Origin of the sequence: Bradyrhizobium sp. CCBAU 53415, assembly GCF_028128735.1 — a bacterium.
Classification (GTDB): Bacteria; Pseudomonadota; Alphaproteobacteria; order Rhizobiales; family Xanthobacteraceae; genus Bradyrhizobium.
In genome coordinates this window covers 457,656-514,801 of the sequence record NZ_LBJF01000027.1, presented here as the reverse complement: position 1 = coordinate 514,801, position 57,146 = coordinate 457,656, and the positions used below count along the sequence as shown (strand labels likewise).

The 57,146-nt window shown below is 64.9% G+C and carries 50 protein-coding genes (2 of these 50 cut by a window edge); 27 read left to right on the top strand and 23 right to left on the bottom strand.

Annotated elements, in window-relative coordinates; genetic code table 11:
- On the top strand, positions 1 to 456 hold the 3' portion of the coding sequence (locus XH87_RS30585; RefSeq protein WP_271590098.1) for an SDR family oxidoreductase. Its footprint begins 417 nt before the window's first position; only the last 456 of its 873 coding nucleotides appear in the window; the start codon falls outside the window, past its left edge; it ends in the stop codon at positions 454 to 456.
- A gap of 253 nt (positions 457 to 709) precedes the next feature.
- Positions 710 to 2,287 (top strand): fatty acid--CoA ligase, encoded by a 1,578-nt coding sequence (locus XH87_RS30580; protein WP_271590097.1) that lies wholly within the window; start codon positions 710 to 712, stop codon positions 2,285 to 2,287.
- 175 nt (positions 2,288 to 2,462) lie between these two features.
- Here XH87_RS30580 and XH87_RS30575 read toward each other — a convergent pair whose 3' ends face one another.
- Positions 2,463 to 3,737, bottom strand: coding sequence for an acyl-CoA dehydrogenase family protein (locus XH87_RS30575; protein WP_271590096.1), 1,275 nt, complete (start codon positions 3,735 to 3,737; stop codon positions 2,463 to 2,465).
- Between the two features lie 213 nt (positions 3,738 to 3,950).
- On the opposite strand from XH87_RS30575, the gene XH87_RS30570 reads away from it, so the two are divergent.
- The gene (locus XH87_RS30570) at positions 3,951 to 4,730 is read left to right on the top strand and encodes an enoyl-CoA hydratase-related protein (protein WP_271590095.1); all 780 of its coding nucleotides are present in this window, start codon (positions 3,951 to 3,953) and stop codon (positions 4,728 to 4,730) included.
- A 39-nt stretch (positions 4,731 to 4,769) separates the two neighbouring features.
- Here the strand turns inward: XH87_RS30570 and XH87_RS30565 are convergent, their stop codons facing one another.
- The 3 genes from XH87_RS30565 to XH87_RS30555 are packed head-to-tail and all read right to left on the bottom strand — an operon-like array spanning position 4,770 to position 6,922.
- A complete protein-coding gene (locus XH87_RS30565; RefSeq protein ID WP_035709203.1) occupies positions 4,770 to 5,147 on the bottom strand; it encodes a DUF6285 domain-containing protein in 378 nt (125 codons plus the stop codon).
- A gap of 3 nt (positions 5,148 to 5,150) precedes the next feature.
- Entirely contained in the window at positions 5,151 to 6,137 is a 987-nt protein-coding gene (locus XH87_RS30560) for a phosphotransferase family protein (RefSeq protein WP_035709201.1), read from the bottom strand.
- Positions 6,134 to 6,922 (bottom strand): enoyl-CoA hydratase/isomerase, encoded by a 789-nt coding sequence (locus XH87_RS30555; RefSeq protein WP_271590094.1) that lies wholly within the window; start codon positions 6,920 to 6,922, stop codon positions 6,134 to 6,136. The genes XH87_RS30560 and XH87_RS30555 overlap by 4 nt, the downstream gene beginning before the upstream one ends.
- 190 nt (positions 6,923 to 7,112) lie before the next feature.
- Here XH87_RS30555 and XH87_RS30550 point away from each other — a divergent pair, with 190 nt between their 5' ends.
- From XH87_RS30550 to XH87_RS30535, 4 genes are all read left to right on the top strand, one after another.
- Complete coding sequence (locus XH87_RS30550) at positions 7,113 to 7,892, top strand: SDR family NAD(P)-dependent oxidoreductase (RefSeq protein ID WP_271590093.1); 780 nt, start codon at positions 7,113 to 7,115, stop codon at positions 7,890 to 7,892.
- Between the two features lie 114 nt (positions 7,893 to 8,006).
- Positions 8,007 to 8,387, top strand: coding sequence for a VOC family protein (locus XH87_RS30545; protein WP_271590092.1), 381 nt, complete (start codon positions 8,007 to 8,009; stop codon positions 8,385 to 8,387).
- Between the two features lie 292 nt (positions 8,388 to 8,679).
- Positions 8,680 to 9,957, top strand: coding sequence for an acyl-CoA dehydrogenase family protein (locus tag XH87_RS30540; RefSeq protein ID WP_035709193.1), 1,278 nt, complete (start codon positions 8,680 to 8,682; stop codon positions 9,955 to 9,957).
- A gap of 158 nt (positions 9,958 to 10,115) precedes the next feature.
- On the top strand, positions 10,116 to 10,733 hold the full coding sequence (locus XH87_RS30535; RefSeq protein WP_271590091.1) for a flavin reductase family protein: 618 nt from the start codon (positions 10,116 to 10,118) through the stop codon (positions 10,731 to 10,733).
- A 204-nt stretch (positions 10,734 to 10,937) separates the two neighbouring features.
- Here XH87_RS30535 and yghU read toward each other — a convergent pair whose 3' ends face one another.
- Complete coding sequence (yghU, locus tag XH87_RS30530; protein ID WP_271590090.1) at positions 10,938 to 11,813, bottom strand: glutathione-dependent disulfide-bond oxidoreductase; 876 nt, start codon at positions 11,811 to 11,813, stop codon at positions 10,938 to 10,940.
- 233 nt (positions 11,814 to 12,046) lie between these two features.
- Positions 12,047 to 13,702 (bottom strand): flavin-containing monooxygenase, encoded by a 1,656-nt coding sequence (locus XH87_RS30525; RefSeq protein WP_271590089.1) that lies wholly within the window; start codon positions 13,700 to 13,702, stop codon positions 12,047 to 12,049.
- 254 nt (positions 13,703 to 13,956) lie between these two features.
- Here XH87_RS30525 and XH87_RS30520 point away from each other — a divergent pair, with 254 nt between their 5' ends.
- Positions 13,957 to 15,090 (top strand): nitronate monooxygenase, encoded by a 1,134-nt coding sequence (locus tag XH87_RS30520; RefSeq protein ID WP_271590088.1) that lies wholly within the window; start codon positions 13,957 to 13,959, stop codon positions 15,088 to 15,090.
- A 137-nt stretch (positions 15,091 to 15,227) separates the two neighbouring features.
- Positions 15,228 to 16,736 (top strand): acetyl-CoA acetyltransferase, encoded by a 1,509-nt coding sequence (locus tag XH87_RS30515; RefSeq protein ID WP_271590087.1) that lies wholly within the window; start codon positions 15,228 to 15,230, stop codon positions 16,734 to 16,736.
- A gap of 145 nt (positions 16,737 to 16,881) precedes the next feature.
- Here the strand turns inward: XH87_RS30515 and XH87_RS30510 are convergent, their stop codons facing one another.
- From XH87_RS30510 to ltnD, 7 genes are all read right to left on the bottom strand, one after another.
- Complete coding sequence (locus XH87_RS30510; protein ID WP_271590086.1) at positions 16,882 to 18,078, bottom strand: efflux RND transporter periplasmic adaptor subunit; 1,197 nt, start codon at positions 18,076 to 18,078, stop codon at positions 16,882 to 16,884.
- Positions 18,065 to 21,244 carry an efflux RND transporter permease subunit gene (locus tag XH87_RS30505; protein ID WP_271590085.1) on the bottom strand — a complete coding sequence of 1,060 codons (3,180 nt, stop codon included), beginning with the start codon at positions 21,242 to 21,244 and terminating at the stop codon, positions 18,065 to 18,067. The genes XH87_RS30510 and XH87_RS30505 overlap by 14 nt, the downstream gene beginning before the upstream one ends.
- A 169-nt stretch (positions 21,245 to 21,413) precedes the next feature.
- Positions 21,414 to 23,108, bottom strand: a complete 1,695-nt coding sequence (locus XH87_RS30500) for a methyl-accepting chemotaxis protein (RefSeq protein ID WP_271590084.1) — start codon at positions 23,106 to 23,108, stop codon at positions 21,414 to 21,416.
- Between the two features lie 215 nt (positions 23,109 to 23,323).
- On the bottom strand, positions 23,324 to 25,015 hold the full coding sequence (locus XH87_RS30495; protein ID WP_271524517.1) for a methyl-accepting chemotaxis protein: 1,692 nt from the start codon (positions 25,013 to 25,015) through the stop codon (positions 23,324 to 23,326).
- 169 nt (positions 25,016 to 25,184) lie between these two features.
- Positions 25,185 to 26,459, bottom strand: a complete 1,275-nt coding sequence (gene otnK, locus XH87_RS30490) for a 3-oxo-tetronate kinase (protein WP_271590083.1) — start codon at positions 26,457 to 26,459, stop codon at positions 25,185 to 25,187.
- The gene (gene otnI, locus XH87_RS30485) at positions 26,456 to 27,238 is read right to left on the bottom strand and encodes a 2-oxo-tetronate isomerase (RefSeq protein ID WP_271590082.1); all 783 of its coding nucleotides are present in this window, start codon (positions 27,236 to 27,238) and stop codon (positions 26,456 to 26,458) included. The genes otnK and otnI overlap by 4 nt, the downstream gene beginning before the upstream one ends.
- A gap of 15 nt (positions 27,239 to 27,253) precedes the next feature.
- On the bottom strand, positions 27,254 to 28,171 hold the full coding sequence (ltnD, locus tag XH87_RS30480; protein WP_271590081.1) for an L-threonate dehydrogenase: 918 nt from the start codon (positions 28,169 to 28,171) through the stop codon (positions 27,254 to 27,256).
- A gap of 105 nt (positions 28,172 to 28,276) precedes the next feature.
- On the opposite strand from ltnD, the gene otnC reads away from it, so the two are divergent.
- Positions 28,277 to 28,963 (top strand): 3-oxo-tetronate 4-phosphate decarboxylase, encoded by a 687-nt coding sequence (gene otnC, locus XH87_RS30475; protein WP_271590080.1) that lies wholly within the window; start codon positions 28,277 to 28,279, stop codon positions 28,961 to 28,963.
- 144 nt (positions 28,964 to 29,107) lie between these two features.
- On the opposite strand, the gene XH87_RS30470 is transcribed toward otnC, so the two are convergent.
- From XH87_RS30470 to XH87_RS30445, 6 genes are all read right to left on the bottom strand, one after another.
- Complete coding sequence (locus tag XH87_RS30470) at positions 29,108 to 29,812, bottom strand: ABC transporter ATP-binding protein (protein ID WP_271590079.1); 705 nt, start codon at positions 29,810 to 29,812, stop codon at positions 29,108 to 29,110.
- The gene (locus XH87_RS30465; protein WP_271590078.1) at positions 29,796 to 30,527 is read right to left on the bottom strand and encodes an ABC transporter ATP-binding protein; all 732 of its coding nucleotides are present in this window, start codon (positions 30,525 to 30,527) and stop codon (positions 29,796 to 29,798) included. The genes XH87_RS30470 and XH87_RS30465 overlap by 17 nt, the downstream gene beginning before the upstream one ends.
- Positions 30,524 to 31,507: a branched-chain amino acid ABC transporter permease gene (locus XH87_RS30460; RefSeq protein ID WP_271590077.1), complete on the bottom strand. Its 984-nt coding sequence runs from the start codon at positions 31,505 to 31,507 to the stop codon at positions 30,524 to 30,526. The genes XH87_RS30465 and XH87_RS30460 overlap by 4 nt, the downstream gene beginning before the upstream one ends.
- Positions 31,507 to 32,340 (bottom strand): branched-chain amino acid ABC transporter permease, encoded by an 834-nt coding sequence (locus tag XH87_RS30455; protein WP_245471086.1) that lies wholly within the window; start codon positions 32,338 to 32,340, stop codon positions 31,507 to 31,509. The genes XH87_RS30460 and XH87_RS30455 overlap by 1 nt, the downstream gene beginning before the upstream one ends.
- A 197-nt stretch (positions 32,341 to 32,537) precedes the next feature.
- On the bottom strand, positions 32,538 to 33,782 hold the full coding sequence (locus XH87_RS30450; protein ID WP_035710815.1) for an ABC transporter substrate-binding protein: 1,245 nt from the start codon (positions 33,780 to 33,782) through the stop codon (positions 32,538 to 32,540).
- 89 nt (positions 33,783 to 33,871) lie between these two features.
- Entirely contained in the window at positions 33,872 to 34,687 is an 816-nt protein-coding gene (locus tag XH87_RS30445) for a putative hydro-lyase (protein WP_271590076.1), read from the bottom strand.
- Between the two features lie 120 nt (positions 34,688 to 34,807).
- Between XH87_RS30445 and XH87_RS30440 the strand changes: the two genes are divergently transcribed.
- The 4 genes from XH87_RS30440 (at position 34,808) to XH87_RS30425 (ending at position 39,110) form a co-directional block, all read left to right on the top strand.
- Positions 34,808 to 35,725: a LysR family transcriptional regulator gene (locus tag XH87_RS30440; protein ID WP_158668167.1), complete on the top strand. Its 918-nt coding sequence runs from the start codon at positions 34,808 to 34,810 to the stop codon at positions 35,723 to 35,725.
- Positions 35,726 to 35,850: 125 nt separating this feature from the next.
- On the top strand, positions 35,851 to 37,101 hold the full coding sequence (locus tag XH87_RS30435; RefSeq protein WP_271590075.1) for a Zn-dependent hydrolase: 1,251 nt from the start codon (positions 35,851 to 35,853) through the stop codon (positions 37,099 to 37,101).
- A 12-nt stretch (positions 37,102 to 37,113) separates the two neighbouring features.
- Positions 37,114 to 38,025: an NAD(P)-dependent oxidoreductase gene (locus tag XH87_RS30430; RefSeq protein WP_271590074.1), complete on the top strand. Its 912-nt coding sequence runs from the start codon at positions 37,114 to 37,116 to the stop codon at positions 38,023 to 38,025.
- 11 nt (positions 38,026 to 38,036) lie between these two features.
- Positions 38,037 to 39,110: a malate/lactate/ureidoglycolate dehydrogenase gene (locus tag XH87_RS30425; RefSeq protein WP_271590073.1), complete on the top strand. Its 1,074-nt coding sequence runs from the start codon at positions 38,037 to 38,039 to the stop codon at positions 39,108 to 39,110.
- Positions 39,111 to 39,293: 183 nt separating this feature from the next.
- On the opposite strand, the gene XH87_RS30420 is transcribed toward XH87_RS30425, so the two are convergent.
- Positions 39,294 to 40,367, bottom strand: coding sequence for a tartrate dehydrogenase (locus tag XH87_RS30420; RefSeq protein WP_035710801.1), 1,074 nt, complete (start codon positions 40,365 to 40,367; stop codon positions 39,294 to 39,296).
- A 154-nt stretch (positions 40,368 to 40,521) separates the two neighbouring features.
- Here XH87_RS30420 and XH87_RS30415 point away from each other — a divergent pair, with 154 nt between their 5' ends.
- Both XH87_RS30415 and XH87_RS30410 read left to right on the top strand, forming a co-directional pair.
- Positions 40,522 to 41,298: an SDR family oxidoreductase gene (locus tag XH87_RS30415; protein WP_271590072.1), complete on the top strand. Its 777-nt coding sequence runs from the start codon at positions 40,522 to 40,524 to the stop codon at positions 41,296 to 41,298.
- Positions 41,299 to 41,424: 126 nt separating this feature from the next.
- Positions 41,425 to 42,843, top strand: coding sequence for an amidase (locus XH87_RS30410; protein WP_271590071.1), 1,419 nt, complete (start codon positions 41,425 to 41,427; stop codon positions 42,841 to 42,843).
- Between the two features lie 149 nt (positions 42,844 to 42,992).
- Here XH87_RS30410 and XH87_RS30405 read toward each other — a convergent pair whose 3' ends face one another.
- Together XH87_RS30405 and XH87_RS30400 are read right to left on the bottom strand one after the other, a co-directional pair.
- On the bottom strand, positions 42,993 to 44,096 hold the full coding sequence (locus XH87_RS30405) for an amino acid ABC transporter permease (protein WP_271590070.1): 1,104 nt from the start codon (positions 44,094 to 44,096) through the stop codon (positions 42,993 to 42,995).
- A 2-nt stretch (positions 44,097 to 44,098) separates the two neighbouring features.
- Positions 44,099 to 45,286, bottom strand: coding sequence for an amino acid ABC transporter permease (locus XH87_RS30400; RefSeq protein WP_035710797.1), 1,188 nt, complete (start codon positions 45,284 to 45,286; stop codon positions 44,099 to 44,101).
- Between the two features lie 87 nt (positions 45,287 to 45,373).
- Here XH87_RS30400 and XH87_RS30395 point away from each other — a divergent pair, with 87 nt between their 5' ends.
- The 4 genes from XH87_RS30395 (at position 45,374) to XH87_RS30380 (ending at position 49,381) form a co-directional block, all read left to right on the top strand.
- Positions 45,374 to 46,246, top strand: coding sequence for a MurR/RpiR family transcriptional regulator (locus XH87_RS30395; RefSeq protein ID WP_271590069.1), 873 nt, complete (start codon positions 45,374 to 45,376; stop codon positions 46,244 to 46,246).
- A 3-nt stretch (positions 46,247 to 46,249) separates the two neighbouring features.
- Positions 46,250 to 47,599, top strand: a complete 1,350-nt coding sequence (locus XH87_RS30390; protein WP_271590068.1) for an aspartate aminotransferase family protein — start codon at positions 46,250 to 46,252, stop codon at positions 47,597 to 47,599.
- Between the two features lie 12 nt (positions 47,600 to 47,611).
- Positions 47,612 to 48,625: an amino acid ABC transporter substrate-binding protein gene (locus XH87_RS30385; protein ID WP_271590067.1), complete on the top strand. Its 1,014-nt coding sequence runs from the start codon at positions 47,612 to 47,614 to the stop codon at positions 48,623 to 48,625.
- 87 nt (positions 48,626 to 48,712) lie between these two features.
- Positions 48,713 to 49,381: an aspartate/glutamate racemase family protein gene (locus XH87_RS30380; RefSeq protein WP_271590066.1), complete on the top strand. Its 669-nt coding sequence runs from the start codon at positions 48,713 to 48,715 to the stop codon at positions 49,379 to 49,381.
- On the opposite strand, the gene XH87_RS30375 is transcribed toward XH87_RS30380, so the two are convergent.
- The gene (locus XH87_RS30375; protein WP_271590065.1) at positions 49,360 to 50,007 is read right to left on the bottom strand and encodes a TetR/AcrR family transcriptional regulator; all 648 of its coding nucleotides are present in this window, start codon (positions 50,005 to 50,007) and stop codon (positions 49,360 to 49,362) included. The genes XH87_RS30380 and XH87_RS30375 overlap by 22 nt on opposite strands.
- Positions 50,008 to 50,469: 462 nt before the next feature.
- Here XH87_RS30375 and XH87_RS30370 point away from each other — a divergent pair, with 462 nt between their 5' ends.
- From XH87_RS30370 to XH87_RS30340, 7 genes are all read left to right on the top strand, one after another.
- Positions 50,470 to 50,631: a hypothetical protein gene (locus XH87_RS30370; protein ID WP_157461049.1), complete on the top strand. Its 162-nt coding sequence runs from the start codon at positions 50,470 to 50,472 to the stop codon at positions 50,629 to 50,631.
- A 329-nt stretch (positions 50,632 to 50,960) separates the two neighbouring features.
- Entirely contained in the window at positions 50,961 to 52,163 is a 1,203-nt protein-coding gene (locus XH87_RS30365) for a calcium-binding protein (protein ID WP_271590064.1), read from the top strand.
- A 255-nt stretch (positions 52,164 to 52,418) separates the two neighbouring features.
- The gene (locus tag XH87_RS30360) at positions 52,419 to 53,624 is read left to right on the top strand and encodes a calcium-binding protein (RefSeq protein ID WP_271590063.1); all 1,206 of its coding nucleotides are present in this window, start codon (positions 52,419 to 52,421) and stop codon (positions 53,622 to 53,624) included.
- A gap of 324 nt (positions 53,625 to 53,948) precedes the next feature.
- Entirely contained in the window at positions 53,949 to 54,158 is a 210-nt protein-coding gene (locus XH87_RS30355; RefSeq protein WP_271590062.1) for a ferredoxin, read from the top strand.
- A 53-nt stretch (positions 54,159 to 54,211) separates the two neighbouring features.
- Complete coding sequence (locus XH87_RS30350) at positions 54,212 to 55,435, top strand: cytochrome P450 (protein ID WP_035710741.1); 1,224 nt, start codon at positions 54,212 to 54,214, stop codon at positions 55,433 to 55,435.
- Between the two features lie 32 nt (positions 55,436 to 55,467).
- Positions 55,468 to 56,790, top strand: a complete 1,323-nt coding sequence (locus XH87_RS30345; RefSeq protein ID WP_271590061.1) for an MFS transporter — start codon at positions 55,468 to 55,470, stop codon at positions 56,788 to 56,790.
- 3 nt (positions 56,791 to 56,793) lie between these two features.
- Positions 56,794 to 57,146 carry the 5' portion of a sulfite oxidase-like oxidoreductase gene (locus tag XH87_RS30340; protein WP_271590060.1) on the top strand. 307 nt of this gene lie beyond the right edge of the window, so 353 of the gene's 660 nt are visible here — the first part of the coding sequence; the start codon lies at positions 56,794 to 56,796; the stop codon falls past the right edge of the window.

Genomic DNA, 57,146 nt, shown 5'->3' with positions numbered 1-57,146 from the left:
AACGTCGTCTCGATCACGGTGACGTGGGTGCGCAACGGCTCGCCCTATGTGGTGCCGTCGGCAATGAGCAAGTCGGCGATCCACGCCATGACGATGTCGCTCGCCACCGAATGGGGCCGCTACGGCATCCGCCTCAACACCATTGCGCCGGGCGAGATCCCGACCGAGGGCATGAGCAAGCGCATCAAGCCCGGCGACGAGGCCGGCGCGCGCACCAGGGCGATGAACCCGATGGGCCGCGTCGGCACCATGGAGGAGCTGCAGAACCTCGCGGTATTCCTGATCTCCGGCGGCTGCGACTGGATCAACGGCGAGACCATCGCCATGGACGGCGCCCAGGCGCTCGCGATGGGCGGCAATTTCTACCAGCTGCGCGACTGGAGCGACGACGACTGGAAGACCGCGCGCGAGAGCATCGTGGCGCAGAACGAGAAGGACCGGGCGAAGCGGGGGTGATGCTCTCTCGTGCCCCGGACGCAGTGCAGCGCGCCCCCGGCGATGCGAAGCATCGTCCGGAGCGGCGTGGTGCACTGCTGAGCCGGGGCCTAGATTTCTTGCACGTGGATAGAATGGGTCCCGGCTCTGCGCAGCAGCGCAAGCGCTGCAGCGCGTCCGGGACACAAAATCATCGATTATCTCTCCCATCTTGTCTTCACCCGCGGATGACTCCACACTCCCAGGCATAAAAACAAGACGCTACGGGAGAAACATGTCCACACAGCCATTGGCGAATCTCGCCGACATGGTGCGCGAGCGCGCGAAGAGCCGCGGCAACGCCATTGCCTACGAGTTCGAGGGCCGCACCACCAGCTTTGCCGAGTTCGACATCAAGACGAACAAGGTCGCGAACGCCCTGATCGCGATGGGCGTGAGATCCGGCGACCGCATCGCCTATCTCGGCAAGAACAGCGACCTCTATTTCGAGCTCTTGATGGGCGCGATGAAAGCCGGCGTCGTCATGGCGCCGGTGAACTGGCGGCTCGCGGGACCCGAGGTCGCCTTCATCGTTTCGGATTGCAAGGCGCCCGTGCTGTTCGTCGGGCCGGAATTCATCGCGCAGGTGCGTCAGATCAGGGACCAGATAGCGGGCGTGCGCACTATCATCACCACCGAAGGCGGCGCGCCGGAATGGCAGGATTTTACGGCCTGGCGGGATGCGCAGAGCGGTGAGGACCCGAGGGTGCCGATCGACACCAGGGACATCGCGATCCAGCTCTACACCTCGGGCACGACAGGCAAGCCGAAGGGCGCGATGCTGAGCCACGCGAACTTCCTCAACCTGGTGCAGACAGGCAATGCCGAGGACAAGCCCGAGTGGAACCGGTGGTCGACCGACGACGTGTCGCTGGTCGCGATGCCGGTCTTCCACATCGGCGGCTCCGGATGGGGCGTGATGGGGCTCTATCACGGTGCCCGCGGCGTGATCGCGCGCGAATTCGATCCGAGCAAGGTGCTGGATTTCTTCGAGCAGTCGGGCATCACGAAACTATTCATGGTGCCGGCGGCGATGCAGTTCGTGGTGCGGCAGCCGCGCGCCAGGACGGTGGATTTCTCGCGGCTGAAATACATGCTCTACGGCGCTTCCCCGATTCCGGCGGCGCTGCTGAAGGAGTGTATCGACGTCTTCAGATGCGGCTTCGTGCAGCTCTACGGCATGACCGAGACCACCGGCACCATCGTGGCGCTGCCGCCGGAAGATCACGTCGAAGGGCTCGAGCGGATGCGCTCGGCCGGCAAGGCGCTGCCCGGCGTCGAGATCGCAATCCTGGACGTGGACGGCAAGCCGCTGCCGCCGCGCCAGGTCGGCGAGATCGCGACGCGTTCGGGCTCGAATATGGCCGGCTACTGGAATTTGCCTGAAGCCACCGCTGCGACGCTGCGAAGTGACGGCTGGCTGCGCACGGGCGATGCCGGCTACATGGACGAGGACGGCTACCTCTACATCCACGACCGCATCAAGGACATGATCATCTCCGGCGGCGAGAACATCTATCCGGCCGAGGTCGAGAGCGCGCTGTGCGACCATCCCGACGTCGCCGAGGCCGCCGTAATCGGCGTGCCCGACGACAAATGGGGCGAGGCGGTGAAGGCGGTCGTGGTGATGAAACCGGGCAAGCAGGCGACCGCCACCGACATCATCAACTTCACCCGGACGCGTATCGCCGGCTACAAGACCCCGAAGAGCGTAGAATTCCTGCCGGCACTGCCGCGCAATCCGAGCGGCAAGATTTTGCGGCGGCAATTGCGGGAGCCGCATTGGGCGGGAAAGGATCGGCGGGTCAACTAGCCTCGAGGTGCAGCCATCGAGACTACCGTCTTTGAGAGGTGCTGGATTGCTTCGCTACGCTCGCAATGACGGAGGAGAGAGAGCCGCTCTCTCCGCCTCATTGCGAGGAGCGCTTGCGACGAACCAATCCAGACTGCCTCCATACGAAGATTTGGATTGTTACCTTTGCCAACAGTCAATGCTTCCCCGGCCCCATATACCCGAACAGGAACCCCGCCACTTTTCGCATCTGGATCTCCTCGCTGCCTTCGGTGATGCGATATCTCCGGTGGTGGCGATAGATGTGCTCGAACGGCTTGTGGCGTGAATAGCCCATGCCGCCGTGGACCTGCATGGCGCGGTCGGCGGATTCGCAGCAGAGGCGGTTTGCCCAGTAGTTGCACATCGAGACGCGGTCGGACAGCGTGCGCTCGATCTGCTCCTCGGTGAGCTGGTCCATCTCCCAGGCGGTCTTGCGGATCAAGAGGCGCAGCATCTCGGCCTGCGTGGCGAGCTCGACCAGCGGAAACTGAATCGCCTGGTTCTCGGCGAGCGCCCTGCCGAACGGCTTTCGTTCGCGCGCATATTTCACACTTTCGTTGATGCAGTACACCGCAGCGCCCAGCGAGCTCGCCGCCTGCCGGATGCGATTCTGGTGCACGAAGCACTGTGCCAGCGACAGGCCGCGGCCGACTTCGCCGAAAAGCGCATCCTCCGGCACGAAGACGTCGGTGAAGCTGACGCGGGGGTGATCGGTCGGCATGTTGAAGGTCCACATGTACTCCTCGACCTTGACGCCGTGGCTCTTCGCGGGCACCAGGAAGCAGGTGATGCCGCGGGCATCGCCATCGTTGCCGCTCGTGCGCGCGAACAGCGCGCAGTGCGTGGCGACGTGCATCCCGGTGGTCCACATCTTCTCGCCGTTGATGATCCAGCCCTTGACGTTGTCGCGCGTCGCCGGCACCGCGCGCGTCTCCATGTGGGTCGCATCCGAACCGTGATGCGGCTCGGTGAGGCCAAAGGTGATGCGGTACTTGCCCCTGATCGAGCCGTCGATCATCGCCTTCTGGTCGTCGCGCCCATAGCGGTCGAGCATGGTGACGACCGGGAAATTGCCGACGATGGAGTGCTCGTTCTGGAGATCGTTGTGAAGGCCGAGACCTTTCGCGGCGAAATGCTCGCGGATCACGGCCATCCAGAGGTTGGAGCCGTCCTTGCCGCCATATTGCTTCGGCACAGGAAAGCGCAGGTGACCGGCGGCGTCGGCGAGATCCTTGGCCCTGCGCAGCAGCGCTTCCCATTCGTGGCGCGGCAGGCCGCCATTCTCGAAATCGGTGCGCGCCCATTCGCGGCGGTGATCGAAGAAGCGGATGTTGTCGTCGGCCTCTTCCAGCGGCTTTATCTCGCGTTCGATGAAACGGTCGAGCTCTCCGAGATAGGCGACGAGATCGGCAGGCAATGAGAAATCCAAAGGTTCTCTCCCGGATTGATTTTGTCGTTTTGCGTTGAGGCGCTAGGCGCACTCCTGCTTCGCGCGATTAAGCGGAGAAGAGCGCGTGCAAGTCAAGCAAGGCGAGACGTGACGGCTACGCAAAGCGCACCAGCGCAATTCGATGGTGCTCTGCGGCCAGCGCGCGGTAGTATGACGGCAATATTCCTTGACGAGAAAATGCGGGAGCGCGCAATGGAGCTGAAATTTTCCAAGCTGGAACACAAGGGGCCGATCACGATCGTCACGCTGTCGCGGCCCGAGGTCTACAACGCGCTGCACACCGATGCGCATTTCGAACTTCAGAAGGTGTTTGACGATTTCTCCGCGGACCCCGAGCAGTGGATCGCGATCGTCACGGGCAGCGGCGACAAGGCGTTCTGCGCCGGCAATGACCTGAAGTGGCAGGCGGCCGGCGGCAAGCGTGGCTGGGACAAGGGCGGCTTTGCCGGCCTCACCTCGCGGTTCGACTGCGACAAGCCGATCATCGCCGCGGTGAATGGTGTGGCGATGGGCGGCGGCTTCGAGATCGCGCTGGCGTGCGACCTGATCATTGCGTCGGAGAACGCGACATTCGCGCTGCCCGAGCCGCGCGTCGGCCTCGCCGCCCTCGCCGGCGGCCTGCACCGGCTGCCGCGGCAGATCGGGCTGAAGCGCGCCATGGGCATGATCCTCACCGCGCGCCATGTCAGCGCCAAGGAGGGGCTCGAGCTCGGATTCGTCAACGAGGTGGTGCCGCAGGGCGAGGCCCTCACGGCCGCGCTGCGCTGGGCGGAGATGATCTGCAAGAACTCGCCGATGTCGATCCGGGCCTCGAAGCAGGCGATCCAGAAGGGGCTTGGCGTGTCGCTGGAGCAGGCGATCGCCGAGCAGCGCGAATACCCCGCGGTGGAGGCGATGGTCGCCTCGCAGGATTACATCGAGGGCCCGAAGGCGTTCTCGGAGAAGCGGCCGCCGAAATGGGTGGGGAAGTGACGCGGTCCTTCCGTCGTCATTGCGAGCGCAGCGAAGCAATTACCCGCCTCGTCCCAGTTCGCGCTTGTACGAGGCGTAGCTCGGCTGATCGACGGCGAGCTTGTCCATCGTGGTCGCCCACAGATGCTCGGCGAGGCCCGGCGTTGCGAGGTCGATCTCGCCCTTGGCGATGCGATCCGCCAGAGCCCGGTTGAGATCCGTCACCGATCCGTCAATGCCGAGCAGCGCGCGCAGGCGCTCCACTTCCGCAGCATCGCTCCCCTCCTCCCGCGTCAGCTGCCGCGTCACGAGGTCGAGGATGTTGATGGCAACGCGCAGCTTGAAGGCCTGGTGGCCGGAGATCAGCGGCGTGATGTCGTTGCGGAGGAAATCGGCGACCGCTTTCGTCAGCTCGATGGGTGTCGGTTCGTCCTGCATGCGTCAGCTCCCGCGCGGCGCGAGCAGCCGCAACAGATCGATCTCGGTCTCGGAGGCACGGCGGCCGATCATGGCGCGCTCCATGGAATGGTCGGGGCTCTCGCGGAAGCGTTGCATCATGCCGCCGCACATGATGCCCCAGCGCAGCGTGCCCATCACCTCCCAGAACTTGACTCGCTCGGGATCGACCTTGCGGCCCGCCGCCTCGTAGCCGGCGAACAGCTCCTCGCGCGTGCCGAAACCGCCGACCGGCTTGTCGATCTCCCCGAAGCGCCAGGAATTGACGCAGACCCAGCCGAGGTCCTCCATGGGATCGCCGAGATGGGCGAGCTCCCAGTCGAGCACGGCACGGACGCCGTCAACGCCGATGATGAGATTGCCGTTGCGGAAATCGCCATGCACCAGCGTCGTCTCGGCCGCGGGACCGGGATCGTGGTCGCGCAACCAGCGCAGCGCCAGCTCGAACACGGGCTTGGGCCAATTCAGACTGCGATAGTCGCGCTCGAATTCGCCGATCTCCTTCGCCGCCGTCATGTACCGCAGCTCCGGCAGCCTGTTCTGCGGCAGCTTGTGCAGCCCGGCGAGAATGCCGCCGATCTGCCGCGCGAGAAGCGGCCGCGCCGTGGCGAACTCATCGTCCCGCAGGATCTTGCGCGCAATGGTCTCGCCCTCGATCCGCTGCATGATGAAGCCGGTACCGAGATCGTCTTCCGGCACCAGCACATGCAGCACGCGCGGCGACGGCACGCCGGCCTCGAAAGCGAGCTGCATCAGCTTTGCTTCCGCGGCAAGGCCTGCCGCGCGCGTTGGCGCTGCGCCATAACCTTTGGGCGAACGGCGCAGGATCGCGCCGATCGGTCCATCGGGATGCACGATGTCGAAGCGCCAGGTTTCCTGGCTGGCGCCGCCGGACAGCTTGGCCGCCCCGGTGACGCCGGTGGCCCCGCGGCACCAGCGCACGACGCTGCGGGAGAGTTCGGCCTCGATCATTTGCCCTTGAACTGCGCGGGACGCTTCTCGAGAAACGCGCCGACGCCTTCGCGAAAATCCTGGGTGTCGCCGGCGCGGAGCTGGCACTGGAATTCGAGGTTGAGCTGGTCCTCGAAGGAATTTTCGGGGCTGTCCCAATAGAGCTTGCGGATCAGCGCCAGCGCCACCGTCGGGCCGCTGGCGAGCTCGCGCGCCAGCTTCATCGCCTCTTCCATCAGCGCGCCGTCATCGTAGACGCGATTGACGAGGCCCCATTCCAGCGCCTTCTCGGCCGGCAACCGCTCGCCCATCAGCGACAATTCGATCGAGCGCGCCCGGCCGACGAGGCGCGGCAGGAGCCAGGTCGAGCCACAGTCCGGCACGAGGCCGATGCGGCGGAAGGCCTGCAGGAAATAGGACGAGCGCGCGCACAGGATCATGTCGCCGAGCAGCGCGAAGCTCATGCCGGCGCCGGCGGCGGGACCGTTGACCGCGGTGACGATCGGGCAGTGCAGATTGCGGATGCGGCGCAGGAAGGGGTGGAAGCCGGTCTCCAGCGTCAGGCCGGCCTTGGTCTTCTTCGACTGGTTGTTGCGGCCCTGCAGATTCGCACCGGTGCAGAAGGCGCGGCCCGCGCCGGTCAGCACCACGCAGCGCACCTCGTCCCTCTTCTCCTCGATCGCATCGAGCGCCTCGGCGAGACCGCCCAGCATGTCCACGGAGACCGCGTTCATCACCTCCTGATGGTCGAGCTTGAGGATCGCGACCGAGCCATCGAAATCGAGCGTGACGTGCTTGAGCTGCATGGTTTCCTCGTCAGTTGCGGCCGCGATTTTCGCAGACCGGAATTTGCCTGTTCCGGGGCGCATATTTGATTTTTGTCGCGACCTTGTCCATGGTGATCGCAGCATAGCAAGCAATCTTGTGCGCAGCGGCTGATGCGCCTCACGCCACGAAGTCTTGCCAGAGAAGTCTTGCCAGAAACGGGAAACGCGCATGGACCTTTTCGACCTCTCCGGCCGCGTGGCCGTGATCACCGGCGGCAATGGCGGCATCGGGCTCGGCATCGCGCAGGCGCTCGCGGCCCAGGGCTGCAACGTCTCGATCTGGGGCCGCAATCCCGACAAGAACAAGAGCGCTGCCGCGAGCCTGGCCGGCCTTCCCGGCAAGACCGACACCCGCGTCTGCGACGTCACCGACCGGGCCTCGGTCGATGCCGCGATGAAGGCGACGCTCGACACCTTCGGCCGGGTCGACGGCTGCTTCGCCAATGCCGGGATCGGCGGTGGCGGCCGACGCTCCTTCATCGAGCGCACCGAGGAGGAATGGCGCACGATGTTTGCGACCAATCTCGACGGCGTGTTCCACGCGTTCCAGGCCGCGGCAAAGCACATGACGGATCGCGCCAATGCCGGCGATCCGTTCGGCCGCCTCGTCGCGACCTCGAGCCTCGCCTCGATCTTCGGCACCGCACGCAACGAACATTATGCCGCGACCAAGGCCGCCATCAACGCGCTGGTGCGCGCGCTCGGCGTCGAGCTGGCGCGCTACGGCGTCACCGCGAACGCAATCCTGCCCGGCTGGATCAAGAGCGACATGACATCAGGCCTCATGGCCAACGACAAGTTCCTCGCCAACGTGATGCCGCGCATTCCGATGCGGCGCTTCGGCGAGGCATCCGATTTCGGCGGCATCGCGGTGTATCTGATGAGCAAGGCATCGTCGTATCACACCGCTGATACCTTCGTGATCGACGGCGGCTATACGGCCTTCTAGTTCAGCAGTTCGTAGCCCGGATGGAGCGAAGCGCAATCCGGGACTGCCACAAGCAAGCAAGACCCGGATTTCGCTTCGCTCCATCCGGGCTACAAGCACTGAGGGAATGGGCAAATGTTCTCGCACGTCATGATCGGCACCAACGACCTGGACAAGGCAAAAGCGTTCTACGACAATCTGCTGAGCACGCTCGAGGTTCGGCCGGCCAGGGTCGACGGCCATCGCATCTTCTACATCACCAAGACCGGCGTGTTCTCTGTGTCGAAGCCGATCAACGGCGAACCGGCGACCTGCGCGAACGGCGGCACCATCGGTTTCGCCTGCAGTTCCCCCGAGCAGGTCGACGCGTGGCACGCGGCTGGTGTCGCGGCCGGCGCGAAATCCATCGAGGATCCGCCCGGCGTACGTCAGGGCCCCGGCGGCAAGCTCTATCTGGCCTACCTGCGCGATCTCGACGGCAACAAGATCTGCGCGATGCATCGGATGGCGAACTGATCGCTCAGGATGCCGTCATTCCCCGCGAAGGCGGGGAATCCAGTACGCCGCAGCTTCTCGATTCAATCACTGCCGTCTCGGAGTACTGGATGGCCCGCCTGCGCGGGCGATGACGGCGGAGAGTGTGGCGCGGGCGTGCGAAGCATACCTCCCCCCATTCAAACAACATTTCAAACGCCTTCGCCAAATTCCATCACATGGCACGCCCGCGCGTCAAAAATGCGCGCTCGCACTTTGGCCGGGCTGCGACTATTCTCCCGGCTAATTCGATCTCAGCGCCCCGGGAGGAACAATGACAAAACACACCTACATTCCCCGCACCACCAACTACACTCTCAATCCCGGCGACGAGCTCAACGACCTCAGGATGTCGGACCAGGTCCGGCCGCTCTACGATCACGTCAAGAAATTCATCCGCGACACCGTCGAGCCGATGTCGATCGAGTTCGCCAAGGCCGGCGAAGGCAAGGAAGATCGCTGGAGCTTCACGCCGAAGCAGCTCGAGGTGTTGGAGAAGGCCAAGAACAAGGCCAAGCAGGAAGGCCTCTGGAACTTCTTCCTGCCCGATGACGAGACCGGCCAGGGCCTGAAGAATCTCGACTACGCCTATATCGCGGCCGAGCTCGGCAAGAGCCCGCTGGCGTCCGAGACCATGAACTGCTCGGCGCCCGACACCGGCAACATGGAGGTGCTGGAGCGCGTCGGCACCAAGGAGCAGAAGGAGAAGTGGCTGAAGCCGCTGCTCAACGGTGAGATCCGTTCGGCCTATGTCATGACCGAGCCGAACGTCGCCTCCTCCGACGCCAAGAACATCTCGACCACGGCCAAGCTCGTCGGCGACGAATGGGTCATCAACGGCGAGAAATATTACATCTCCGGTCTCGGCGATCCCCGCTGCAAGATCCTGATCGTGATGGTGAAGACCAATCCCGATGCGGCGCCGAGCAAGCAGCAGTCGCAGATCCTGGTGCCGCGCGACACCCCCGGCGTCGAGGTGCTCGGCCCCATGTACGTGTTCGGCCAGGATCACGCCCCGCGCGGCCACATGCACATGCGCTTCAACAACGTCCGCGTACCGAAGGAGAACATGCTGCTCGGCGAAGGTCGCGGCTTCGAGATCTCGCAGCTCCGCCTCGGGCCGGGCCGCATTCATCACTGCATGCGCACCATCGGCAAGGCCGAGAAGGCGCTCGATTTGATGGTGCAGCGGGGCCTGACCCGCGAGGCCTTCGGCAAGAAGATCGCCCATCTCGGCGGCAACATGCAGATCATCGCGCAGGCGCGCTGCGAGATCGAGGCGATGCGGCTGATGGTGCTGAAGGCCGCCAAGGCCATGGACGTGCTCGGCAACAAGGAGGCCCGCGTCTGGGTCTCCATGGTCAAGGCCATGGTGCCGGAGCGCGCCTGCAAGATCATCGATCAGGCGATCCAGATGCACGGCGCCACCGGCATCTCGCACTGGACCCCGCTCGCGGAGATGTACCAGGACGTGCGGCACCTGCGCTTTGCCGACGGTCCGGACGAGGTGCACTGGATGGTGGTCGGCCGGCACGAGTTGAGCATGGCGTGAGGCATCGCCTCTCTCCCCTTTCTTACGGGGAGAGCCGGTATCGTAGGGCGGATTGGCGGAGCGTAATCCGCCTTTCTCTTGCGAGATGGCGGATTGCGCCTACGGCTAATCTTACTGAGTCATTGCCCTACGAAGTCACACCTCGCCACGGAGCCACCATGGACTACGCCGCCAGCGACCTGACGCCACGCGAGCGCTACAAGGTGCTGACCTCCTTCATATTGCCGCGGCCGATCGCCTGGGTGACCTCGGTCGGGCCGACCGGAGTGGTCAACGCCGCACCGTTCAGCTTCTTCAACGCATTCTGCGAGGACCCGCCGCTCTGCATGTTCGCGGCGAACCGCAAGCCGAACGGTCAGGACAAGGACACGTTTCTCAACATCCAGCGAACCGGCGAATTCGTGGTCAACATCGCCGACGAGCCGCTGGCAAAGGCGATGCACGAGAGCAGTGGCGATTTTCCGCCTGAGGTCGGTGAACCCGACTATCTCGGCCTGAAGCTCGCTCCTTCAACGAAGATCGCCGTGCCCCGGTTGGCCGACGCGCCCTGGGCGATGGAGTGCAAGCTCTGGAAGTTGATCGACGTCAACGACGATCGCCGTCTCATCATGGGCGAAGGCGTCCACTTCCACATCCGCGACGAACTCTGGGATCCCGTGGCGATGCGGGTGCACATGGACCGCTACCACCCGATCGGCCGCATGTTCGCCGACCGCTACTGCCGCACCGATGACCGCGTGGTGTTTCCGGCGGCGGAGGGCGTGAAGAGGAAGTAGCCGCGCGCCGCGCACGAGGTGCGTCTCCCCGCCCCGCCTGTGGCAGGGCCATCGCATATGAGTTCTTGGCAGGGCCTGAGCAATCGCCTCGTCCTTCGAGGAGCCCGCCAAAGGCGGGCGCCTCGAAGGATGGCCGCAGGGAAAGGCTCTCAAATGCGATATCCCTGCCGCGAGCCGGGCGAGGTGAAGAAGGAGCGCGCCGCCTTATGTCGCCGGCGCGAGCTTGTCCTGTGTCTTGGTCTCGAAATCGGATGCGTCGTGGCGTTCGTGGAGCTGGCTGGTGGGATCGCCGGAGACGCGGTTGACCATGCGGCCGCGCTTCACGGCGGGTCGCTGCGCGATCTGGTCGGTCCAGCGCTGCACGTTCTTGTAGTCCTGCACCGACAAAAATTCGCCGGCGCCATAGACCAGGCCCTTGGCGAGCGCGCCGTACCAGGGCCACACCGCCATGTCGGCGATCGTGTACTCCTTGCCAGCGAGATATTCATTATCGGCGAGCCGCCGGTCGAGCACGTCGAGCTGGCGCTTGGTCTCCATCGCAAAGCGGTCGATGGCGTATTCGATCTTGAACGGCGCGTAGGCGTAGAAATGGCCGAAGCCGCCGCCGAGATAGGGCGCGCTGCCCATCTGCCAGAACAGCCAGGACATCGCCTCGGTGCGGGTCTTGATGTCTTTCGGCAGGAAGGCGCCGAACTTCTCGGCGAGATAGAACAGGATCGAGCCGGACTCGAACACGCGGATCGGCTCGGGTCCGGAGCGATCCATCAGCGCCGGGATCTTCGAGTTGGGATTGATGTCGACAAAACCGCTGCCGAATTGGTCGCCATTGCCGATTTTGATCAGCCAGGCGTCGTATTCGGCGCCCTTGTGGCCGAGCGCCAGAAGCTCCTCCAGCATCACCGTGACCTTCACCCCGTTCGGCGTCGCCAGTGAATAGAGCTGGAGCGGGTGCTTGCCGACCGGAAGTTCCTTGTCATGGGTGGGGCCGGCGATCGGACGGTTGATGCTGGCGAACTGCCCGCCATTCTCCTTGTTCCAGGTCCAGACTTTGGGCGGCACGTAGGCGGGGGTGTCGGTCATGCGAGGGCTCCGGCGGAAAGATGCGTCTGCATTAATTAGCCCGCGAACGGCCGATGACAAGGGCGCCGAAATGCATTGCCGGGCGGGGCAACTCCACGTTTTGTCATGGCAGGCCCCCTCCCCCGTCATTCCGGGGCGCCCGAGGGCGAGCCCGGAATCCATCGCGCCGCAGGGAAGCTTTGAGAAATGGATTCCGGGCTCTCGCTTCGCGAGCCCCGGAATGACGACGTCACCTAGGACGCCGCCGCCTGCGGCTGCTCCGCCCGCCCCAGCAAGAACCCTTCATATCCCTTGGCCGCGACCTCGTCGCAGATCCGCCGGTAGACGCCGACACCGCCGATATAGGGCATGAAGATCCGCGGCTTGCCGGGGACGTTGGCGCCCATGTACCACGAATTGGCCCGCGGATAGAGCGTGCCGTGGGCGACCTCGTTGACATGGGCGACCCATTGCTTCTCGGCCTCCCTGCCCGCCTCCATGGTGGCAAGCGCCTGCTTGCGCATGTGAACGAGGCAATCGGCGATCCAGTCGACATGCTGCTCGATCGACACGATCATGTTCGAGAGCACCGATGGACTGCCGGGCCCGGTGATGATGAAGAGGTTCGGAAAGCCCGCGCTCATCAGGCCGAGATAGGTCTTCGGACCTTCCGCCCATTTCTGGTTCAGTGTCTGCCCACCTCGGCCAACAATGTCGATCCTGGCGACCGAGCCGGTCATGGCGTCGAAACCGGTAGCCAGCACCAGCGCGTCGACCTCGTGGTCCTTGCCCGCGACGCGCACCGCGTTTGCGGTGATCTCCTCGATCGGATTGGCCTTGATATCGACCAGCGAGACATTGGAACGGTTGAAGGTCGCGAAATAGTCGGTGTCGACACAGATGCGCTTGGTGCCGATCGGGTGGCTGTCCGGCTGGAGCAGCTTCGCGGTCTCTGGATCCTTCACGATCTCGGCGATCTTGCCGCGCACGAAATCCGCCGCGGTGTCGTTCGCGGCCCGGTCGAGGCCGAGATTGTTGTAGGCGTACATGAAGGTGAGCCCGCCGCGCTCCCAGCGCGCCGAATATCTTGCGCGCCTGATATCGTCGTCGTCATCGAGCGCGCCGCGATCCGGCTGCTCGGCATAGATGCCATTGCGGGCGACCTCGCGGGCGAAGCGACGGATTTCGGGATAGTTCCGGCGGAACGCGCTGCGTTCCTCATCGTTCAGCGCGGCGTTGCGGGCGGGAACAGAAAAATTCGCGGTTCGCTGAAACACCGTGAGATGCTTCGCCTGTTCGGCGATGATGGGCGCCGACTGGATGCCCGATGATCCCGTGCCGATCAGACCGACGCGCAGGCTTGTGAAGTCGACCTCTTCATGCGGCCAGTTGCCCGTGTGGTAGACGGGCCCCTTGAAATTTCCCAGGCCCTTGATGTCCGGCTTGCGTGCGTTCGAGAGACAGCCGGTGGCAAGCACGACGAATCTGGCTTCGACCGCCCTGCCGTCCGAGGTCGTCACCGACCAGCATGTCGCGCGCGCATCGAAAGCGGCGCGCTCGACGCGGGTGTTGAACCGGATGTCGCGACGCAGATCGAAGCGATCGGCGACGTGATTGGCGTATTTCAGGATCTCTGCTTGCGGCGCGTAGCGTTCGCTCCAGTCCCATTCCTGCTGGAGCTCTTCGGAGAACGAGTAGGAATATTGCATGCTCTCGACGTCGCAGCGCGCACCGGGATAGCGGTTCCAGTACCATGTGCCGCCGACGCCGCCCCCCTGCTCGTAGACGCGTACGGAGAAGCCGAGCCCGCGCAGGCGATGCAGCATGTACATGCCGGCAAAGCCGGCGCCGACGACGACTACGTCGCAGGCCTCCGTGGTCTGAGCCGGACTCGCTTGCGCTGACGACATGGGCTGATGCTCCCTGATTTTTCTGTTGTTGTAAGCCAGCATTTGCTTTCGCCCTCGAAAGCGCAAGAGGCAAATCGGGCGGCTCCGGGCTGCTTATTTTGTGCAGCGGAATGGCTCGTCCGCTTCGTGGCGCCTGCACGCAAGATGCGCGGCCAAATCCGGCTTGGCATCGCGGGCGACGATGGGCTAGCGTCGAGCAGCCTTCGCAGGCAAAGCAACAACAGCAACGTGAAGGCTGCTGCCGGGAGAGCGCCATGAAATCGCCGATCTGCGACATGCTGGGAATCGAATTCCCGCTGCTCGCCTTCAGCCATTGCCGCGACGTCGTCGCCGCCGTCAGCCGCGCCGGCGGCTTCGGCGTGCTGGGCGCGACCGTGCACACGCCTGAGACGCTCGAACGCGAACTGGCGTGGATCGACGCGCATGTCGACGGCAAGCCTTACGGCATCGACGTGCTGATCCCCGAAAACATCTCCACGGCGGGCGAGAAGGATGTCACCTGGAAGAGCCTGGAAGCGCGCGTACCGCAAGCGCACCGCGACTATACGCGAAATCTGCTGAGGAAATACGACATCGAGCTGACGACCACTGATGTTGCCGACAACCAGCCGCAGCCGTTCGATGCGAAGACCGCGCTTCGGCTGCTCGAGGTCTCCTTCAATCATCCCATCCGGCTGATCGCCAATGCGCTGGGCGTGCCGCCGAAGGCGATGATCGAGATGGGCAAGAGGCACGGCGTGCCGGTTGCGGCACTGGTCGGCGCCAAGGAGCACGCCCTGCGCCAGGTCGCAGCCGGCGTCGACATCCTCGTGGTGCAGGGCACCGAGGCCGGCGGCCATTGCGGCGAAGTCTCGACCATGGTGCTGGTGCCGGAGGTGATCAAGGCCATCAAGCCCATCCGCGACGTGCCGGTGCTGGCGGCCGGCGGCATCATGACCGGACGGCAGATGGCGGCCTGCATGGCGATGGGCGCGGCCGGCGCCTGGACCGGCTCGGTGTGGCTTGCGACGGTCGAGGCCGAGACCACGGAGATCTTTCGCGAGAAGATGATCGCGGCCTCCTCGCGCGACGCTGTGCGCTCGAAGGGCCGCACCGGCAAGCCTGCCCGGCAGCTCCGCTCGGTCTGGACCGATGCCTGGGACCGCGCGCCGGACAGCCCGGGAGCGCTGCCGATGCCGCTGCAAAGCATCATCAGCCGCGACGCCTTCCATTCGATCGACCGCGCGGCGGCGAGCGGCAATGCGAGGGCGCGCGATCTCGTCAGCTATTTCGTCGGCCAGGGCGTCGGCCTGATCGACAGCGTGAAATCGGCGGGCACCGTGGTGCAGGAGTTCAAGGAAGAGTTCGCCGAAGCCGTCGAGCACATGAATGCGCTGGTGGCGGAGTAGGTGTAGACCTCATGGTGAGGAGGCGCGCAAGCGCCGTCCCGAACCATGAGAGCCCGCGGCCATCCTTCGAGACGCCTGCTTCGCAGGCTCCTCAGGATGAGGTCGGAGATATCTGAGAGAGTGAAGAAGCAAGAACAATGACGAATGTTTCCCCTGCCTGCATCCCCGTCATCGTCGGCATCGGCGAGATCGTCGACCGCCCGAAGGAAATCACCGATGGTCTCGAGCCGCTCGATCTCTTGGAGCAAGCACTGCGGCGCGCCGAGGCGGATGCCGGCGCAAAGCTGCTCGGCGAGGTGCAGTCGCTCGACGTCGTCAACTTCCTGAGCTGGCGCTATCGCGATCCGGAGAAGCTTCTAGCGCAACGGCTCGGGATCGCGCCTTCGCATTGCCATTACGGCCCGGTCGGCGGCGAAAGCCCGATCCGCTACATCCACGAGGCGGCCAAGCGCATCGCGCGGGGCGAATGCAGCATGGCGGCGGTCTGCGGCGCGGAGGCGCAGTCGACCGCGACAAAGGCCGAGCGTGCCGGCGTCAAGCTGCCCTGGACGCCGTTCGCGCATGAAGTCGAGGAGCCCAAGCGCGGCGCGGCGTTCCAGAAGCCGCTGGCGGTCAAGCTCGGCGTGTTCCGCCCCGTCACCGTCTATCCGTTCTATGAAGCGGCTTCCTCTGCCCATTGGGGCCAGACGCCGCGCGAGGCGATGGCGGAGTCGGGCACGCTGTGGTCGCGCTATTCGGAGGCCGCCGCGCAAAACCCAAATGCCTGGCTGAAGCGGCGCTATACGCCGGAGGAGATCACGACGCCGACCGCGGACAATCGCCTGATCGCGTGGCCCTACAACAAGCTCATGGTCGCCAATCCCAGCGTCAATATGGGCGGTGCCTTGCTGTTGACCAGTCTGGCCAAGGCGCGCGCGCTCGGCATCGCGGAAGACAAGCTCGTCTATCCGCTCGGCGGCGCCTCGGCGGAGGAGCCGCGCGACTATCTCTTGCGCGATCAGTTCTACGAGAGCCATCCGCAGAACGCGGTGCTCAGGAGCGTGATGGACCTCGCCGGCGGCGCCGGCCAAAAGTTCGATGCGATCGAGCTCTACAGCTGCTTTCCGTGCGTGCCCAAGATGGCGCGGCGGACGCTGGGGCTAGGTGCCGACGTGCAGCCGACCGTGACCGGCGGGCTCACCTTCTTCGGCGCGCCGCTCAACACCTACATGACGCACGCGGCCTGTGCGATGGTACGGCGTCTGCGCGGCGGCGCAAGACTCGGCCTGCTCTACGGCCAGGGCGGCTTCGTTACCAAGCACCACGCGCTCGTCGTTTCGACGACGGCGCCACGCGAAGCGCTGATCCAGGAGACGAGCGTGCAGGCCGAGGCCGACCGCAACAAGCGCACGGTGCCGGAGTTCGTCACCGAGGCCGGAGGCAAAGGCAAGGTCGAGAGCTTTACGGTGCTCTATGGCCGCAGCGGCGATGTCGAGCACGGCGTGGTGATGCTGCGCACCGAAGACGATCGCCGCACGCTGGCGCGGATTCCGGCAACCGACGGCGCGACGCTGGCGCATCTGCTCAACATGGATCGCACGCCGGTCGGCTCAATCGGCGAGATCGCAATGGCGGCGGATGGCGTGCCGGAGTGGCGGGTGGCGTAAGCTCTCGTGTCCCGGACGCGACGCGGCATATCATGCGCTCCGCAGAGCCGGGACCCGGAAGCTACACGGTACAGCGAGGAGAGATGGGCCCCGGCTCGGCAGCGCATCACTTCGTGCTGCGCTGCGTCCGGGGCACGAGACCACCCTAGCTCTTCGGTGCCTGCTTCTCGGACGCCGTTGCCGGCTTGCCTTTGGCGCCGACGACGCGGACCGCATCGCCATCCGACAGACCATCCGGCGGCGCGGTGATGACGCGGTCGTCCGGCGCGATGCCCGACGCGAGCTCGATTTCGCGGCCGAGATCGCGCGCGATCGTCACAGGCTTGAACAGCACCTTGTCGTCCGCACCGACCGTCGCGACACGCAGCCCGCTGCCGTTGAAGATCAGGGCGCTGGCGGGGATGCTGAGCGGCGCGGAGTCGCGCTGGAGGCTCAGCTTCACGCTGGCATAGCCGCCGGGCATCAGTTCGCCGCTGGAATTGTCGAGCCCGAGCTGCATGCGCGTGGTGCCGGAGGCGACATCGACCGCCTGCGAGGAAGCCTCCACCGTCGCCTGAAACGTCCGGTTCGGATATTCCGGCAGCGTGATGGTGGCCTTGGCGCCGATCTTGATCGCCGGCACGTAGTTCTGGGGCACGTTGACGTAGACGCGCAGCTTGGTGATGTCGGAGACCACGAACATCGCCGGCCCCGAGCCGCCGCCGGCATTGATCAAGGCGCCGACGTCGGTGTCGCGCGCCGTGACCACGCCGTCGAATGGCGCCGTGATCTTCTTGTAGCCGGCCAGCGCCTCCAGGCGCTCGACATTGGCCTGGCCCGAATTGACGGCGGCCTTCTTGTTGGAGAGGTCGGCAGTGCGCTCGTCGATCTCCTGCGCGGAGACGAAGTTGGAGGCGACCAGCGTCTTGCGCCGGTTCAGCGTTGCTTCCGACAGCCTCGCGCTGGCCTGCTGGCTGGCGAGGTCTGCGCGCGCCTGCAGCAGTTGCTGGTCGAGGTCCGGCGCCTCGATCTCGGCGATCACCTGCCCGGCCTTGACCCGGGCGCCGATGTCGGCACTCCAGCTTTTCAGATAGCCCGACACGCGCGCGAAGATCGGGGCGCGGTAATAGGCTTCCAGCCGGCCCGGCAGATCGATGGTGGCGTTGAGGTTCTTGGCATTGGGCAGCGTCACCGCGACGCTGGGAACGGCCTGGTCGTCGGTCCATTCCTTCAGCTTGGAGCCCTGCTCCTCGCGGGCACGGATGCCGGAGCCGACAACGAGGCCTGCCGCAATCAGCGCCGCCACGCCGAAGATGCCCAGTTTCCGGTGCGACACCGGGGAGCGGGGTTCAGTGGGCGACATGCGGAGTCTCCAATGAGGCGGCGGCTTTGGCGCCTTGTTTCTTGTGGACCATGCTGAACACCACGGGAACAAACATCAGCGTGGCGAATGTTGCAAAGATCAGGCCGCCGATGACGGCACGGCCAAGTGGCGCATTCTGCTCGCCGCCCTCGCCCAGCCCCAGGGCCATCGGCGCCATGCCGATGATCATGGCAAGCGCGGTCATCAGCACCGGGCGGAACCGGACGAAGCCGGCTTCGAGCGCAGCCGCGACGGGATCGCCGAGCTCCGCATAGCGCTCGCGGGCGAAGGCGATCACCAGCACGCTGTTGGCGGTGGCAACGCCCATGCACATGATCGCGCCGGTGAGTGCCGGCACCGACAGCGTGGTCTCGGTCATGAACAGCATCCAGACGATGCCGGCGAGCGCGGCCGGCAACGCGGTGACGATCACGAACGGGTCGGACCAGGACTGGAAGTTCACGACGATCAGGAAGTAGATCAGCACGACGGCCCCGAGCAGGCCAAACAGCAGGCCGGTGAAGGCGCCGTTCATGGTCTGCACCTGGCCGAGCAGCACCACGGAGGAACCCTTCGGCACTTCCTTGGCGGTGTCGGCGATCACCTTTCGGATGTCGGCGGCAACCGCACCGAGATCGCGGCCCGAGGTCGTGGCAAAGATCTGCACCATCGGCTGGATGTCGTATTGCGAGACGACCGCGCTCGACGTCGAGCGCCTGATGTCGGCGATGCCGCCGAGGATCGGCGACTGCGAATTGCCCGCCGCGGTGATCGGCAGCGTCTGCAGCGCGCTGAGCGAGTCCATCTGGTACTGCGGCGTCTGCATCACGATCGAATAGGACACGCCGTTATCGGGGTTGAGGTAGTAGGTCGGCGCCACCTGCGAGGAGCCGGCGAGATTGACGACCAGGCTGTTGGTGACGTCGCGTTCGGTCAGACCGACATATTGCGCGCGGGTGCGGTCGACATCGATGTTGAAGGTCGGGTTGTTCGGCGACTGCTGGATGCGCGCATCGGCAACGCCGGGGATCCTGCGGACCTTCGCCAGCAGGCTGTTGGCATAAGCGAAATTCGCACCGAGATTGGCGCCGCGGATTTGCAGGTCGATCGGTGCCGGCGCACCGAAATTCAGGATCTGGCTGACGATGTCTGCGGGGAGGAACGCGAAGCTGACACCGGGGAACAGGCGCGGCAATTGCTCACGCAGCACGCGGGCATGCTCCTCGGTCGGCTTGTGGCCTTCCTTCAGCTTGATCTGAATGTCGCCGTCCTGCGGGCCGATCACGCCGGTGTTGTTGTAGGTCATGTTGATGCCGGAGATCGGCATGCCGATATTGTCGGTCATGGTCTCGATCTCGCCCGGGATCAGCTTGCGCACCGCCTTTTGCACGTCGGCGAGCTGGTTCGCGGTCTCCTCGACGCGGGTGCCTACTTGCGTGCGGACATGCATCAGGATGTTGCCTGCGTCGACCGCGGGAAAGAAATTGCGGCCGAGGAACGGCACCAGCGCGAAGGACGCGCCGACGAGGCAGAGGAAGCTGATCACGAACACCGCGCGATGCGCCAGCGCAAGGCCGAGCAGCCCGCGGTAACCGCCGCGGATGCGCTCGAACCGCGCCTCGAAGCCGCGCTGGACCCAGACGAGCGGATTGCGCGACTTCGGCGGGGCACCCTCGTGGTGGACATGCGCCTGCAGCAGATAGTTCGCCATGGTCGGCACCAGCGTGCGCGACAGGATGAACGACCAGATCATCGCGAACATCACCGCTTCGGCCATTGGCACGAACAGGAAGCGCGCGACGCCGGTGAGGAAGAACATCGGCACGAACACGATGCAGATGCAGAGCAGCGAGACGAAGGCCGGCGTCACGATCTGGTTTGCGCCGTCGAGGATCGACTGCTCGACCGGCTTGCCTTGCTCCAGATGGTAGTTGATGTTCTCGATCGTGACCGTGGCGTCGTCGACGAGGATGCCTACCGCGAGCGCGAGGCCGCCGAGCGTCATGATGTTCAGCGTCTCGCCGATCGCCGACAGCATGATGATGGCGCCCAGCACCGACAGCGGGATCGAGACCGCGATGATGATGGTCGAGCGCCAGCTGCCGAGGAACAAGAGGATCATGACGCTGGTAAGCAGCGCGGCGACCACGCCCTCGAAGGCGACGCCCTGGATCGCGCCGCGGACGAACACTGACTGATCACCGATGAAGCCGATCTTGAGCGCGTCCGGGAGCTGGTCCTTGACGTCGATGACCTTCTGCTTGATGCCGGCGATGATGTCGAGCGTCGAAGTCGCGCCCGCCTTCAGCACCATCATCAGCACCGAGCGGTTGCCGTCGACATGGACGATGTTGGTCTGCGGCGGATTGCCGTCGCGCACCGTGGCGACGTCGCGCACATAGACCATGGCGCCGTTGACGGCCCTGATCGGCAGATTGCCGAGCTCGTCGATCCGGAGCGGCGAGTTGTTGAGCTGGATGTTGTACTCGAACTGGCCGATCTTCTGGGTACCGACCGGCGTGATCAGGTTCTGGGCGGCGAGCGCATTGGCAACGTCCTGGCCGGAGAGGCCGCGGGCCTGGAGCGCGGTGGGATTGAGGTCGATCTGGACCTGGCGCTGCTTGCCGCCGAACGGATACGGGATCGCAGCGCCCGGGACAGTGACCAGCGGCGTGCGAAGCTGGTTGATGCCGATGTCGGCGAGATTCTGCTCGGTGAGGCCGTCGCCCGACAGCGCCACCTGGATGATCGGCACGGTGGAAGCCGAGTAGTTCAGGATCAAGGGCGGCGTCGCGCCCGGTGGCATCTGCTTGATCAGCGTCTGCGAGATCGCGGTGACCTGCGCGTTGGCGGTGCGGATGTCGACGTTGGGCTGGAAGAAGATCTTGATGATGCCAAAGCCGTTATAGGAGTTGGCGGTGATATGTTCGATGTCGTTGACGGTGGTCGTCAGCGCGCGCTGAAAGGGCGTGGTGATACGGCCGGACATCTGGTCCGGCGGCAGGCCGGTGTATTGCCAGACCACGCCGATGACGGGGATACGGATATCCGGGAAAATGTCAGTCGGAGTTCGCAGCGCCGCGAGCGGTCCTATGATCAGCAGCAGCAGCGCTAGCACCACGAACGTATAGGGCCGGCTCAGGGCAATACGGACCAGTGCAATCATGCGCCAGGCGATCCAGGTCAAACAAGGATTAAGGAATCCGCCCCCACGGCGATCCCCTTTCCCCCTTTACCCGAGCACCGCCGGAACGCCAATCCCCGGCGACTATCCGGCATTCACTTCCCTGCTATCGCACTGCGAAATCTACATCGCAGCCATGCGGCCGCGCACGTCAGGCGGCACGGACCGAGTTCAGGAACTTGCCGACTTCGAGCTTGAGGCGGTTGGAGTCGCGCGACAGCATCTGCGCCGCGGACAGCACCTGCGAGGACGCCGAGCCGGTTTCGGAGGCGCCGCGCTGGACGTCGCCGACGTTGGACGAGACCTGCTGCGTTCCCCGGGCCGCCTGCTGAACGTTGCGCGCGATCTCCTGTGTCGCTGCGCCCTGCTGCTCCACGGCCGACGCGATCGCCGAGGCGATCTCCGACAGACGCGCGATGGTGCCGCTGATCTCGCCGATGGCGCTGACCGAATCCTGCGTCGCCGCCTGAATGCCGCCGACCTGCTGGCCGATCTCGCCCGTGGCCTTGGCCGTCTGCTCTGCGAGCGCCTTGACCTCGGAGGCCACCACCGCGAAGCCTCGACCGGCCTCGCCCGCGCGCGCCGCCTCGATCGTGGCATTGAGCGCCAGCAGGTTGGTCTGGCCGGCAATCGCATTGATGAGCTCGACGACGTCGCCGATCCGCGATGCTGCCCGCGACAATTCACTGACACGTTCGGTGGTGGCGTGGGCCTGATCGACCGCCTCGCTCGCGATGCGAGAGGAATCCTGCACCTGCCGGCCGATCTCGCGCACCGAGGACGACATCTCTTCGGCGGCCGAAGCCACCGAATGGACATTGGTCGACGCTGCTTCCGAACCGGTTGCGACCGCCGTCGCCAATTCCTGCGCCCGGCCCGCGGTCGAGGACAGCGTCGAGGCCGAAGCCTCGAGTTCGGTTGCGGCCGACGACACGGTCTCGACGATCTCGCCGATCGCGGCCTCGAAACCGTCGGCAAGCTTCGTCATGTCGGCCTTGCGCTGTGTCTCGGCACGGCGCTGTACCGCCTGCACCTCGTCGCGGCTGAAGCGGACGATGGTCTGCACGGTCTGGAGGTTGCGCAGCGCCTCGCCGATCTCGTCGTCGCGCTCGATCACGATGCGGTTGTCGAGCTTGTCCTGCACGAGGTTGAGCAAAGTGTCATTGAGCTGCTGCATCGGCCCCTGGATGGCACGCATGGTTGCAAGGCCGGCGAAGCCGATGATGGCAGCACCGACGACAGCGAGCAGCGACAGGATCAGGCTGGCCGAACCGCCGGTGGCGAGCGCGCCGCCGGCCCCGAGCGCGAGCATGAACAGCGCCTGGAGCACCATCGTCGTGACCAGGCGAGCCTTCAGCGTTCCGGTGAAGATGCTGAAGCGGTCGAGCAGCGAGCGGCGACGGATGATGCCGGCGTCGATGCGATAGCCATTCGGTTTCTTCTCGCGGATCGCAGCGTAGACCTCTTCGGCGAGCTTGCGCTGGTCGGCCGGCAGCTTGGTGCGGATCGAGGTATAGCCTTTGACCTGGCCGTTCTCGCGGATCGGAGAGGCCGTCGCCAGCACCCAGTAGAAGTCGCCGTTCTTGCGGCGGTTCTTTACTGCGCCGAGCCAGGGCTTGCCCGCCTTCAGCGTCTCCCAGAGATTGTCGAACGCCTCCGGCGGCATGTCGGGGTGGCGAACGATGTTGTGCGGCTGGCCCATGAGCTCGGCCGACGTGAAGCCGGCAGCGGCAATGAAATCCTCATTGAAGTAGGTGAGCTTGCCCTTGAGATCGGTCCGCGAAACGATCAGCGTCTCGTCACTGACGGGATATTCGACAGCAGTGACCGGAAAATTCTTGCGCATCGGGCTCCCCACAAACCGCGTTCAGCATGGAATCATTCCAATGGGAGCCCCTTGCGAGATCACCCTGCCCAGCTCTCGCAAATCAGATTTAACCATCGATGAAACGGCGCGCCCGTAAGATTACTGGCACAACCTCGGAAGCGACATCACGCACCCAAGAGAAGGAGCGGCGCATTCGGCGCCGCTCCTGGCTTTGATAGATGGGGTGCCGCGCTTTACGCGGCGCGGACGTTGGTCAGGAACTTGCTGACCTCGGTCTTGAGCCGGCCCGAGTCGTTGGACAGCATCTGCGCCGCCGACAGCACCTGCGACGAGGCCGTGCCGGTCTCGGTGGCGCCGCGCTGCACGTCGGTGATGTTGGACGATACCTGCTGGGTGCCCTGCGCGGCCTGCTGCACGTTGCGGGCGATCTCCTGCGTCGCCGCGCCCTGCTCTTCCACGGCGGCTGCGATCGCCGACGAGATTTCCGACAGGCGCTCGATGGTCGAGGAAATCTCCCTGATGGCGCCGACCGAGTCGTTGGTCGCCGCCTGGATGCCGGAGATCTGCTGGCCGATCTCGCCGGTGGCCTTCGCGGTCTGCTCGGCGAGCGCCTTCACCTCGGAGGCGACGACGGCGAAGCCGCGGCCGGCTTCGCCCGCGCGCGCCGCCTCGATGGTGGCGTTCAGCGCCAGGAGGTTGGTCTGCCCGGCAATGGTGTTGATCAGCTCGACGACATCACCGATCCGGGCAGCCGCCTTGGACAGCTCGCTGACGCGCTCGGTGGTGGCTCGCGCCTGACCGACCGCGTCGCCCGCCATCCGCGCCGATTCCTGCACCTGACGGCCGATCTCGCCCACCGACGAGGCCATCTCTTCGGTCGCCGACGCCACCGATTGCACGTTGGTCGAGGCTTCCTCCGAGGCGCCCGCCACCGTGGTCGCCAGTCGCTGCGAGCGGTCGGCGGTCGCCGTCAGGGTCGAGGCGGAGGCTTCGAGCTGGGTCGAGGCCGACGACACGGTCTGGACGATCTCCCCGATCATCGTCTCGAATTCGCGGGTGATGTCGTCGACGCGGCGGCCGCGCTCGATCTTGGCCTCGGCATCGGCCGCGGCGGCCTCGTCCGCGGCCTTCTTGGCGATCAGCGCCTCCTTGAAGATCTGGAGCACGTCGGCCATGGCGCCGATCTCGGTCTTCTCGCCGCGATGCGGGACTTCGGCCGAGAGGTCACCCTTGCCCAGCGCCTGCATCGGCTCGATGATCGAGTTGATGCCGCTGGAGACGTCCCGGACGAGATAGAAGCTGAGACCGATGCCGATCACGACGGCGACGCCGAGAATGACCGAAACCAGCATGAACGCATAGGCGTAGCTGTCGGCGGCATCCTGGGAGGCCCGATCGCCGCCCTTGGTGTTGAGCTCGATGTCCTTGTTCAGGACCTCATCCGCCTGAAGCCCGATCTTGTTGACCGTCTTGGAGTTGAGCTCCTGGGCCTCGCGCGGGATCTTGCCGGCCTCCTTGCGCGACAACGCCATCACCTCCTCGGTCCCCTTCTTGTACTCGTCCCAGAGCTTGGACCACTGGCCATAGAGCGCGCGCTCTTCCGGAGAACTGATCATCGCCTCATACCTGGTGCGCACCTTGGCGAGCGCCTCACTCACGGTGGCGGCGGTCTTCTCCACCGCGAGCTTGTCGTCCAGAGCTTCGGCCAGCATGTGCTGACGCACCACGTTGCGATAGGTGATGACGCTGGCGCGCAAATCCCCGATCACCCGCACGCTGGGCATCCAGTTCGTGGTGATGTCCACTGTATTTGCGTTGATCGATCGCATCTTCGTGACGGCGAGCAGGCCCATGCCGGCCATCGCGACCAGCAGGAACGCCACGACACTGATGATCTTGGCGCGGATGGAGATCTTGGCGAACATGATTGAGGTCTCTTCGTGCAGGCGCGAGCGCGCATCCGGGAATTACGAATCAAAACAAAGGGAGCAGCGCCGACTTCACACACCAGAGCACCTGCGCGGATGTTAACTACGACTCCGTACGGGTACGGAAACCGAAAGAAATGAATGAGGGGCTAAGAATGCTCTGCGCTCAGCGCATGAGCCTAAGCGCGTCCGAGAAAAACTCTGCGCCGCCAAAATTTCCGGACTTCAGAGCGAGCAGCATGTCGCTTTCGGCGCCGACCGCGCGCAGCACCGGAACGCCTGCGGCAATTTCTACCCCTACGAGAAAGCCGGGGATATTCAACCGGTCGACAACGGCGCCGGACGTCTCCCCGCCGGCAACGATCAGTCGCCGCACGCCTGATTTTACGAGGCTTTCTGCGATATCGGCCATCGCCTGCTCGATGGCGTGACCGGCGGCGTCGCGGCCGTGGCGCGCCTGCAGCGCGGCGACCTGATCCGGCGTCGAGCTCGACGCAATCAGCACCGGACCTTCAGCCAGTCGGGGCATTGCCCAGTCCAGCGCACGCTGCGCTTCGCCCGTTCCCGTAAGAATACGGTCCGGATCGAGATGGAGCACCGGCATGACCCGTTCAGCGCTGGCGATCTGCCTGAGGGTCGCCTGTGAGCAGCTTCCGGCAAGACACGCTGCCGGTCCGCCAACGACGGCTCCGGACTCGCTGCTTGCGGCGCCGGGCTCGACCTTTCCAGTCGACACCAGTGCCCGCGCGAGTCCAAGGCCGATTCCGGAGGCGCCGACCGACAGCCGATGTTCGGCGGCGACGAGACCGACGGTCTCGAGATCGTGGTCGAAGACGGCGTCGATGATCGCGGCGCCGATGCCCTTGCCCGCGAGCTCGGTCAATCGCGCCCGGACCGCAACTGTGCCGCGCGTGACGGTGGCGAGATCGACGAGACCGATCTGCGTTCTGCTCTGGCGCGCCAGCACACGCACCAGGTTTGAATCATGCATCGGGTTGAGCGGATGGTCCTTCAGCGGGCTCTCGTTGAGCGGCACGGCACCGACGAAGAGGTTGCCCTGGTAGACGGTGCGGCCGGTCTCCGGGAATGCCGGCGTCACCAGCACGGCAGCTTCGCCGCAGTCGGCGCGCAGCGCGTCCATCACCGGGCCGATATTGCCGGCGTCGGTGGAATCGAAGGTCGAACAGATCTTGAACAACACGTGGCCCGCGCCGCGGCCGCGCAGCCATTTGTCCGCCGCGCGGGAGCGCGACACGGCAAGGCCGGCTTCGATCGAGCGGCTCTTCAAGGACACCACGACGGCATCGACTTCGGGCAGCGCCAGATCGTCGGCGGGTATGCCGATGGTCTGCACCGTACGCAGGCCGGCGCGCGTCAGCGTGTTGGCGAGGTCGGAGGCGCCGGTGTAGTCGTCGGCGATGCAGCCCAACGCAAGTGTCACGACTTCACTCCAGCGTAAGGCTTGAACCAGGCAAGGCCGTCGGTGGTCCTGCCGCGCGGATTGTATTCGCAGCCGACGAAGCCGGCATAGCCGAGCCGGTCGAGCTCGTCGAACAGGAACGGATAGTTCAGCTCCTCGCCATCGGGCTCGTTGCGCGAGGGGATGCTGGCGATCTGGATGTGGCCGACGATCGGCATCATCTCGCGCAGCCGCATGGTGACGTCGCCGTGGATGATCTGGCAGTGATAGATGTCGAACTGAAGCTTCAGATTCGGGAGCCTCAGCTCCCGGATCAGGTCGCGCGCGAAGCCGAAATCGTTGAGGAAGTAGCCGGGCACGTTGCGCGCATTGATCGGCTCGATCACGACGTCGATGCCGTGCGGCGCGAAGAATTCCGCGGCCAAGGCCACTGATTTGTAGAACGCCTCGATCGCGACGCGCTCGCCGCGGTTGGCGATGCCGGCCATCAGGTGCAGGCGCCTGACGCCGGTCGCCTTGGCGTAAGGCAGCGCCGTCTCCAGGCTCGCCTTGAGATCGTTGAACCGCGACGGCAGCGCCGCAAAGCCCTTCTCGCCGGCGTTCCAGTCGCCCGGCGGCAGGTTGAACAGCGCCTGGGTCAGGCCATTGCGCTTGAGCCGCTCGCCGATCGCTTCCGCCGGATGCTCATAGGGAAAGAGAAACTCGACGGCGGTGAAGCCGGCTTGCGCGGCGGCATCGAAGCGATCGAGGAACGGCACCTCGGTGAACATCATCGAGAGATTGGCGGCGAAACGGGGCATCGGAGCTCCTCTTGCTTACTTGTCACCGGGCAGCTTGACGCCGGTGACCTGCGCATACATCCGCGCCACCGACGCGTCGTCGTCGCGGCCCATGCCGGCGGCCGATGTCATCAGGAACATCTGAAGCGCAGCGGCGGAAACCGGCACAGGGAAGCGGGCGGTGCGCGCCATGTCCTGGATGATGCCGAGGTCCTTGACGAAGATCTCGACCGCGCTGCGCGGCGTGTAATCGCCGTCGAGCACATGCGGCATGCGATTCTCGAACATCCAGGAATTGCCGGCGGACGCCGTGATGACCTCATAGACCTTGCGGATGTCGAGGCCCTGCCTGGCCGCGAACGCCATGGCTTCGCTGGCCGCGGCGATGTGCACGCCGGCCAGCAACTGGTTGATCATCTTGAAGGCGGCGCCCTGGCCGGCGGCATCGCCAAGCTCGTAGAGCTTTGCGGCCATGGCATCGAGCGCGGGCCGCGCCTTGGCAAAAGCGGCGGGACTGCCGGAGGCGAGGATCGTCAGCTCGCCTTGCGCGGCGCGCTGCGCCCCGCCGGAGATCGGCGCGTCCAGGTAATGCCGGCCGGTCGCCTCGAGCTGCTTGGCAAGGCGCCGCGCCACGTCGGGATCCATGGTGGCCGAGGATATGAAGACGCTGTCCTTCGGCATGGTCTCGGCGGCACCATCCTTGCCGAACAGGATCGCCTCGGTCTGCGCGGCGTTGACCACGACGCTGACGACGCTATCGGCCTCCTTGGCCGCTTCGGCCGGTGTCCTGGCCCCCGCGCCGCCATCCGTCACGAAGCGCGCCACCGCGTCCGCCGAGACATCGCAGCCGGTCACGGCATGGCCGGCGCTCTTCAGCGAGGTCGCCATGCCGAAGCCCATCGAGCCGAGCCCGATGACGGCGATACGCTGATTTTGTGACGTGGAGGCCGACATGCAACTGATCCTTGCGAACGTTTCCCGGACGGCCCGCCCTTCGCGGCGGCTCAGCGAACCGATATCACGGCTTGGCCACACTGCCAAAGCGTGAGACAAGCAGGCATGACGGCCATGAGAAGCGAAACGAGCAACGAGACAAGGCTGCGCGAGGATATCTGCCGCTTCGGGCGGTCCCTGTTCGAGCGCGGCCTGACGCCGGGCTCCTCCGGCAATATCAGCGTCAAGATCGACGACGGCGGCTGGCTGGTGACGCCGACCAACGCCTCGCTCGGCTTCCTCGACCCCGCGAAGCTGGCGCGGCTGGATAGAGGGGGACGGCTGGTTTCGGGCGATGCGCCGACCAAGGAAGTTCCGCTCCATACTGCGCTCTACGACACCCGGGGAAGCGCGCGGGCGATCGTGCATCTGCACTCGACGCATTCCGTTGCGGTCTCGATGCTGCCCGAGATCGACCCGCGCGCCGCATTGCCGCCGATGACGGCCTACTACCTGATGAAATGCGGCGCCACCGCGCTCGTGCCCTATTACCGCCCCGGCGATCCCGCTGTGGCTGACGCGATCAAGGGACTGGCGGGGAAATATTCGTCCGTGCTGCTCGCCAATCACGGCCCGGTGGTTGCCGGCGACACGCTGGAAGCCGCGGTGTTCGCGACCGAGGAGCTCGAGGAAACGGCGAAGCTGTACCTGCTGCTGCGCGGGATGAACCCGCGCTATCTGTCGCCGGAGCAGGTGACGGACCTGGCGAAGGTGTTCGGAGTGACGCTGCCGGAGCATGGGCACGAGCATTGAACACCGCTCTAACCCCGTCATTGCGCAGCGAAGCAATGACGGAGGATGTGGCGACGGCTGTAGCCCGCATGAGCGAAGCGACATGCGGGGGCGCCTGTCCCGGATATCGCTTCGCTCATCCGGGCTACGGCCGTCTTCGCATGGCTATAGCCCCAGATACGCCTTCCGCACATCCGGATTGCCCTTGATCTCCGCGGACGGGCCCTGCATCAGCACGCGGCCGGTTTGCAGAATGTAGGCGCGGTCGGCGATCTCGAGGCACTCGGCCATGCGCTGCTCGACGATCAGCACGGTCATGCCGGCGTCGCGGATGCGCTTCACGGCCTGGAAGATTTCGTCGACGAGCTTCGGCATGATGCCCTGCGAGGGCTCGTCCAGCATCAGAAGCCGCGGGCGCGTCATCAGCGCGCGGCCGATCGCGAGCATCTGCTGCTCGCCGCCGGAGAGCGTCTCGGCGCGCTGCTCCAAACGTTCCTGAAGACGGGGGAACAGCGTGAAGACGAGATCGAGCGGCTGCTCACGGTTGGCTTCGCCCCGGTAGAGATAACTGCCGAGACGAAGATTGTCGCGCACGGACAGGCGCGGGAACAGGCGGCGGTTTTCCGGCACATAGGCGATGCCGGTGGCGGTGATGTGGTGCTGCGCCATGCCGTCGAGGCGCCTGCCGTCGAACGTCACGGTGCCCGAACGCGGACGTTCGGCACCGGCAATGGATTTCAGCAGCGTCGACTTGCCCGCGCCGTTGGCTCCTGCGACGCAGACGATCTCACCCTTCTGGACCTCGATCGAGACCGCGGAGATCGCGACCAGGCCCTGATAGGCGGTCGTGACTTCACGCACGCTGAGCATGACGATCTCCCAGATATGCGCTGATCACCTTGGGATCGCGGACGACGTCTGCGGGCTTGCCCTCGACCAGCACCTTGCCGAGGTCGAGCACGATGGCACGGTCGACCAGCGGCATCACGATCTCCATGACGTGTTCGACCATCAACACGGTGATGCCGGCATCGCGCACCTTGCGCACCAGCGCCACACCGGTCTGTGCCTCGGTCGGCGTCAGGCCGGTGAGGACTTCGTCGAGCAGCAGCAGCTTTGGTTCGGTCGCAAGCGCACGCGCGACTTCGAGGCGGCGCTTCTCGGCCGGCACGAGGTCGCTGGCGAGCACGTCGGCGCGCGCGGCAAGGCCGGTGAACTCCAGCACCTCGTGCGCCTTGCGGCGCGCCTCGCGCATCACGGTGTTGCGCACGAGAGCGCCGACGATGACGTTGTCGATCACTGTCATGGTCTCGAAGCTCTTGACCACCTGGAAGGTACGGCCGACGCCGCGCTGGCAGCGCTCAGCCGCCGGCATACGGGTGACGTCCTCGCCGTCGAATAGAATCGAACCCTGGGTCGGCGGCAGCACGCCGGCGATGAGATTGAACAGCGTCGACTTGCCGGCACCGTTCGGGCCGATCAGACCGACGATCTCGCCGCGGCCGACCGAGATCGAGACGTCGCTGTTGGCGACGAGGCCGCCAAAGCGCTGCCAGACGCCGCGGGTTTCCAGGAGCGCCGTCATCGCGTTGCTCCCTTTGCTTTCGAACGGGAGAACAGGCTCACCAGACCCTGCGGCAAGGCCAGCGAGATCGCCACGATCAGCGCACCATAGACGATGAGATCGACGCCGCGCCCGGAGCCGCCGATATAGGAGCGCGTCAGCTCCGTCATCGGGATCAGGATGGCGGCCCCCAACACCGGGCCCCAGAGGGTGCCGATGCCGCCGAGCACGGCCGGCAGCGCCATCAGCAGCGAGAACTGGAAGCCCATCACGCTCTCGGGATCGATATAGGCGAGAAACTGCGCGTAGAAGGCTCCGCCGATCGCGACCAGGAAAGCGGAGACGGCAGCGGCGCCCATCTTGGAATTGAACACGACAACGCCGAGACTTTCGGCCGCCTCCGGATTGTCCTTCACCGCGCGCCACCAGAAGCCCCATTTGGAATCTTCCAGCCACCAGGTGACGAACCAGGCGAGGCAGCACAGCCCCAGCGCGAAATAGAAGTATGGCAGCTTGGTGCGCAGGAACTGGAATTTCAGCCAGCTGTCGCCGCGGATCGGAATGGTGATGCCCATCGCGGCTCCCGCCCATTCCCAGTTCTGGAACAGCAGCAGGCCGATCTCGGCGATGACGATGGTCGCGATCACGAAGTAGTGGCCGCGCAGGCGGAAGAAGGGATAGCCGAGCCCCATCGCGATCAGGGCGGCGATCATGCCGCCGCCGAGCATGCCGAACCAGGGCAGCACGCCGAACTTGGTGAACAGCAGTTCGGTGGTGTAAGCGCCGATGCCGAAATAGAGCGCGTGGCCCAGCGATATCTGCCCGCAATAGCCGGACAGGATGTTCCAGCTCTGCGACAGCGCCGCATACATCAGCGTCAGGATCAGGATGTTCTGGACGTAGACGTCCTTGACGAACAGCGGCGCCAGCGCTGCGAGCCCGGCCAAAACGGCGGCGATAATAAGGTCGCGGCGGCGCCGCGCGGCAAAATTCTTGTCCATCACATCGACCCGAACAGGCCGCGCGGCCGGATGAAGACGACGAGGAGATAGACGGCATAGATGCCGACCGACTTCAGCGAGGGCGGCAGCACCAAGGCCGTGACCGCCTCGACGAGGCCGACGATGATGCCGCCGGCAAAGGCGCCGAACACGCTGCCGAAGCCGCCGAGCGCGACCGTGACATAGGCGATCAGCGCAAAGGACGCGCCGACATCGGGATAGATGTAGAAGAACACCGCCATGATCGCGCCGGCGAGGCCGACCAGCGCGGCACCGAGGCCCCAGCCGAGCGCGAACACACGGTTCTTGTCGATGCCGACCAGGGCGACCGCGCCGGGATCCTCACGCGTCGCCTCCAGCGCGCGGCCGAAATCGGTGCGGTGGATGAAGAAGTAGAGGCCGGCAAAGGCCAGTATCGAGACCAGCGCGCCGATCAGCTGCGGCTCCGGCAGGAAGATGCCGGCGACCGAGATGGTTTTGCCGCCGAGCCAGGACTGCGGGATGCTGCGATAGTCCGGCGTGAAGAAGAATTGCGCGAGGCCGCGCATGACGATGGCGAGACCGAAGGTGGAGAAGATCTGCACCATGCCCGCATTGGCCTTGGCCCGCATGGCGAAGCGTACAATGAGCAGGTAGACCACCGCTCCGAACACGAACAGCGCCGCGGCGACCAGCGGCGCCGACAGCAAGGGATCGATGGCGAAGAACGCGAACAGGAAGAATGACACGTACATCGCGATCATCAGGAACTCGCCATGGGCAAAGTTCACGACGTCCATCAGGCCGAAGATCAGCGCGAGGCCGACCGCGATCAGCCCGTAGAGCAGGCCCATGAGAAGGCCGCTCGCGAGACTCTGGATGATGGCTTGGGCTGTCAAAAGTCTGTCCCCCGAAATAGATCCTCATCCTGAGGAGCGCGCACAAGCGCGCGTCTCGAAGGATGGCCCAGCCCTCTTCCTTCGAGACGCGGGCTACGCCCGCTCCTCAGGATGAGGGCGGGAGCTACACCTGAGCTCCCGCTTTCCCAATCTTACTTCATCGGCCAGATCGCTTCGGCGATCGCGGCCTGCGGCGGGAAGATGGTGACGAACTTGCCGCCGACATATTGCAGCAGCACCGGATCGGCGTCGTTGTTCTGCCCCATCTCGTCGAACTTGACGCGCTTCCAGGGCATGATGGTCTGCTCGCCCGGAATGTCGGTTGCGGCCAGCGCGTCGCGGATCTTCTCGCCGTCGGTCGACTTGGCGCGGTTGATGGCGTCGGCGAGGATGATCAGGCCCATGAACTGACGCGAGGTGAGATCGTTGAAATCCTTGCCCGACTTCGCCTTGAACATGTCGTTGATCTTGCCGACCATCGGACGCTTCTGCGCGAGGTCGAGCGAAAACGTGCCGCGCGAGATCACGCCTTCGAGCTTGTCGCCGACGGCATCATAAAGCGCCTTCTCGGAGAAGCCGGCGTCCTGCGCCACGATCGCATTCGGCTTGTAGCCGAGCTCGGCCATGGTCTTGACCAGGAGGATGCCGTCGGTGGTGTAGCTCGAGGGCATCAGCACGTCGGCATTGGCGGTCTTGAGCTGCTGCACCTCGGCCGAGAGCGAGGGCGAGTTGGCGCGATACTTGATGTCGGTGACGATCTTGTAGCCGCGCTCGCCGGCGATCTTGGTCTGGGCATTGCCGGAGTCGGTGCCGAAGATGGTGTCCTCGTGGAACAGCGACAGCGTCTCGATCTTGGCGCCCTTCTTCTTCATGGCATCGAAGAAGTCGAACATCGCGGCCGAGTACATCTCGTCATGCGGCGCAGCGCGGAAGTAATATTTCAGGCCGCGGCGATGCAGGCTGGGCGAGGAATTGTCTGCGGAAACGAACGGGACCTGGTAGCGTTCGCAGATCTGGCTGACGGTGACCGCGACGGCGCTCTGATAGGTGCCGATGATGGCGCTGACCTTCTCCTGCGTGATCAGGCGCTCGGCCTCGGCGCGGCCCTTCTGGGGATCGGCCTGGTGGTCGGCGAACACGAGACGGATCTTCGCACCGCCGAGACCCGGCAGGCCCTCGCCTTTCGCCAGCGGCAGGTCGAAATCGGTGTTCTTGTTGATGACTTCGAGCGCAGTCTCATAGGCCTTCTGCGCGTCGACGCCCTGCTGCGCGCTGCCGCCGGAAAACGGATAGATCACGCCGATCACGACTTCCGAAGTCTGTGCACGCGCTGCCAGCGGCACGAGAGCGGCAGTGGCGGTGGCTCCCAACAACACGTCGCGGCGAGTGATCGTCATGGCAAAGTCCCCTGTTACTGAATTTCGACTGATCGAATGAAGCGATTGGTGGATGCGGTAAAGCCTGAAGAAGCAGCAGACGCTGCCTGCTAAATCACGGCCATGTTCCTGTTCTTCAGATCCGTCACCAGCATCAAGCCGGGCGAGTGCGTGATCGCGAACGGGAGTTTCGCCGCGTTGATCACCGATTGCGGAGTCACACCACAGGCCCAGAACACCGGAATCTCGTCATCGGCGACCGGAACGGGATCGCCGTAGTCGGGCTTGGCAATGTCCTTGATGCCGATCAGGTGCGGATGGCCGAGATGCACGGGCGCGCCGTGCACGGCGGGATAACGCGAGGTGATCTGCACCGCACGGATCGCATCGGCCGGCTTGAACGGGCGCATCGAGACCACCATGGGACCGGCAAACGGTCCGGCCTCGCCGCAGGCGATGTTGGTGCGGTACATCGGCACGCGCACATTGCGCTCGATGTGCCGGATCGGCATGCCCTCTTCGAGCAGGGCCTCCTCGAACGAGAAGGAGCAGCCAAGCACGAAGGTGACGAGATCGTCGCGCCAATACTTGGTCACGTCGGTCGGCTCCTCGACGACCTCGCCATCGCGCCAGACCCGGTAGCGCGGCACGTCGGTGCGGATGTCGAGATCGGCGCCGAGCGAAGGAATGAAAGGGCTGCCGACATCGGACATGCCGATGATCGGGCACGGCTTCGGATTGAGCTGGCAGAAGCGGTGAAAGGCGCCGGCATAGTCCGCCGGCAGGATCGCGAGATTGCCCTGAACGAACCCGGGAGCGACGCCGGCAGTGGAGGCGACCAATCCCTCGCGGTAGGCGAGCCGGGCCTTGCGGCTCGGGAGTGTGTCGGGCGTTTCAGTTTGCTGCGCTGCCACCAAAACAGTCATGCGATCGACCTGCCTATAAACTCGACAAAGACAAGCCAACACCAAGCGTGCTATAAAGTCTAATCGTCGTTTCTAATCAATCTCGATAAATCTCATTTATCGACGGGGACAATCCTTCCGATGCTGGACTTCAGGTCGATCGAGACGTTCCTCTGGGTTGTCAAGCTCGGCAGCTTCCGGGGCGCCGCACAACGGCTCAACACGACCCAGCCGGCGATCTCGCAGCGCATCGCCCAGCTCGAGCGCGAGATGGGCGTGAAGCTCCTCAACAGAGATCATCGCGTCGCCTCACCGACACCGAGCGGCCGGCAGATGATGGTTTATGCCGAGAAGCTGATCGGTCTGCGCGCCGCGATGATGGCGGAGATCGGCGACCGGACGGCGATGCGCGGTGTCATGCGCCTCGGTGTCGCCGAAACCATCGTCCACACTTGGCTGCCGCGGCTCGTGAAGAGCGTGAACCAGGTCTATCCGAACCTGTCGCTGGAGATCGAGGTCGACATCACGCCGAACCTCACCGCGCGCCTGCTCGCGCAGGAGATCGAGCTCGCTTTCGTCGTCGGACCCTTGTCCGCCTCCGGCGTGCACAACCGCGTGCTCGCCGATTATCCGATCGGCTTTCTCGCAAGCCCTTCGCTGGGGCTCGGCAAGGGCCCGGTGACCCCGGCAGAGCTGGCGCGGTTTCCGATCATCACCTTCCCGCGCAAGACCAAGCCTTACGAGGTCGTCCGCGAGGTGTTCGACCGGCCGGAGCTGCCGCCGATCCGGCTGCATGCCTCCGCCTCACTGGCGACGGTCATCCACATGGCGGTCGAGGGGCTCGGTATCGCCGTGATCCCCGACGCCATCGTCGAGAACGAGCTCGGCGACGGACGGCTGCAGCTGCTCGACACCGACCTCGCGATCGCCCCGCTGACCTTCACCGCGAGCTGGCTCGCCTCGCCCGACGTCGTCGCCGTGGAGCGCGTCGCCGAACTGGCACGGCAGATTGCGCAGAGCAGCCTCGCGGTTGACGCGCCCGCGCCGGCGCGTCATTGAAAAAGGCGCCGGACAACCTTCAACGTCATTCCGGGGCGATGCGACAGCATCGAACCCGGAATCTCGAGATTCCGGGTTCGGCTCTTCGAGCCGCCCCGGAATGACAGCCAAAAATGGACTGACGCATGAGCCGAGCCGCCACGAACCTGCAGATCGATTCCGCCCGCCTCTGGGGCTCCATCCATGAGACCGCGCAGTTTGGCGCGACGGCCAAGGGCGGCGTGCGCCGGCTGACGCTCAGCAGCGAAGACAAGCAGGTTCGCGACTGGTTCCGCCAAGCCTGCGCGGATGCCGGCCTCGAACTCCACGTCGACGCGCTCGGCTCGATGTTCGGCCTGCGCAGGGGCCGCGACATGTCGAAGCCGCCCGTCGGCATCGGCTCGCATCTCGACACCCAGCCGACCGGCGGCAAGTATGACGGCATCCTGGGCACGCTCGGTGCGCTGGAAGTCATCCGCACGCTGAACGACGCCGGCATCGAGACCGAGGCGCCGATCTGCGTCGTCAACTGGACCAACGAGGAAGGCTCGCGCTTCGCACCTGCAATGATGGCTTCCGCCGCCTATGTCGGCGACTTCACCACCGACGACATCCTGTCGCGCAAGGATATTGAGGGCACGACCGTCGGCCAGGCGCTCGACAGCATCGGCTATCGCGGCGACAAGCCGGTCGGCTTCCAGAAGCTCGGCTGCTTCGTCGAGCTGCATATCGAACAGGGCCCGATCCTGGAGGCCGAGGGCAAGACGATCGGCGTGGTCGATTCCGGCCAGGGCGTGCTCTGGTATGACGGCAAGATTTCCGGCTTCGAGAGCCATGCGGGTTCGACCCCGATGCCGCTGCGGCGCGACGCGCTGGCGACACTGTCGGAGATCGTGCTGGCGATGGAAGCGATTGCGAGGAAGCACGGACCGAACGCGGTCGGCACCATCGGCGAGGCCGTGATCGCAAACCCCTCGCGCAACGTCATTCCCGGGGAGATCGCCTTCACCATGGACTGCCGCAGCGCCGATAACGCGATCATGGATGCGCTCGACCGCGACCTGCGCGCCGCGATCGCAGAGATCGCCGCGCGCCGCAAGGTCGAGGTCAAGATCGATCTGGTCTGGCGCAAGCCGCCGACGCATTTCGATCCGAAGCTGATCGCGGCGGTCGAGAACGCGGCGAAGACGCTCGGTTATTCCTCTCGCCGCATCACGTCCGGCGCCGGCCACGACGCCTGCAACCTCAACACCGTCATGCCGGCGGCGATGGTGTTCGTGCCCTGCAAGGACGGCATCAGCCACAACGAGCTGGAGGATGCCACGCAGCCCGACTGCGCCGCGGGCACCAACGTTCTCATGCATACCGTGCTGGCGATCGCCGGCGTCGCGTCCTGACCGGAGAGAGACATGCGCGGAGTTTTCGTCGACGCCAATGAAGCCCTCGCCGGGATCATGGAGCGGCTAACGAGGCCCGGTGATCCCGAGGTTCGGATCCACAGGGATCCCGACATCAAGCCCGAACAATATCCGGAAGTGCTCGATGGCGCCGAGATCGCGATCGTCGATCATACAGCGCTGCCGACCGAGGTCGCGAAGAAGTGCACCGGCCTGAAGCACGTCGTGTTCCTCGGCACCGGCGCGCGCAGCTACATGAATCCGGAAGAGCTCGCCGAGCTCGGCATCTCCGTGCATCTGATCAAGGGCTATGGCGACACGGCCGTGGCGGAATCCGCAATCGCGCTGATGTGGGCCTCGGCCCGCGTCATAGCGATGATGGACCGCGAGATGCGGGCCGGCAACTGGCTGCGCGAGGACGGCATGCAGCTCACCGGCAAGACCCTCGGGCTGATCGGCTTCGGCGGCATCGCCGCGGAAGTTGCGCGCATTGCGTCCGGCAGCGGCATGAAGGTGATCGCCTGGAACCGCTCGCCGAAGAGCTATCCCGGCGTCGAGTTCACCGATCTCGATACGGTGCTGGCCAAGAGCGACGTCGTATCGCTGCATCTGCTGCTCAACGACGAAACCCGCGGCATGATCACGCGCGAGAAGATCCTCGCGATGAAGCGCGGCATCATCCTCATCAACACTGCGCGCGCCGCTGTCATCGACGAAGCCGCCATGATCGACGCGCTGAAGTCCGGCCATATCCGCCATGCGGGCCTCGATGTCTTCAACATCGAACCGCTGCCCGGCGATCACCCACTGACGAAACTGCCGAACGTGACGCTGTCGGCGCATTCGGCCTTCCGCACACCGGAAGCGAGCGAGAACCTGATTGAGGCAGCCTGGGTCCACTGCCGCCGCATCGTGAAGGGATAAGAGCAACAACAATGGCCGACTATCGCACCATCAAGGCAGAGCCGCTCACCAAAGCCATCCACGCCATCGTCAAGGCCGGAGGCTCCTCGGACCGCGAGGCCGAGCTCGTGTCCACCAATCTCGTCGAGGCCAATCTGAAGGGACATGACTCTCACGGAGTCGGCATGATCCCGCGCTATGTCCAGAGCGTCACCAACGGCGGCCTCGCCGTGAACGCGCACGTCAAGATCGTGCTCGACACCGGTCCGCTTCTGACCCTGGACGGCCTCACCGGCTATGGCCAGGTGATCGGCCATGAAGCGATGGAGTTGGCGGCCGAGCGCGCCAAGCGCAACGGCGTGTGTCTCGTCGGCCTCTCCAACTCGCACCACATCGGCCGCATCGGCCACTGGGCCGAGCAGTGCATCGACCACGGGCTGGTCTCGATTCACTTCGTCAACGTGATCTCGCGCCCGATCGTGGCGCCCTGGGGCGGCAGCGATGCGCGCCACGGCACCAACCCGTTCTGCGTCGGCATTCCTCGCAGGGGCAAGGACCCCATCGTGCTCGACTTCGCCACCAGCAGGATCGCGCAGGGCAAAACCCGCGTTGCCCACAACAAAGGCGTCGAGCTCGAGCCCGGCACCATCATCGACAATGAAGGCAAGCCCACGGTCAATCCGCGCTACACCGTGATCCCGCCGTACGGCGCCATCCTGCCGTTCGGAGAGCACAAGGGTTCGGGGCTCGCGCTCGTGTGCGAAATTCTCGGCGGCGCACTCTCCGGCGGACAGGTGGTCAAGGGCCCGTCCGACGGCAAGCACAACGTCCTCAACGGCATGCTCTCGATCGTCATCGACCCGGGCAAGCTCGGCACCGGCGAAAACCTCGCGCGCGAAGTCGAGAGCTTCGTCGCCTGGCACACCGGCTCACCGCCCGCCCCCGGCGTCGACAAGGTCAAGATCGCCGGCGAGCCCGAGCGCGAGACCAAGAAGAAGCGGCTTGCCGAAGGCATTCCTGTCGATCCGACCACCTGGCAGGAGATTCTCGAGGCCGGGAAGAAGTTCGGGCTGGATCAGGCAGCGGTCGAGAAGATCATCGGCTGAACCGGAACGAAGTCGTCACAGCGATGTCGTCCCGGACAAGCGAAGCGCAGATCCGGGATCCATAGCCACAGGATATGGTTTGGCGAAGATTCGCGGTTGTCAGTTCGTGCGACAACCACGCCCAGGGGTAATGGGTCCCGGCTTTCGCCGGGACGACACTGGAGTTGCTTGCGCGAACTCGCCTTAGTCCACCATGTCCGCGACCGCCTTGCCGCAGGCCGTGGTATCGGCATTGCCGCCGAGGTCCTTGGTGCGCAGCGTGCGTTCGGCCAGCGTGCGCTCAATCGCATCGACGATCGATTGTCCTGCTTCCTTCTCGCCCAGGTGCTCGAGCATCATGGCGCCCGACCAGATCATGCCGATCGGGTTGGCGATGCCTTGCCCCGCGATATCAGGCGCCGAGCCGTGCACCGGCTCGAACACCGAGGGGAAATCGCCCTCGGGGTTGATGTTGCCTGATGGTGCGATGCCGATCGTGCCGGTGCAGGCCGGGCCGAGATCGGAAAGAATGTCGCCGAACAGATTGGAGCCGACCACGACATCGAACCAGTCCGGGTGCAGTACGAAGTTCGCCGTCAGAATGTCGATGTGGTACTTGTCCCACTTCACGCCCGGGAATTTCCTGGCCATGGCCTCCACGCGCTCGTCCCAATAGGGCATGGTGATGGAGATGCCGTTGGACTTGGTCGCCGAGGTCAGATGCTTCTTCGGCCGCGACTGCGCGAGCTCGAAGGCGAATTTCAGGATGCGATCGACGCCGGTGCGGGTCATCACCGTCTGCTGGGTCACGAACTCGCGGTCGGTATCGGGGAACATGCGGCCGCCGACGGAGGAATATTCACCTTCGGTGTTTTCGCGCACCACCCAGAAATCGATGTCGCCGGGCTTGCGGCCCGCCAGCGGCGACGGCACGCCGGGCATCAGCCGCACCGGGCGAAGGTTCACGTACTGATCGAACTCGCGGCGGAATTTGATCAGCGAGCCCCACAGCGAGACGTGATCCGGGATCTTGGCCGGCCAGCCGACCGCGCCGAAATAGATCGCGTCGTGCTGGCCGATCTTCTCCTTCCAGTCATCAGGCATCATCTGGCCGTGCTTCTCGTAATAGTCCCAGGACGAGAAGTCGAAATGGTCGAATTGAACGGAAACGCCATGCTTCTTCGCCGCCGCCTCCAGAACGCGCAGGCCCTCCGGCATGACTTCCTTGCCGATGCCGTCGCCGGGAATGACCGCGATCCGGTATTGTTTCTTGCTCATCGAGAACGTCCTTGGTTGGTCCGGCAGCCGCCGCATATTGATCGCACTGCAATGGACCAAAGTCGCGGGCGGCGCAACGCTGCACTGCAATGTTGACCGTGGCGCGGCCGAGCGCCTACTGATCTGATCCTGTTCCTTTCCTGCGAGTATCCCCATGGATCTGCATCTGCGCGGCAAGCGCGTCCTGATCACCGGCGCGTCCAAGGGCATCGGCGCAGCCGCCGCCGAGGCGTTTGCCGAGGAAGGCGCGCATCTCCTGCTCGCCGCCCGCAGTGGCGAGGCGCTGAAGGTGCTGGCCGAACGCCTGCGCTCCGCACACCAGATCGACGCCGCGACGAGCATCGTCGATCTGCGCAAGGAAGAGGACGTGGCACGACTGGCGAAAGAAGCCGCCGACATCGACATCCTCGTCAACAATGCCGGCGATATCCCCGGCGGCTCGATCGACAAGATCGACGAACCGGCCTGGCGCCACGCCTGGGAACTGAAAGTGTTCGGCTACATCAACCTGACGCGGCATATCTATGCGCAGATGAAGGAACGCGGCGGCGGCGTCATTATCAACGACATCGGCGCGGCCGGCGAAAAGTTCGACGCCAACTACATCTGCGGCAGCGCCGGCAACGCTGCGCTGATGGCCTTCACCCGCGCGCTCGGCGGCAAGAGCCTCGCCGACAACATCCGCGTGGTCGGCATCAATCCCGGGCCCGTCGGCACCGACCGCCACGTCACGCTGCTGAAGACACGGGCGAAGCATCAGTTCGGCGACGAGAGCCGCTACAGGGAATTCCAGAAGAGCCTGCCGCTCGGCCGCCCCGCGCATGCGCGCGAGATCGGCGACCTCATGGCGTTCCTGGCGTCGGACCGCGCTGGCTACACGTCGGGCGTGATCTACACGGTGGACGGCGGCATCAGCGCGGGGTGGGGTTAATTGCCCGGAGATCTTCTAGGCACCGTCGTTCCGGGGCGATGCGAAGCATCGAACCCGGAGCCTCGAGATTCCGGGTTCGCCCTTCGGGCGCCCCGGAATGACAATCAAGAGGTAGGAGTAAGATAATTGTCTCAAGATATGATCCGCGAAACCGCATGCGCGATCGTCGACAAGCTGCGGTCCGGCGACGTGTCGCCGCTCGAGCTGCTGGATGTGCTGGAGAAGCGCATCAAGCAGGTCGACGGCAAGGTCAACGCGCTGCCGATACTGTGCTTCGATCGCGCGAGGACCAACGCGAAAGCACTGATGCAGAAGCCGGCCGGCGCGCGCGGGCTGCTTGCGGGCCTGCCGGTGCCGATCAAGGACCTGACCGACGTCGCGGGCGTGTTGAACACGCAGGGCTCGCCGATCTTCAAGGACAACATCCCCGCGAAGTCCGACCTCATGGTCGAGAACCTCGAGGCCAACGGCGCGGTGGTCTACGCCAAATCCAACACGCCGGAATTCGGCGCCGGCGCCAACACCTTCAACGAGGTGTTTGGCGCGACGCTCAATCCCTGGGATACGACGAAATCGGCAGCGGGGTCCTCCGGCGGCGCGGCCGTGGCGCTCGCGACCGGCATGGCCTGGCTGGCGCAGGGCTCCGACATGGGCGGATCCTTGCGCAATCCGGCGGCTTTCTGCGGCGTCGTCGGCATGCGGCCGAGCATCGGCCGTGTCGCACACACCCCCAAATCCGGTATCGATCGCAATCTCGGCGTGGTCGGCCCGATGGCGCGCAACGTCGAGGATCTTGCGCTGCTGCTGGATGCCATGAGCGGCGACTATGCAGACGATCCGCTGTCGCTGCCGGCGCCGATGACCTCGTTCTTGTCGGCGGCCCAGGCGGGCAAGAAACCGAAGCGTATCGCCTACTCGCCCGATCTCGGCATCACCCCGGTCGATGCCGAGGTGAAGGCGATCACGCGCAAGGCCGCGGAGCGCTTCGCGGAAGCCGGCGCGATCGTCGAGGAGGCGCATCCGGACTGGCGCGAGGCGCATGAATGCTTCCACGTGCTGCGCGCGTTCGATTTCGCGATCACCAAGGCCAACCTGCTGCGCACCAAGCGCGACCTGCTCAAGCCCGAGGTGATCTGGAACATCGAGGAAGGCCTCAAGCTCACGGTCGATCAGCTCGCGCGCGCCGAGGCGCAGCGCGTCGGCATGACCGCCCGCGCGGTCGAGTTCTTCAAGACCTACGATCTGTTGCTGACACCGACCACGATCGTGCCGCCCTTCCCGATCGAACACCGCTACGTCGCCGAATGCGACGGCAAGAGGTTCGAGAACTACGTCGAGTGGCTCGGCATCGTCTACGCCATCACGCTCGCCTGCTGCCCGTCACTGTCGCTGCCGTGCGGGTTCACGACATCGGGCCTGCCGGTCGGCGTGCAGGTCGTCGGCGCCCCGCGCGCGGACGCGCAGGTGATCGCCGGCGCCAAGGTGCTGGAGGATGTTCTCGGCCTGCGCGGGCAGACGCCGATTGATCCGAAGGTGAAGAAGTAGCCTCCCGTGCCCCGGACGCGGCGCAGCGCCTCTTAGGCGGTGCGCTGCAGAGCCGGGGCCCATGTCACCATAACCGCCTCTGCATCTCCTGGGTCCCGGCTCTGCGGCGCAGCGCTGACGCGCTGCACCTTGTCCGGGACACGAGACTCTCACCTTCTCGTAGCCTCGAGGCTGCGGCTGTAGCGCGACATCGCGAAGCAGAAGGCAAAATATATCGCAGCGACGAAGATATAGACCTCGACCGAGAACTGTTGCCAGGCAGGATCAATGATCGCGGTCTTCGCCGTGGTGAGCAGGTCGAAGATGCCGATGATCAGAACGAGGCTGGTGTCCTTGAAGAAAGCGATGAAGGTGTTGACCAGCGGCGGGATGACGTGGCGGATCGCCTGCGGCAGGACGATGAGCCGGTGCTTGCGCCAGTACGACAGCCCGAGCGCGTCGGCCGCCTCATATTGCCCCCTGGGCACGGCCTGAAGACCGCCGCGGATGACTTCGGCGAGATAGGCACCCGCGAACAGGATGATCGCGATCTGCGCGCGCAGCAGCTTGTCGATGTTGAATCCAGCGGGCATGAACAGCGGAAACATCACGCTCGCCATGAACAATAGGCTCACCAGCGGCACGCCGCGGATCAGCTCGACATAGAACACGCACAGCGAGCGGATCGCCGGCAGCTTCGATCTCCGGCCGAGGGCGACGAGGATGCCGAGCGGAAAGCCGAAGGCGAGACCGAACGTCGCCAGGATCAGCGTCACCGGCAAACCACCCCAGCGGTCCTGCGAGACGAAGGAGAGTCCGAACACGCCGCCCCACATCAGCACGCTGATCAGCGCCAGCGCGCCGATCCAGAGATAGGCCAGCTCGCGTCGCCAGAGCACGCGGCGGGTCGAGAGGTAGTACAGCGCGATGAACAAGACCACCGCCAGCGCCGGTCGCCACTGCTCATCGAACGGATAAGTGCCGAACAGGATGAAGCGGTATTTTTCGGGAATGATCGCCCAGCAGGCGCCGACGCCACGCATCGCGCGGCAGGCAGCGGAATCGTTCGCTGGCGCGAACCAGACCGCGTTGGCGATGCCCCATTGCACGAAGCTGACCGCGGCCTTTCCGAGCATTGCCAGAAGCACGACCGTGAGGATGCCGTTTGGCATCGAGGAGAACAGATTCGTGCGCAGCCAGCGCAGCACCGGATTTCCCAGCTGCGGCCGGCGGGCGGCGCGCGGTGCATCGGGGATGTCGGTGATCGCGGTCATGGTCAGCGCTCCACCAGCGCGATGCGCGCGTTGTACCAGTTCATGAAGAAGCTGATGGAAAGGCTGATGGTCAGGAACACCGCCATGATCAGCGCGATCGCCTCGATCGCCTGCCCGGTCTGGTTCAGCGTGGTATTGGCGATCGAGACCACGTCCTGATAGCCGATCGCGACGGCGAGCGAGGAATTCTTGGTCAGGTTGAGATACTGGCTCGTCATCGGCGGCACGATGACGCGCAGCGCCTGTGGCAGGATGATCTGCCGCAGCACGAAGCTGCGACGCAGGCCAAGCGCGCTGGCGGCGTCCCATTGCCCGCGCGGCACCGACTGGATGCCGCTGCGCACGATCTCGGCGATGAAGGCCGATGTGTAGGTCACGAGCGCGATCAGCAGCGCGAAATATTCCGGCGCGAGCGTCAGCCCGCCGACGAAATTGAAGCCGCGCAGCTGCGGCCACTCGATCGTCCAGGATACGCCGAGCACCAGCGACACGGCGACCGGCAGCGCGACGATGAGACCGAGCGCAAACGGCCAGGCCGGCCGCGGCTTGCCGTCGCGCATCTGCCGTGCAATCAGCCGCCGCCGAATGACATGGAAGACGACCAGACCCAGTACCGCGGCGCCAAGCACCCAGAGCTGCGGAGCTCCGAACGGGATCGCCGGCAGGATCAGGCCGCGATTGGAGAGGAACACACCCTCGACCGGCCGCCACGCGGCGCGCGCCGCCGGCAAGGCCTGCATCAGCACGTACCAGAACAGCAGCTGGAGCAGCAGAGGGATGTCCCGCAGCGTTTCGACATAGACCGCCGCGAGCCGCGACAGCAGCCAGTTGGCCGACAGCCGCGAGATGCCGATCAATGTACCCAAGATGGTCGCGAGCACGATGCCGATGACGGCGACGCGCAGGGTGTTGGCGATGCCGACGACGAAGGCCCAGAGATAGCTATCCCTCGGATTGTAGGCGAGCAGGCTGTCGGCGATCGGCATGCCGGCCTCACGGCCGAGAAAGGCGAACCCCGTGGTGATGCGGCGGGCCGACAGGTTGGTGACGGTGTTGGACCAGAGGAAGACGACAACGCCGACCGCGATCCCGACTACCAGAACCTGCCAGAACAAGCCCTGCAACTCGCGACGTCCCCATGCGCCGAAGAAGCGGCGGCGCGGCGGCGGTCTTGGCGTGTCTGACGTCACAGCACAAAAATCCTTCTCGAAGCAAACGATTTCCGGCGGCGCACGTCAAATGTTGCACCAATCCATAATTCATGCAACAAATGTTTCATGGCCGAGCCCGCGAAATCCTCGCCCTTGAGCGAACTGCGCATTGCATTGCCTTCGCTGCCGATGCGGCTGCAGGAGGTCGGGCGCTTCGTCGCCGCCAATGACTACGACGCCACCACCCGTTCGATGCGCGATCTCGCGGCGGAGGCCGGCGCCGATCCTGCCGCGTTCACGCGGCTGGCCAAGGCGATCGGCTATTCGGGCTGGGAGGAATTGCGAGCGGCGCTGACCGAGGCCCGCCGGCCGTCGCAGACCGCGCCCTTCTCCGGCCGCACCAAAGGCCGGCGCCATGGCCCGAACGCCGATGTCGCGCTCGTCACTGACAAGCTCGAGGCCGAGGCAGCCGGCCTTCCGCGGATCACGGCCCAGCCGATCGCGGATGCGGCTCGCGCGCTGCACGATGCCAGGCGGATCTGGATCGCCGGCTATCGAAGCTGCCGCAGCGTCGCGGAATTGCTGAATTACGAGTTGCGCCTGTTCCGGCCCGAACAGGTGCAGCTCGTCGGCACGTCCGGGCCCGACGACCTCGACCTCGGTGCATTCCGGCCGGGCGAGGCCATCATCGTCATCGGCTTCCTGCCTTATACGCATGCCAGCGTCCGCGTCGCGCAGGCCGCCCATCGCGCCGGGGCGACGCTGATCGCGATCGCCGATAGCGTCGCGGCACCGATGGCCGAGGGCGCCGACCACGTGCTGCTGTTCGAGGCCGCCTCCTCTCCCGGCTTCTTTCCGAGCCTCACCGGGGCGATCGCGATCGCACAATCGCTCGCGGCGGTCACGTTCTCGCTCGGCGGTGTCGCCGCAAAGAAACGTCTGCAGAATACCGAGGCGCGGCTTGCAGCGGTCTCCACCTACGTCTCGGAGAAAGGTTGATCCATGAGCCGTCGCACCAGCCGCGTGCTGCATCGTTCGCTGCGCGAAACGCCGCCCAAGGCGATCGGCGGCGAAGGCGTCTATCTGTTCGCCGAAGATGGCCGGCGGATCATCGATGCCTCCGGCGGCGCGGCGGTCTCCTGCCTCGGCCACCAGCACCCGCGCGTGATCGCGGCGATCGCAAGGCAGGCCTCCACACTTGCCTATGCGCATACTGCTTTCTTCACCTCCGAGCCCGCAGAAGCGCTTGCCGAGACGCTGGTCGGACACGAGCCCGGTGGTCTCGCCTACGCCTATTTCGTCAGCGGCGGGTCTGAGGCGATCGAAGCCAGCATCAAGCTCGCGCGGCAATATTTCATCGAGCGCGGCGAGCCGCAGCGGCAGCATTTCATCGCGCGGCGGCAGAGCTATCACGGCAACACGCTCGGCGCGCTCGCTGCCGGCGGCAATGCCTGGCGGCGTGCGCCCTATGCGCCGCTGCTTTCCACGGCGTTCAGCCACGTCACGCCAGCCTTCGCCTATCACGAGAAGCGCGAGGGCGAGTCGGATGCGCAGTTCGTCGCGCGCCTCGCCGCCGAGCTCGAAGCCGAGTTCCGGCGGCTTGGCCCTGACACCGTCGCGGCGTTCCTCGCCGAGCCTGTCGTCGGCGCTACGGCTGGCGCCGTGACCGCACCCGAGGGCTACTTCAAGGCCATGCGCGAGATCTGCGACCGGCACGGTGCGCTGCTCATTCTCGACGAGGTCATGTGCGGCATGGGCCGCACCGGCACGATGCATGCATGGGAGCAGGAGGGCGTCGCGCCTGACATCCAGGCGATCGCGAAGGGGCTCGGCGGCGGCTACCAGCCGATTGGTGCGATGCTCGCAGGCGGCAGGATCATCGACACCATCCGCTCGGGCTCGGGCGCTTTCCAGCACGGCCACACCTATCTCGCACATCCCCTCGCCTGCGCGGCCGCGCTCGCGGTGCAGGACGTGATCCGGGAAGACGGCCTGCTGAATCAAGTCAGGGAGCGCGGCAAGCAGCTCGAGCAACGTCTGACCGAGCGCTTCGGCAATCATCGCCATGTTGGCGATATCAGGGGCCGCGGCCTGTTCTGGGCGATCGAGCTCGTCGCCGACCGAGCGACGCGTGCCTCGTTCGATCCTGCACTCAAGCTGCACCAGAAGATCAAGGCCGAGGCCTTTGCGAACGGGCTCGGTTGCTATCCGGGTGGCGGCACCATCGACGGGGTTCGCGGCGACCACGTGCTGCTGGCGCCGCCTTACATCACCTCGGCTAGCGAGATCGACCTGATCGTCGACAGGCTCGGCACGGCCGTCGACAACGTATTGCGTAGTGTCAATCACTGAGGGGAGAGTCACATGATGAGGAAAGTGGTTATCGCGGCGGGCGTGCTCGCGGCATCGACCGTCGTCGCGTCGGCGGCAACGCTCGATACGGTGAAGAGCCGTGGCACGCTGGTGTGCGGCGTCAGCGCAGGCTTTGCCGGCTTCTCGGCGCCTGACTCGCAAGGCAATTACAAAGGTCTCGACGTCGACTATTGCCGTGCGCTCGCTGCCGGCGTGCTCGGCGACCCCAACAAGGTGCGCTACGTCTCGCTGACGGCGCAGAACCGCTTCACTGCGCTGCAGTCGGGCGAGATCGACGTGCTCTACCGCAACTCGACGCAAACGTACCTGCGCGGCGTCACACTGGGCCTGCGGCAGGGTCCGATCAACTTCTACGACGGCCAGGGCTTCGTCGTGAAGAAGGACCTCGGTGTCAAGGAGCTCAAGGACCTCAAGGGCGCCACCGTCTGCGTGGCTCAAGGCACCACGCATGAGGTGACGCTCGGCGATTACGGCCGCGCCAACGGCATCGATTGGAAGCCGCTGGTGTTCGACCGCGTCGACACCATGTACCAGACCTTCTTCGGCGGCCGCTGCGACGCCATGACCCAGGACGCCTCAGCACTCGCCGGCGCGGTGACGACCGCGGCGCCGAACGCCGCCGACTACGTGGTGCTGCCGCAGACGATCAGCAAGGAGCCGCTCGGGCCCTTCACCCGCAATGGCGACGAGGTCTGGAGCGACATCATCACCTGGCTGCACTATGGCCTGATCGAGGCCGAGGAGCTCGGCGTGACGCAGGCCAATGTCGAGGAGATGACGAAGTCGCAGACGCCCGCGATCCAGCGCCTGCTGGGTGCCTCCGGCGATCTCGGCTCGCGGCTCGGGCTCGACAACAAATGGCTGGTGAGCGCGATCAAGGCCGCCGGCAATTACGGCGAGATCTACGAGCGCAATGTCGGCAAGGCGAGCCCGCTCAAGCTCGATCGCGGCCTCAACGGCCTCTGGAGCAAGGGCGGCTTGATGTACGCGCTGCCCTTCAAGTAAGACGCATCTGGTGTCCCGGGCGCGCCGCAGCGCAATCCTGCGCATTGCGCTGCGTCCGGGGCACGAGATCTGCCAGGTTCACGCCCAATGACGAAGCCCGCTCGCATCACCCTCATCCACGCCCTCAAGCATTCCATCGCGCCGATCGAGGCGGCATTCGCGAAGGCTTGGCCCGAGGCCCGGCTGATGAACCTGCTCGACGACAGCCTGTCGGCAGACCTGGCGCGCGACGGCGCGCTCACCGATGCCATGACCGAGCGCTTCCTCGCGCTGGGCGATTACGCAGCGGCGACGGGAGCGGATGCAATCCTGTTCACTTGTTCGGCCTTCGGCCCCTGCATCGAGGCGGTCGCGCGCGCACATGCGCCGATGCCGGTGCTGAAGCCGAACGAGGCCATGATCGAGAGGGCGGTGACCATGGGGCAGCGCATCGGCCTGCTCTCGACCTTTCCGCCGACGCTGGCGTCGATGCCGCCCGAGTTTCCGGCCTCGGTCCGGGTCGTGCCGAAACTCGCCGAGGGCGCGCTGGCCGCGCTCGATCGCGGCGACCGCGCCGCACATGACCGGATGATCGTCGAAGCGTCGAAGGACCTGCGCGATTGCGACGTCATTGCGCTCGCGCAGTTCAGCATCGCCGCGACTGCGCCGCTGGTTGCAGAAGCCACCGGCCGTCCCGTCGTGACGACGCCGGACAGCGCTGTCGACAAGCTGATGCGGCTGCTGAAGGCGAAGGCTCAAGCGCCGGCCCTTTTCTGACGCCGCGCATCCTTGATCGCAACCGCGAGCGCAGCCTTCGTCTCGTTGACGAAATCCTCGACCAGTTCCTCGCGCGTGGCGTGCGCCGCCTCACCGGTGAACAGGCCCTGCTCGGCCAGCATCACGACGCCGTGCAGCGCCGCCCAGATCTTGAGCGCCTGCCGTTCGCGCAAATAGCCGACAGCGGGCGCTTCCAAAGCCTCGATCACGAGCGCAAAGGTCTCCCGCGTCGCCTCGTGCAGCTCGCTGCCCTTGGCCGCGCAGGACACCGTGCGCGAAGCGAACATCAGGCGATAGATGCCGTTGCGCCGCAGGCCGAAATCGAGCGTGGCCTGCGCCAGTCGCGAGAGTTTCGACTGCTTCGAAGGCTTTGCCATCGCCTCGCGCAGAAGCGCCGAGAGTTGCCGGAATGCCTCCGCCGTGACTGCCGCGAGCAGCGCCTCGCGGTCGGCAAAATGCCGGTATGGCGCCGGCTGCGAGACGCCGAGTTGCTTGGCAAGCGCCTTGATGCTGACCGCCTCGGCGCCGCCCTGCTCCGCCTCGTGTAGCGCGGCCTTGATCAATGCACCACGGAGATCGCCGTGGTGGTAGGTCTTTTCGGGCTTGCGGGCCGGTGGTGAACGCATGTTGAAGCGAAGCCTATATGGAACGTCCGACAGTTGTCGAGAACCCGATGCGGGAACAAACGGGCACTTGCCTCCCCTGTCAAATCCAGCTTGCGAAAATTGCCGGCCATCGGCTGCAAAACCAATGAGCGCGTCTTTGCGTATGTCGCACCAGGAACAGGTTCGGAGATTCCGGACCTCATCAAATCGGGGCGGGCTCCGCGCGCCCGGATAAGCTCCGATCCGGCGGCGATGCTTCGAGCCGACCATAGCGCCGTGCTTCCGCCATGCCCCGAACGCAGCGCTCTTCGATATCGAGCAGCCGGGCTTCGTCGGGCCGCCGTGCGGGTTCAACAGATTTGAATTGCATTGCTGCTATCAAGCTTAACCTCGACTTAAAGAGTCACTCCAATTGCGTCGGTGTGCATAAAGCAGGATCATTCCGTACGACTTGCACGACGCCGTCCGGAAGAGGAGCTTGCCATGACACTGCAGGATGCTTTGGCGGTCTACCTGTATGTTTGGATGAGGGACAAATCTCTCGACGATGGCCACGAGCGGGCGGTCGACGCCGCGGTGAGAATCATCGAACAGGAGGCGCGGAAGGCACTGGCAGCGTACGCACGAAGCCACAAGAAGCCATAGCGCCCCGCGTGTGATCACGCGTCCCGCGATGCCGTTCGCGCAGGACCGCATTGGACCAGAGCGTCAATCGTTCAAAGCCCAATGGTGGAACATCGACGATGGGCGCGCGGCGCGGCGAAACGGCAACTGTGGGAAACGTGCCGCAGGTCGTCGCAGCGTATCCGTCCCGACGATATGGTGCATCGTATCCAACTCTCTCCCGAATTCCTGCAAATCTCTGCCATCTACCAAAGGTAGACTCTCCCGTTGAAGCGTGGTCAACAACGCGTCTTGCAAGAAAATTCTGCAGGCGTCAGGCCCGCTTCCGACAATGAAATGGGAGTTACGCGATGCAGCATCTACCGAACGATACCTTCGACGTCACCCTCGACCAGTTTGGTCAAATCGCGACCGTGGAGGGAGACCCCGGCTTCCCCGCGGCCAAGGACGTCTGGGGCGGTAACGACACCGTGACGGCCACAGTCACCGAGCTCAATACGAGACTCACGATCTTCGGCGACGACCACACGGTGCTGCTTGGTCATTCGCAAGGTGGAAACGACACGCTCATCGCCGATGTCGGCGGCGGCTGGAACGCCGCCCTCGTGGTCGGCGACACCCAATCGATGATCGACGACGCCAAGGGCGGCAATGACACCATCGTCGCCGATGCCTATGGCACGGTCTACACGACCGTCTCGGCCTTCGGCGATGTCGTGGGCGACATGTCGGGCAATGCGCAGGGCGGCCATGACGACATCACCGGCTCCATCGCGTGGCGCGGCGGCGCCAACCTGTTCGCCGGCGATGCCGGCGGTTCCATGATGGACACCTCGCGCGGCGGCAACGACACACTCGATGTCAGCGTGCTCACGTCGGACGGCGGGGCGACGGTCAGCGGCGACGCGATCGGTTCCCTGAGGGGTCTTGCGCACGGCGGCAACGACAATTTGACCTTGACCTTGAACGGCGACAGCGCCATCTCGGGCGGAACCCTCGCGGGGGATTCGTCGACATCGCTGATGGATCTCACCCAGGGCGGCGACGATGTGCTCACCGCCAGGCTCGACGGCCAAGGCACGGATGCCGTTCCGCAGATGTACGGCGATGCGCCGACCATGACGGGCCATTCGCATGGCGGCAACGATATCCTCAACGGCAGCGCGGGCCGGGATTTCATGTATGGCGATGCGGCGACCTATGAGCCCGCATCGCCCGGCTCGATCACCGGCGGCGTCGATACGCTGAACGGAGGAGCCGGCGACGACCAGATGTGGGGCGGGGGAAACAGCGACTTCTTCGTCTTCAACACCGGTTCCGGCAATGACACGATCAACGACTTCGATCAGGGTAACAAAGCCATCGGCAGCACCGCGGCAGAACATGATTTGATCGACGTGCAGGGCTACGGCTTCGCAGACTGGACGGCATTGTCGAAACTGATCAGCGACAACACCGCCGGCGATGCCGTGGTCCATCTCTCCGCCAACGATTCGATCACGCTGGACGGGATTCACGCGGCGAACCTGCATCCGACCGACTTCATCATCTGAGGAAATTGAATCAAAGGCGGCGATGTCGCCCTGTGGCACATGGGGCGACATCGGATTGCAACAGCACGAAGACGAGTTCCCGTCGCGGGCGTTGCCAATCTTCACCGCAATCAAACTCTCTCCCGAATTCCTGCAAATCTCCGCCATCTACCAAAGGTAGACTGCTCCCGGTGAAGCGTGGTCAACAACGCGTCTTGCAAAGAAAAGTCCGCAGGCGTCAGGCCCCGCTTCCGACAATGAAATGGGAGTTACGCCATGCAGCATCTGCCGAACGACACCATCGACGTCCTGCTCGACCAGTTTGGTCAAATCGAAACCATCTATGGGGATCCGACCTTCCCGACCACCGCGGACGCATGGGGCGGCAACGACACCGTGACGGTGTCCGTCCCCCAGCCCGAAGCAGAAGTCACGATCTTCGGCGACGACAACACGACGCTGCATGGTCAGTCTCACGGCGGCAACGACACCCTGATCGTCAATTTGAACTTCGGCTGGAACGCCTTCCTCGTGGTCGGCGATACCCAGGCGATGACCGACGACGCCAAGGGCGGCAACGATACGCTCAATGTCCAGGCCAGCGGGCTGTACACCGACGTTCATGTTTTCGGCGATGTGGTCGGCGACATGTCGGGCAATTCGCACGGCGGCAGTGACACCATCACGGGCTCGGTCGGCTGGCGAAGCTACGACCATGTGTACGCCGGCGATGCCGGCGGTTCCATGAGCGGCACGGCGCAGGGCGGCAATGACACGCTCGACATCGACGTGGACACCCTGCAGGGCTTTGCAACAGCCAGTGGCGATGCCATCGGCTCCATCGGCGGCGATGCGCATGGCGGCAACGACAACATCACCTTCACCTTCGGCACTGAAGTCGTCATGACCGGCGGATTCGGCTACGGAGATTCGGTGACCTCGCTGACCGACAATGCCCAAGGGGGAGATGACATTCTCACACTCGCGTTCGATGGCATCGACACCGTCCAGTTTTCGCACCCGGAGCTCTTCGGCGATGCGAGGACCATGTCCGGCAATGCCCGAGGGGGTAACGATATTCTCACCGGTGGGGGAACCAACGATCACCTCTATGGAGATGCCGCGAACTACGCCCCCGCAACGCCTGGCTCGATCGCCGGCGGCAGGGACGTGCTCAATGGCGGCGGCGGCGATGACCAGCTCGCGGGCGGGGGGAACAGCGATATCTTCGTCTTCAACACCGGCTCCGGCAATGACCTCATCACCGACTTCGATCAGGGTAACAAGGCGCTCGGCAGCACCGTGACGGAGCACGATCTGATCAATGTGCACGACTACGGATTTGCGGACTGGACAGCGCTGTCGAGCCTCATCAGCGACAATGCCGCCGGCGACGCCGTGATTCAACTGTCGGCGAGCGACTCCATCACGCTCGACGGCGTCCACGCGGCGAGCCTGTACCCGACCGACTTCCTCATCTGAGCGAGTTGCTCCGGGAGCAACGGTCTCGCCCCGCCTGCAACGGGGCGAGACGCGGGTTATACCTTCCCCGCCCGGCAGATCCCCTTCAGCACGCCACTCGTACGCTGACAACAGCTGCGGGCCGCTCATTGTTCAGCTTCGCGTGCGTGCGGCCAGTACGGCCTGGAAACTCCGGTTTCGCAGCAATCGCTGGACTGTCCACCATAAGTTTGCGCTTGACAGGGAAAGCCCGTCGCGAATGTAATAGGATATAACTTAAATAGAACTCAATGAGGAACCGCGCCGCCCTACGGGCCCTGCGCGCACACGACCAAGGAAGCTGCAATGGCAGAACGACTGAAGGTTCACGTCGATCCCGACAAATGCCAGGGCCATGCCCGCTGCAAGGCACTCGCGCCGGAGCTGTTCGAGCTCGACGAATACGGCAATGCGCACCAGGTCGGCGACGGCACCGTCCCACCGGGGCTCGAGGACAAGGCCTGGCTTGCGAAATCCAACTGCCCGGAAATCGCGATCGATGTGATCGAGGAGTAGCGCGGCCGCGCCCCGCGTGCTTTCAGCGAACACGAGCCAAGGAATTCCCTGCCATGTCCGACGTCAACCAGCCCGCCGCCCATCCGCCCGTGACCGACTGGGTCCATGACTTCGACCACACCGATCCGCAATGGACCGAGGACCCCTTCCCGATCTGGGACGAACTGCGCGCCGCGAGTCCCGTGGTGCACACGGAACGCTTCCTCGGCTGCTACCTGCCGACGACCTATGAAGCCGTGCGCGAGATTGCCAACGACACCGAGCACTTCTCTTCGCGCCGCATCATCGTCCGTGACGTACGGCCGGAAATCACCAGCAGGAACGCGGCCCCGCCGATCACGTCCGATCCGCCCGAGCACAAGCCGGCCAAGCAATTGCTGCTGCCGCCCTTCACGCCGGACGCGATGAAGAAGCTCGAGCCGCGGGTCCGCGCCATCTGCAACGAGCTGATCGACGACTTCATCGCCGAGCAGAGGGTGGACGCTGCGGCGCGCTACACCAAGCACATTCCGGTGCGGGCGATCGCGCACATGCTCGGCATTCCCGAGAGCGACAGCGACCTTTTCATCAACTGGATTCACATGATCCTCGAGCTCGGCATCAGGGACGAGAGCAAGCTGCTCCAGGCCGTGCAGGAGATGACGGCCTATTTCGGCGGTCACATCGAGGCGCGCAAGAACAAGCCCACCGACGACCTGATTTCCTACCTGATGAACGCGAGGGACAAGAACGGTAATCCGCTCGAGGACACCCATGTGCTGGGCTCGCTGCGCCTGCTGTTGATCGCCGGCATCGACACCACCTGGAGCGCGATCGGCTCCTCGCTCTGGCATCTCGCGAAGACGCCCGCCGACCGCGAGCGGCTGATCGCCGAGCCAGAGCTGATCCCGACCGCGGTGGAGGAGCTGCTGCGCGCCTATTCGCCGGTGACGATGGCGCGCGAAGTGGTCAAGGAGACCACGGTTTCCGGCTGTCCGGTCAAGCCGGGCAACATGGTGCTGCTGTCGTTCCCGGCAGCCAACCGCGACCCCAAGATGTTTCCGGATGCTGACAAAGTCGTGATCGACCGCCGCGAGAATCGTCACGCCGCCTTCGGCCTCGGCATCCACCGTTGCGTCGGTTCCAACCTTGCGCGCATGGAAATGCAGGTTGCGCTGGAGGAATGGTTGAAGCGGATTCCCGACTTCAGCCTCGATCCGGCAGGCACGGTGACCTGGTCGCAGGGAACGGTGAGAGGCCCCCGCCAGTTGCCATTTCTGCTCGGAAAGGCGATGTAGGCCTCTCCAGCAGAGGTACGAAGAGGCCGGACGTGACAGTGCAAGCAACCGACCCGGCCTCTGAGCATTTTGACGTCGCCGACGCCGAGCGGCGGATCAAGGCGATCTTCATCGGCTCCATCGGCAATCTCGTCGAATGGTACGATTTCTACGCCTATACGGCGTTTGCGCTCTACTTCGCGCCGGCGTTCTTCCCCGGTAACGACCCCGTCGTGCAACAACTGAACGCCGCCGTGGTGTTCGCGGCGACCTTCCTGATGCGCCCCCTCGGCGGCTGGTTCTTCGGCTATCTCGCCGACCATTTCGGCCGCCGCATCTCGCTGACCCTGTCCGTCGTCTTCATGTGCTTCGGCTCGCTGATCGTCGCGCTGACGCCGACCCATGCCACGATCGGCTTCGCCGCGCCGGTGATCCTGGCGCTCGCCCGCGTCATCGAGGGCCTGAGCCTCGGCGGCGAATATGGTGCCAGCGCCACCTATCTCAGCGAGGTCGCCGATCCCAGGCATCGCGGCTTCTATTCCAGCTTCCAGTACGTGACGCTGATCGGCGGCCAGCTCACCGCGATCATCGTGCTGCTGCTCCTGCAAAGGGTCTTCCTCACACCGGAGGAGCTGAAAGCCTGGGGCTGGCGCATCCCCTTCGCGATCGGCGCAGCGCTGGCGATCTTTGCCGCGGTGATGCGGCGCGGCCTGCACGAGACCGAGGCGTTCGAGGAGGCCAAGAAGGTGGTGAAGCCGACCGGCTCGATCACCAACTTGCTGCGCTATCCGCGCGAGCTGCTGCTGGTGGTCGGCCTCACTGCCGGCGGCACCGCGGCGTTCTACACCTTCACCACCTACATGCAGACCTTCGTCAGGCTCTCGGTCGGCCTGACCGAGGACCAGACCACGTTCGTGATCTTCGGCACGCTGATCTTCGCGACCATCCTCCAGCCGATCTACGGCGCGATCTCCGACAAGATCGGACGCAAGCCGCTGCTGATCTTCTTCGGTGTCGCCGGCACGCTCGCGACCGTGCCGCTGTTGATGATGCTGAAGGAGACCAAGTCGCCCTTCGTCGCGTTCATCCTGATCTGCGCTGCCTGGCTGTTCGTCGCCGGCTACACTTCCATCAACGCGGTGGTCAAGGCCGAGCTGTTCCCGACCAACGTGCGCGCGCTCGGTGTCGGCCTGCCCTATGCGATCACGGTTTCGATCTTCGGCGGCACGGCACCTGCGGTCGCGCTCTACTTCAAGAGCATCGGGCACGAAGACTGGTTCTATTTCTATCTCAGCGGCATCATCTGCCTGTCGCTGATCATCTATTCCACCATGCGCGACACCAAGCACGCCTCCGCAATGCATCGCCACGAGTAGGCCATGACCGACGAGACGCCATCCGACAGCAAGCTGACGCGCACCAAGGAAAAGTGGGCGCGCGAGGGCCGCTTTCTCACAGGGAAAATCACGCGGCCGGCGGATCAAAGGCTTCCGCCCGGCCAGCACCTCACCCAGGACTGGCCGGTGCTCGATCTCGGCGTCGTGCCGCCGATCTCGCGCGAGCGCTGGCGGCTCGACGTCTATGGCGCGGTCGAAACTCCCGTGTTCTGGACCTTCGACGAGTTGATCGCACAGAAGCAGGCGCGGTTCACCTCCGACATCCACTGCGTGACGACCTGGTCGCGCTACGACAATGAGTGGGATGGGCTCGCCACGCGCGAGCTGCTCGCAAC

What these genes read in the sequence shown, in the direction of transcription:
- XH87_RS30405 (WP_271590070.1), bottom strand. Translation starts at nt 44,096, where the DNA reads ATGACCGCGATCACCGACATCCCCGATGCACCGCGCGCCGCCCGCCGG.
- XH87_RS30450 (WP_035710815.1), bottom strand. Translation starts at nt 33,782, where the DNA reads ATGACGATCACTCGCCGCGACGTGTTGTTGGGAGCCACCGCCACTGCC.
- XH87_RS30385 (WP_271590067.1), top strand. Translation starts at nt 47,612, where the DNA reads ATGATGAGGAAAGTGGTTATCGCGGCGGGCGTGCTCGCGGCATCGACC.
- XH87_RS30495 (WP_271524517.1), bottom strand. Translation starts at nt 25,015, where the DNA reads ATGTTCGCCAAGATCTCCATCCGCGCCAAGATCATCAGTGTCGTGGCG.
- otnI (WP_271590082.1), bottom strand. Translation starts at nt 27,238, where the DNA reads ATGCCCCGTTTCGCCGCCAATCTCTCGATGATGTTCACCGAGGTGCCG.
- XH87_RS30550 (WP_271590093.1), top strand. Translation starts at nt 7,113, where the DNA reads ATGGACCTTTTCGACCTCTCCGGCCGCGTGGCCGTGATCACCGGCGGC.
- XH87_RS30355 (WP_271590062.1), top strand. Translation starts at nt 53,949, where the DNA reads ATGGCAGAACGACTGAAGGTTCACGTCGATCCCGACAAATGCCAGGGC.
- XH87_RS30375 (WP_271590065.1), bottom strand. Translation starts at nt 50,007, where the DNA reads ATGCGTTCACCACCGGCCCGCAAGCCCGAAAAGACCTACCACCACGGC.
- XH87_RS30420 (WP_035710801.1), bottom strand. Translation starts at nt 40,367, where the DNA reads ATGAGCAAGAAACAATACCGGATCGCGGTCATTCCCGGCGACGGCATC.
- XH87_RS30565 (WP_035709203.1), bottom strand. Translation starts at nt 5,147, where the DNA reads ATGCAGGACGAACCGACACCCATCGAGCTGACGAAAGCGGTCGCCGAT.
- XH87_RS30390 (WP_271590068.1), top strand. Translation starts at nt 46,250, where the DNA reads ATGAGCCGTCGCACCAGCCGCGTGCTGCATCGTTCGCTGCGCGAAACG.
- XH87_RS30415 (WP_271590072.1), top strand. Translation starts at nt 40,522, where the DNA reads ATGGATCTGCATCTGCGCGGCAAGCGCGTCCTGATCACCGGCGCGTCC.
- XH87_RS30535 (WP_271590091.1), top strand. Translation starts at nt 10,116, where the DNA reads ATGGACTACGCCGCCAGCGACCTGACGCCACGCGAGCGCTACAAGGTG.
- XH87_RS30440 (WP_158668167.1), top strand. Translation starts at nt 34,808, where the DNA reads ATGCTGGACTTCAGGTCGATCGAGACGTTCCTCTGGGTTGTCAAGCTC.
- XH87_RS30515 (WP_271590087.1), top strand. Translation starts at nt 15,228, where the DNA reads ATGACGAATGTTTCCCCTGCCTGCATCCCCGTCATCGTCGGCATCGGC.
- XH87_RS30370 (WP_157461049.1), top strand. Translation starts at nt 50,470, where the DNA reads ATGACACTGCAGGATGCTTTGGCGGTCTACCTGTATGTTTGGATGAGG.
- XH87_RS30360 (WP_271590063.1), top strand. Translation starts at nt 52,419, where the DNA reads ATGCAGCATCTGCCGAACGACACCATCGACGTCCTGCTCGACCAGTTT.
- XH87_RS30460 (WP_271590077.1), bottom strand. Translation starts at nt 31,507, where the DNA reads ATGGACAAGAATTTTGCCGCGCGGCGCCGCCGCGACCTTATTATCGCC.
- XH87_RS30500 (WP_271590084.1), bottom strand. Translation starts at nt 23,108, where the DNA reads ATGCGCAAGAATTTTCCGGTCACTGCTGTCGAATATCCCGTCAGTGAC.
- XH87_RS30505 (WP_271590085.1), bottom strand. Translation starts at nt 21,244, where the DNA reads ATGATTGCACTGGTCCGTATTGCCCTGAGCCGGCCCTATACGTTCGTG.
- XH87_RS30425 (WP_271590073.1), top strand. Translation starts at nt 38,037, where the DNA reads ATGGCCGACTATCGCACCATCAAGGCAGAGCCGCTCACCAAAGCCATC.
- XH87_RS30580 (WP_271590097.1), top strand. Translation starts at nt 710, where the DNA reads ATGTCCACACAGCCATTGGCGAATCTCGCCGACATGGTGCGCGAGCGC.
- XH87_RS30380 (WP_271590066.1), top strand. Translation starts at nt 48,713, where the DNA reads ATGACGAAGCCCGCTCGCATCACCCTCATCCACGCCCTCAAGCATTCC.
- XH87_RS30570 (WP_271590095.1), top strand. Translation starts at nt 3,951, where the DNA reads ATGGAGCTGAAATTTTCCAAGCTGGAACACAAGGGGCCGATCACGATC.
- XH87_RS30435 (WP_271590075.1), top strand. Translation starts at nt 35,851, where the DNA reads ATGAGCCGAGCCGCCACGAACCTGCAGATCGATTCCGCCCGCCTCTGG.
- ltnD (WP_271590081.1), bottom strand. Translation starts at nt 28,171, where the DNA reads ATGTCGGCCTCCACGTCACAAAATCAGCGTATCGCCGTCATCGGGCTC.
- XH87_RS30520 (WP_271590088.1), top strand. Translation starts at nt 13,957, where the DNA reads ATGAAATCGCCGATCTGCGACATGCTGGGAATCGAATTCCCGCTGCTC.
- XH87_RS30510 (WP_271590086.1), bottom strand. Translation starts at nt 18,078, where the DNA reads ATGTCGCCCACTGAACCCCGCTCCCCGGTGTCGCACCGGAAACTGGGC.
- XH87_RS30560 (WP_035709201.1), bottom strand. Translation starts at nt 6,137, where the DNA reads ATGATCGAGGCCGAACTCTCCCGCAGCGTCGTGCGCTGGTGCCGCGGG.
- XH87_RS30395 (WP_271590069.1), top strand. Translation starts at nt 45,374, where the DNA reads ATGGCCGAGCCCGCGAAATCCTCGCCCTTGAGCGAACTGCGCATTGCA.
- XH87_RS30350 (WP_035710741.1), top strand. Translation starts at nt 54,212, where the DNA reads ATGTCCGACGTCAACCAGCCCGCCGCCCATCCGCCCGTGACCGACTGG.
- XH87_RS30465 (WP_271590078.1), bottom strand. Translation starts at nt 30,527, where the DNA reads ATGACGGCGCTCCTGGAAACCCGCGGCGTCTGGCAGCGCTTTGGCGGC.
- XH87_RS30545 (WP_271590092.1), top strand. Translation starts at nt 8,007, where the DNA reads ATGTTCTCGCACGTCATGATCGGCACCAACGACCTGGACAAGGCAAAA.
- XH87_RS30540 (WP_035709193.1), top strand. Translation starts at nt 8,680, where the DNA reads ATGACAAAACACACCTACATTCCCCGCACCACCAACTACACTCTCAAT.
- XH87_RS30430 (WP_271590074.1), top strand. Translation starts at nt 37,114, where the DNA reads ATGCGCGGAGTTTTCGTCGACGCCAATGAAGCCCTCGCCGGGATCATG.
- XH87_RS30445 (WP_271590076.1), bottom strand. Translation starts at nt 34,687, where the DNA reads ATGACTGTTTTGGTGGCAGCGCAGCAAACTGAAACGCCCGACACACTC.
- yghU (WP_271590090.1), bottom strand. Translation starts at nt 11,813, where the DNA reads ATGACCGACACCCCCGCCTACGTGCCGCCCAAAGTCTGGACCTGGAAC.
- XH87_RS30365 (WP_271590064.1), top strand. Translation starts at nt 50,961, where the DNA reads ATGCAGCATCTACCGAACGATACCTTCGACGTCACCCTCGACCAGTTT.
- otnC (WP_271590080.1), top strand. Translation starts at nt 28,277, where the DNA reads ATGACGGCCATGAGAAGCGAAACGAGCAACGAGACAAGGCTGCGCGAG.
- XH87_RS30455 (WP_245471086.1), bottom strand. Translation starts at nt 32,340, where the DNA reads ATGGGCCTGCTCTACGGGCTGATCGCGGTCGGCCTCGCGCTGATCTTC.
- XH87_RS30470 (WP_271590079.1), bottom strand. Translation starts at nt 29,812, where the DNA reads ATGCTCAGCGTGCGTGAAGTCACGACCGCCTATCAGGGCCTGGTCGCG.
- XH87_RS30555 (WP_271590094.1), bottom strand. Translation starts at nt 6,922, where the DNA reads ATGCAGCTCAAGCACGTCACGCTCGATTTCGATGGCTCGGTCGCGATC.
- XH87_RS30525 (WP_271590089.1), bottom strand. Translation starts at nt 13,702, where the DNA reads ATGTCGTCAGCGCAAGCGAGTCCGGCTCAGACCACGGAGGCCTGCGAC.